Source organism: Nakamurella sp. UYEF19 (assembly GCF_040546275.1).
Lineage (GTDB): Bacteria > Actinomycetota > Actinomycetes > Mycobacteriales > Nakamurellaceae > Nakamurella.
Window position 1 is genome coordinate 1 of record NZ_JBEPNO010000012.1, and the last position, 57,671, is coordinate 57,671.

General features: G+C 67.6%; 49 protein-coding genes and 1 pseudogene (1 of these 50 running past the window's edge). 33 read left to right on the forward strand and 17 right to left on the reverse strand.

Translation table 11 applies throughout. The annotated features are described in order from the left end of the window. A pseudogene (locus tag ABIB25_RS16535) lies at positions 1-170 on the reverse strand (IS701 family transposase); the annotation flags it as partial. 285 nt (positions 171-455) lie between these two features. Here ABIB25_RS16535 and ABIB25_RS16540 point away from each other — a divergent pair. From ABIB25_RS16540 to ABIB25_RS16550, 3 genes are all read left to right on the forward strand, one after another. Further along, positions 456-3,179 carry a S53 family peptidase gene (locus ABIB25_RS16540; protein ID WP_354529575.1) on the forward strand — a complete coding sequence of 908 codons (2,724 nt, stop codon included), beginning with the start codon at positions 456-458 and terminating at the stop codon, positions 3,177-3,179. Between the two features lie 91 nt (positions 3,180-3,270). Beyond that, a complete protein-coding gene (locus tag ABIB25_RS16545; protein WP_354529576.1) occupies positions 3,271-4,242 on the forward strand; it encodes an aldo/keto reductase in 972 nt (323 codons plus the stop codon). Positions 4,243-4,263: 21 nt separating this feature from the next. Next, a complete protein-coding gene (locus ABIB25_RS16550; RefSeq protein ID WP_354529577.1) occupies positions 4,264-5,346 on the forward strand; it encodes a carbohydrate kinase family protein in 1,083 nt (360 codons plus the stop codon). Between the two features lie 15 nt (positions 5,347-5,361). Here ABIB25_RS16550 and ABIB25_RS16555 read toward each other — a convergent pair whose 3' ends face one another. Continuing rightward, positions 5,362-6,675 carry a family 4 glycosyl hydrolase gene (locus ABIB25_RS16555; protein ID WP_354529578.1) on the reverse strand — a complete coding sequence of 438 codons (1,314 nt, stop codon included), beginning with the start codon at positions 6,673-6,675 and terminating at the stop codon, positions 5,362-5,364. Positions 6,676-6,727: 52 nt separating this feature from the next. Further along, positions 6,728-7,951: an ROK family transcriptional regulator gene (locus ABIB25_RS16560; RefSeq protein WP_354529579.1), complete on the reverse strand. Its 1,224-nt coding sequence runs from the start codon at positions 7,949-7,951 to the stop codon at positions 6,728-6,730. 195 nt (positions 7,952-8,146) lie between these two features. Here ABIB25_RS16560 and ABIB25_RS16565 point away from each other — a divergent pair, with 195 nt between their 5' ends. From ABIB25_RS16565 to ABIB25_RS16585, 5 genes are read left to right on the forward strand one after another with little or no spacing between them, the layout of a single operon-like run. Further along, positions 8,147-9,580, forward strand: a complete 1,434-nt coding sequence (locus tag ABIB25_RS16565) for an ABC transporter substrate-binding protein (protein WP_354529580.1) — start codon at positions 8,147-8,149, stop codon at positions 9,578-9,580. Between the two features lies 1 nt (position 9,581). After that, complete coding sequence (locus tag ABIB25_RS16570) at positions 9,582-10,529, forward strand: carbohydrate ABC transporter permease (protein WP_354529581.1); 948 nt, start codon at positions 9,582-9,584, stop codon at positions 10,527-10,529. After that, the gene (locus ABIB25_RS16575) at positions 10,526-11,350 is read left to right on the forward strand and encodes a carbohydrate ABC transporter permease (protein WP_502919828.1); all 825 of its coding nucleotides are present in this window, start codon (positions 10,526-10,528) and stop codon (positions 11,348-11,350) included. Before ABIB25_RS16570 ends, ABIB25_RS16575 begins: the two co-directional genes overlap by 4 nt. Before the next feature lie 14 nt (positions 11,351-11,364). Then, positions 11,365-12,381, forward strand: a complete 1,017-nt coding sequence (locus tag ABIB25_RS16580) for a Gfo/Idh/MocA family protein (protein ID WP_354529582.1) — start codon at positions 11,365-11,367, stop codon at positions 12,379-12,381. After that, positions 12,378-13,430, forward strand: coding sequence for a Gfo/Idh/MocA family protein (locus tag ABIB25_RS16585; RefSeq protein ID WP_354529583.1), 1,053 nt, complete (start codon positions 12,378-12,380; stop codon positions 13,428-13,430). Before ABIB25_RS16580 ends, ABIB25_RS16585 begins: the two co-directional genes overlap by 4 nt. Before the next feature lie 72 nt (positions 13,431-13,502). On the opposite strand, the gene ABIB25_RS16590 is transcribed toward ABIB25_RS16585, so the two are convergent. Both ABIB25_RS16590 and ABIB25_RS16595 read right to left on the reverse strand, forming a co-directional pair. Continuing rightward, the gene (locus tag ABIB25_RS16590) at positions 13,503-14,447 is read right to left on the reverse strand and encodes a D-2-hydroxyacid dehydrogenase family protein (RefSeq protein WP_354529584.1); all 945 of its coding nucleotides are present in this window, start codon (positions 14,445-14,447) and stop codon (positions 13,503-13,505) included. Positions 14,448-14,514: 67 nt separating this feature from the next. Then, positions 14,515-14,871: a GntR family transcriptional regulator gene (locus tag ABIB25_RS16595; RefSeq protein WP_354529722.1), complete on the reverse strand. Its 357-nt coding sequence runs from the start codon at positions 14,869-14,871 to the stop codon at positions 14,515-14,517. 267 nt (positions 14,872-15,138) lie between these two features. Between ABIB25_RS16595 and ABIB25_RS16600 the strand changes: the two genes are divergently transcribed. The 5 genes from ABIB25_RS16600 to ABIB25_RS16620 all read left to right on the forward strand — a co-directional run bounded on the left by ABIB25_RS16600 (position 15,139) and on the right by ABIB25_RS16620 (position 21,222). Beyond that, positions 15,139-16,128, forward strand: coding sequence for a LacI family DNA-binding transcriptional regulator (locus ABIB25_RS16600; protein ID WP_354529585.1), 990 nt, complete (start codon positions 15,139-15,141; stop codon positions 16,126-16,128). Positions 16,129-16,266: 138 nt separating this feature from the next. Beyond that, a complete protein-coding gene (locus tag ABIB25_RS16605) occupies positions 16,267-17,433 on the forward strand; it encodes a cupin domain-containing protein (protein ID WP_354529586.1) in 1,167 nt (388 codons plus the stop codon). Between the two features lie 130 nt (positions 17,434-17,563). Continuing rightward, positions 17,564-18,892, forward strand: coding sequence for a histidinol dehydrogenase (gene hisD, locus ABIB25_RS16610; protein WP_354529587.1), 1,329 nt, complete (start codon positions 17,564-17,566; stop codon positions 18,890-18,892). Positions 18,893-18,934: 42 nt separating this feature from the next. After that, positions 18,935-19,744, forward strand: a complete 810-nt coding sequence (locus ABIB25_RS16615) for an SDR family NAD(P)-dependent oxidoreductase (protein ID WP_354529588.1) — start codon at positions 18,935-18,937, stop codon at positions 19,742-19,744. Next, a complete protein-coding gene (locus ABIB25_RS16620; protein WP_354529589.1) occupies positions 19,741-21,222 on the forward strand; it encodes an aldolase/citrate lyase family protein in 1,482 nt (493 codons plus the stop codon). The genes ABIB25_RS16615 and ABIB25_RS16620 overlap by 4 nt, the downstream gene beginning before the upstream one ends. A gap of 38 nt (positions 21,223-21,260) precedes the next feature. Here ABIB25_RS16620 and ABIB25_RS16625 read toward each other — a convergent pair whose 3' ends face one another. Next, a complete protein-coding gene (locus ABIB25_RS16625; RefSeq protein WP_354529590.1) occupies positions 21,261-22,175 on the reverse strand; it encodes a LysR family transcriptional regulator in 915 nt (304 codons plus the stop codon). Between the two features lie 71 nt (positions 22,176-22,246). On the opposite strand from ABIB25_RS16625, the gene hisD (ABIB25_RS16630) reads away from it, so the two are divergent. The 8 genes from hisD (ABIB25_RS16630) to ABIB25_RS16665 all read left to right on the forward strand — a co-directional run bounded on the left by hisD (ABIB25_RS16630) (position 22,247) and on the right by ABIB25_RS16665 (position 31,350). Further along, entirely contained in the window at positions 22,247-23,587 is a 1,341-nt protein-coding gene (gene hisD, locus ABIB25_RS16630) for a histidinol dehydrogenase (RefSeq protein WP_354529591.1), read from the forward strand. Positions 23,588-23,658: 71 nt separating this feature from the next. After that, complete coding sequence (locus ABIB25_RS16635) at positions 23,659-24,417, forward strand: ATP-binding cassette domain-containing protein (protein WP_354529592.1); 759 nt, start codon at positions 23,659-23,661, stop codon at positions 24,415-24,417. After that, positions 24,414-25,550, forward strand: a complete 1,137-nt coding sequence (locus ABIB25_RS16640) for an ABC transporter permease (RefSeq protein WP_354529593.1) — start codon at positions 24,414-24,416, stop codon at positions 25,548-25,550. The genes ABIB25_RS16635 and ABIB25_RS16640 overlap by 4 nt, the downstream gene beginning before the upstream one ends. A gap of 139 nt (positions 25,551-25,689) precedes the next feature. Further along, a complete protein-coding gene (locus tag ABIB25_RS16645) occupies positions 25,690-26,817 on the forward strand; it encodes an ABC transporter substrate-binding protein (RefSeq protein WP_354529594.1) in 1,128 nt (375 codons plus the stop codon). Between the two features lie 104 nt (positions 26,818-26,921). Then, entirely contained in the window at positions 26,922-28,187 is a 1,266-nt protein-coding gene (locus ABIB25_RS16650) for a nuclear transport factor 2 family protein (RefSeq protein ID WP_354529595.1), read from the forward strand. 104 nt (positions 28,188-28,291) lie between these two features. Further along, positions 28,292-29,392, forward strand: coding sequence for a Gfo/Idh/MocA family protein (locus tag ABIB25_RS16655; RefSeq protein WP_354529596.1), 1,101 nt, complete (start codon positions 28,292-28,294; stop codon positions 29,390-29,392). Continuing rightward, the gene (locus ABIB25_RS16660; protein WP_354529597.1) at positions 29,389-30,135 is read left to right on the forward strand and encodes a ThuA domain-containing protein; all 747 of its coding nucleotides are present in this window, start codon (positions 29,389-29,391) and stop codon (positions 30,133-30,135) included. The genes ABIB25_RS16655 and ABIB25_RS16660 overlap by 4 nt, the downstream gene beginning before the upstream one ends. Positions 30,136-30,246: 111 nt before the next feature. After that, complete coding sequence (locus ABIB25_RS16665) at positions 30,247-31,350, forward strand: MBL fold metallo-hydrolase (RefSeq protein WP_354529598.1); 1,104 nt, start codon at positions 30,247-30,249, stop codon at positions 31,348-31,350. 29 nt (positions 31,351-31,379) lie between these two features. Here ABIB25_RS16665 and ABIB25_RS16670 read toward each other — a convergent pair whose 3' ends face one another. Both ABIB25_RS16670 and ABIB25_RS16675 read right to left on the reverse strand, forming a co-directional pair. Beyond that, on the reverse strand, positions 31,380-32,027 hold the full coding sequence (locus tag ABIB25_RS16670; protein ID WP_354529599.1) for a 3-oxoacid CoA-transferase subunit B: 648 nt from the start codon (positions 32,025-32,027) through the stop codon (positions 31,380-31,382). After that, complete coding sequence (locus ABIB25_RS16675; protein ID WP_354529601.1) at positions 32,027-32,830, reverse strand: CoA transferase subunit A; 804 nt, start codon at positions 32,828-32,830, stop codon at positions 32,027-32,029. The genes ABIB25_RS16670 and ABIB25_RS16675 overlap by 1 nt, the downstream gene beginning before the upstream one ends. Before the next feature lie 179 nt (positions 32,831-33,009). On the opposite strand from ABIB25_RS16675, the gene ABIB25_RS16680 reads away from it, so the two are divergent. Further along, a complete protein-coding gene (locus ABIB25_RS16680; protein ID WP_354529602.1) occupies positions 33,010-34,236 on the forward strand; it encodes a cysteine desulfurase-like protein in 1,227 nt (408 codons plus the stop codon). Between the two features lie 64 nt (positions 34,237-34,300). Here ABIB25_RS16680 and ABIB25_RS16685 read toward each other — a convergent pair whose 3' ends face one another. Beyond that, complete coding sequence (locus tag ABIB25_RS16685; protein WP_354529603.1) at positions 34,301-35,311, reverse strand: sugar phosphate isomerase/epimerase family protein; 1,011 nt, start codon at positions 35,309-35,311, stop codon at positions 34,301-34,303. Positions 35,312-35,411: 100 nt separating this feature from the next. Continuing rightward, the gene (locus ABIB25_RS16690) at positions 35,412-35,912 is read right to left on the reverse strand and encodes a rhodanese-like domain-containing protein (protein WP_354529604.1); all 501 of its coding nucleotides are present in this window, start codon (positions 35,910-35,912) and stop codon (positions 35,412-35,414) included. Positions 35,913-35,985: 73 nt separating this feature from the next. Here ABIB25_RS16690 and ABIB25_RS16695 point away from each other — a divergent pair, with 73 nt between their 5' ends. Both ABIB25_RS16695 and ABIB25_RS16700 read left to right on the forward strand, forming a co-directional pair. Next, positions 35,986-36,459, forward strand: coding sequence for an NUDIX hydrolase (locus tag ABIB25_RS16695; protein WP_354529606.1), 474 nt, complete (start codon positions 35,986-35,988; stop codon positions 36,457-36,459). Further along, positions 36,456-37,751, forward strand: coding sequence for an MFS transporter (locus ABIB25_RS16700; RefSeq protein ID WP_354529607.1), 1,296 nt, complete (start codon positions 36,456-36,458; stop codon positions 37,749-37,751). The genes ABIB25_RS16695 and ABIB25_RS16700 overlap by 4 nt, the downstream gene beginning before the upstream one ends. Before the next feature lie 118 nt (positions 37,752-37,869). Here the strand turns inward: ABIB25_RS16700 and ABIB25_RS16705 are convergent, their stop codons facing one another. The 6 genes from ABIB25_RS16705 to ABIB25_RS16730 form a co-directional block, all read right to left on the reverse strand. Next, the gene (locus tag ABIB25_RS16705; RefSeq protein ID WP_354529723.1) at positions 37,870-40,533 is read right to left on the reverse strand and encodes a bifunctional FO biosynthesis protein CofGH; all 2,664 of its coding nucleotides are present in this window, start codon (positions 40,531-40,533) and stop codon (positions 37,870-37,872) included. A 322-nt stretch (positions 40,534-40,855) separates the two neighbouring features. Continuing rightward, the gene (locus ABIB25_RS16710; RefSeq protein ID WP_354529608.1) at positions 40,856-41,326 is read right to left on the reverse strand and encodes a vitamin K epoxide reductase family protein; all 471 of its coding nucleotides are present in this window, start codon (positions 41,324-41,326) and stop codon (positions 40,856-40,858) included. After that, positions 41,323-42,249 carry a DUF929 family protein gene (locus ABIB25_RS16715; protein ID WP_354529609.1) on the reverse strand — a complete coding sequence of 309 codons (927 nt, stop codon included), beginning with the start codon at positions 42,247-42,249 and terminating at the stop codon, positions 41,323-41,325. The genes ABIB25_RS16710 and ABIB25_RS16715 overlap by 4 nt, the downstream gene beginning before the upstream one ends. Positions 42,250-42,575: 326 nt before the next feature. Next, entirely contained in the window at positions 42,576-43,220 is a 645-nt protein-coding gene (locus ABIB25_RS16720; protein WP_354529611.1) for a hypothetical protein, read from the reverse strand. A gap of 61 nt (positions 43,221-43,281) precedes the next feature. After that, on the reverse strand, positions 43,282-44,739 hold the full coding sequence (locus ABIB25_RS16725) for a S41 family peptidase (RefSeq protein ID WP_354529612.1): 1,458 nt from the start codon (positions 44,737-44,739) through the stop codon (positions 43,282-43,284). A gap of 59 nt (positions 44,740-44,798) precedes the next feature. Next, positions 44,799-45,062, reverse strand: coding sequence for a hypothetical protein (locus ABIB25_RS16730; RefSeq protein WP_354529613.1), 264 nt, complete (start codon positions 45,060-45,062; stop codon positions 44,799-44,801). Positions 45,063-45,394: 332 nt separating this feature from the next. Here ABIB25_RS16730 and ABIB25_RS16735 point away from each other — a divergent pair, with 332 nt between their 5' ends. The 9 genes from ABIB25_RS16735 to ABIB25_RS16775 all read left to right on the forward strand — a co-directional run bounded on the left by ABIB25_RS16735 (position 45,395) and on the right by ABIB25_RS16775 (position 56,303). Beyond that, positions 45,395-47,224: an HNH endonuclease signature motif containing protein gene (locus ABIB25_RS16735; protein WP_354529614.1), complete on the forward strand. Its 1,830-nt coding sequence runs from the start codon at positions 45,395-45,397 to the stop codon at positions 47,222-47,224. A gap of 152 nt (positions 47,225-47,376) precedes the next feature. Then, a complete protein-coding gene (locus ABIB25_RS16740; RefSeq protein WP_354529615.1) occupies positions 47,377-48,306 on the forward strand; it encodes an SDR family oxidoreductase in 930 nt (309 codons plus the stop codon). A 108-nt stretch (positions 48,307-48,414) separates the two neighbouring features. Next, a complete protein-coding gene (thrS, locus tag ABIB25_RS16745; protein ID WP_354529616.1) occupies positions 48,415-50,511 on the forward strand; it encodes a threonine--tRNA ligase in 2,097 nt (698 codons plus the stop codon). Beyond that, positions 50,504-51,058 carry an HIT family protein gene (locus tag ABIB25_RS16750; protein ID WP_354529617.1) on the forward strand — a complete coding sequence of 185 codons (555 nt, stop codon included), beginning with the start codon at positions 50,504-50,506 and terminating at the stop codon, positions 51,056-51,058. The genes thrS and ABIB25_RS16750 overlap by 8 nt, the downstream gene beginning before the upstream one ends. A 135-nt stretch (positions 51,059-51,193) precedes the next feature. Continuing rightward, complete coding sequence (gene pgsA, locus ABIB25_RS16755) at positions 51,194-51,862, forward strand: phosphatidylinositol phosphate synthase (protein WP_354529618.1); 669 nt, start codon at positions 51,194-51,196, stop codon at positions 51,860-51,862. Continuing rightward, entirely contained in the window at positions 51,859-52,803 is a 945-nt protein-coding gene (locus tag ABIB25_RS16760; RefSeq protein ID WP_354529620.1) for a phosphatidylinositol mannoside acyltransferase, read from the forward strand. Before pgsA ends, ABIB25_RS16760 begins: the two co-directional genes overlap by 4 nt. Further along, positions 52,800-53,927: a glycosyltransferase family 4 protein gene (locus tag ABIB25_RS16765; protein WP_354529622.1), complete on the forward strand. Its 1,128-nt coding sequence runs from the start codon at positions 52,800-52,802 to the stop codon at positions 53,925-53,927. The genes ABIB25_RS16760 and ABIB25_RS16765 overlap by 4 nt, the downstream gene beginning before the upstream one ends. A gap of 135 nt (positions 53,928-54,062) precedes the next feature. Further along, positions 54,063-55,037, forward strand: a complete 975-nt coding sequence (locus ABIB25_RS16770) for an NUDIX hydrolase (protein ID WP_354529623.1) — start codon at positions 54,063-54,065, stop codon at positions 55,035-55,037. A gap of 153 nt (positions 55,038-55,190) precedes the next feature. Beyond that, positions 55,191-56,303 carry a DUF3048 domain-containing protein gene (locus ABIB25_RS16775; RefSeq protein ID WP_354529624.1) on the forward strand — a complete coding sequence of 371 codons (1,113 nt, stop codon included), beginning with the start codon at positions 55,191-55,193 and terminating at the stop codon, positions 56,301-56,303. A 56-nt stretch (positions 56,304-56,359) separates the two neighbouring features. Here ABIB25_RS16775 and yczR read toward each other — a convergent pair whose 3' ends face one another. Then, positions 56,360-57,671, reverse strand: the 3' portion of a protein-coding gene (yczR, locus tag ABIB25_RS16780; RefSeq protein ID WP_354529625.1) for a MocR-like transcription factor YczR. It continues 191 nt past the right edge of the window; only the last 1,312 of its 1,503 coding nucleotides appear in the window; the start codon falls outside the window, past its right edge; its stop codon occupies positions 56,360-56,362.

Genomic DNA, 57,671 nt, shown 5'->3' on the forward strand with positions numbered 1-57,671 from the left:
GAAAGTGTCCAGGAGTTCTTCCGTTCCTCCGCTGACAGCAACCCCTGCACATACGCCAACGCGTGCTCGCGGGGCTCTGACCTGGCAAAACGCCGCCCGATTAAGGCGTGCAACTGCGCCAGTCCGTCCGCCCACTCCTGCACCTGCGCCACACACAGATCATCACCCATCCCCGCAGGATCGGTCCAACCCAACATTCACCTGCGAAGACACGCCGACAAGATCAAAATAACCGCGACTGTAGTACTAGGGGTGTCGTTCGACGGCGTCTGCACTGAACGGGTGACTACTGGACCGTTGGGGGGTATCGCACCTCGGCGAGCCATCCGGGTCACGAAGATGTGCAAGCATCTGCTGGATGACAGGCCTCGAGCCGCTGCAGGCGGGTCGGGGCCGCACCACGAACCCGACTTCCGCCGTCCCCGGCGTTGGCGGCTGCGCCGGAGGGTTTGACGATGCGACTGACTTCGAGACTGACCACGACACTGGCGGTGCTCGCCGCTGCTTTCGCTCTCGCGGTCGGTCCGGCTGCCGCGTCGGGAATCTCCGTTGCCGTAGCACCGCTGCCGCCGGCCGCGGCCTCCGAGCCTGTCCCGGAGGCGGCAAGTCCCCACGCAGAAACACCGAAGGCAGCAATTGCACCGGCAGCGGTGGCCCCGGCCTATGAGGCCGGGTGCCCGGAGAAGCCCGCACCCGGCTTCTATACCTGCTATTCGCTGCACCGCATCAACAATCGGCCGCACGTGGCTGCCGCAACCCATGCCGGCTACACCCCGGCCAACCTGACGGCCGCCTACGGACTGCCGTCGGGGACGGCCGGCGCCGGCCAGACGGTCTACGTCATCGATGCCTTCGGGTATCCCAATGCCGAGTCGGATCTGCAGACCTACCGGAACTACTACCACCTCCCGGCCTGCACGTCTGCCAACGGCTGCTTCAAGAAGATCAACCAGCGGGGAGGGTCGTCCGGATTCCCGCCGTACGACGACGGGTGGGCCGCCGAGACCGCGCTCGACCTGGACATGGTCTCGGCGGTGTGTCCGAAGTGCAAGATCACCCTCATCGAAGCTGATGACAACGGAGACAACCTCTTTCTCGCCGTCGCCAAGGCGAACAGCATGGGGGCGAAGTACGTCTCGATGAGCTGGGGCGGCCAGGAGACCGGCGACGAGGCCTACTACGACTCGACGTTCTTCAACCGGACCGGAGTCGTCTACTCGGCGTCCTCGGGTGACAACGGATACCTCGGCGGCAACAGCTACCCGGCGACCTCGAAGAACGCCCTCTCCATCGGCGGTACGTCCCTGGTGCCGGACAACTCGGTGCCCCGCCGGTGGACGGAGTCGACCTGGGCCGGGACCGGGTCCAGCTGCTCCGGTGACGAGCCGAAACAGAAGTGGCAGCTGATCATCGCCCCGTCCGTGTGCCGGAACCGGGCCGGCAACGACATCTCCGCCGTCTCCGATCCGAACACCGGAGTGGCTGTCTACCAACGCGGTTCGCCCTACGGAGATTGGTCGGTCTCGGGTGGGACGAGTGCGGCGGCGCCCATCATCGCCGCGGTCTACGCCCTGGCCGGGCCGCCTGCGGCCGGCGACCATCCGGTGTCCTACCTGTACGCCAGAACGGGTGCGCTCAACGATGTCACCGGCGGGAACAACGGCGTCTGCACCTCGTCCCAGCTGTGCACGGGGGCTGCCGGCTGGGACGGACCCACGGGTCTCGGTACGCCCAGGGGTATCTCGGCCTTCATCAAACCGTCGCGGGTGGTCGTGCTGACCAATGCCGGCAATCGGGCCGCGTCGGTGGGCAATTCGGTGAGCGTCCAGTTCTCGGCCACCGTCGCTCCACTGACCACGCTGACCTACACGGCGGCTGGACTGCCTGCCGGGCTGGCGATCTCATCAACCGGAAAGGTGACCGGGTCACCCAGCACGCCCGGCGTGTCCACGGTGCGGGTCACCGCAACTGCGTCGGCAGGCCCGGCGGCCGCGTCGAGCATCTATTTCTCCTGGACCGTCGGGACTGCCGGGACGTTCACCTCGGTCGACGCGACCCGGATCCTGGACACCCGCAATGGTCTCGGCGCCAATCCGGTGATCGTCCCGGCCGGGGCCGCGGTGAACTTGCAGGTGCTGGGGGCCGGCGTCGTGCCCGCCTCTGGCGTCTCCGGCGTGGTGCTCAACGTGACGGTGACCCAGCCCGGCAACGCCGGGTACGTCACGGTCTACCCGGGCGGCACAGCCAAGCCGACGACCTCGAACCTCAACTACCTCAAGGGCCAGACGGTGCCGAACCTGGTGTTCGCGCCGGTCGGCGCCGACGGGAAGGTCCGGCTCTACACGTCCGCGACCGCCCACCTGATCGCCGACGTCTCGGGCTACTACCTCGGTGGCACGCCGACGAACGCCGGGGCGTTCGGGTCGCTGACGCCGAAACGCATCCTGGACACCCGTCACGGGATCGGCGCCCCGATGGCCGAGGTACCCGACACGGGCACCGTGCCGCTCGCCGTACTCGGGCGAGGAGGTGTTCCGGCGGTGAATGTCTCGGCCGTGGTGCTGAACCTGACCGCCACCGGCGCGGCGGCGAACGGGTTCGTCACGGCCTACCCTCACGGCCAGGATGAGCCACGAGCATCGACCCTCAACTTCGCAGCCGGACGGACGGTGCCGAATCTGGTGGTCGTCGCGGTCGGAACCGGTGGAATCGTCGACCTGGCCGTGCATCTCGGCGGCGGGACATCCCTGGTCGCCGACGTGATGGGCTATTTCGTCGGTCCGGTCGCAGACGGCACGGTGGCGGGCACTTTCCACCCACTGACCCCCACGCGCGTCCTGGACAGCCGGAACGGCACCGGTGGTGCGTCGAGTCCGCTGAACGGCGGTGACAGCGTGCAGGTGTTCCTGACCCCACCGAACGGACCGTTGCCGACAACTGGTGTGAGCGCAGTGGTGCTCAACGTGCTCGTCGTCAAACCGACCGGCACCGGCTACATCACCGCCTATTCCGACGCGAGCCAGCAACCGACGGCGTCGAACCTCAACTTCGTCCGCGGGCAGACGGTCGCGAACCTGGTGGTGGTCCCGGTCGGACCCGACGGGGGTATCGACCTCACCTTCGACGGGTCCGGGAGCGTCGACCTGGTCGCCGACGTGGCCGGCTACTTCTACGGCTGACTTCCGATCGGCCGCTCGAAACAGCCCATCCAGCAGGCATGCCGGGGGGACAGTGTGCGAGCGATCTCCGGGCAAGGCGATACTGCAAGGCATGGACTACACACATCTGGGCCGAACCGGCCTCAGCGTCAGCCGCCTGTGCCTGGGCACCATGAATTTCGGGCCCCAGACCAGCGAGCCCGACTCGCACCTGATCATGGACTCCGCACACGAGCGGGGCATCAACTTCTTCGACACGGCCAACGTCTACGGCGGTGACAAGGGCAAGGGGGCGACCGAGGAGATCGTCGGACGGTGGTTGGCCACCGGTGGTGGTCGACGGGAGAAGACGGTGCTGGCCACCAAGCTCTACGGCGACATGGATCCGTGGCCGAACAACGGCAAGCTGTCGGCGCTCAACATCCGCCGGGCGCTGGACGCCAGCCTGACCCGACTGCAGACCGACTACATCGACCTCTACCAGTTCCACCACATCGACCGGAGCACTCCGTGGGACGAGATCTGGCAGGCCGTCGAGGTCGCGGTGGCCCAGGGCAAGATCCTCTACGCCGGCAGCAGCAACTTCGCCGGCTGGCACCTCGCGCAGGCGCAGGCGGCCGCGTCGAGCCGCCACTTCATCGGGCTGGTGAGCGAGCAGTCGATCTACAACCTGATGACCAGGGACATCGAGCTCGAGGTGATCCCGGCCGCGCTGCACTACGGGATCGGCATCCTCCCGTGGTCGCCGCTGCATGGCGGCCTGCTGGGTGGAGTGCTCCGCAAGGAGCGGGACGGCAAGCGCCGCAACGAAGGTCGGTCTGCGCAGGCGATCGCCGAGCACAAGGAGCAGATCGAGAAGTTCGAGGACTTCGCGGAGGAGCGCGGCCTGGATCCGGGCGATGTGGCGTTGGCCTGGCTGCTGCACCAGCCCGCCGTCACGTCGCCGATCGTCGGGCCGCGGACGATGGCCCAGCTCGATTCCGCCGAGAAGGCACTTGGTGTCAGCCTGGACGAGGCAGCGCTCGCCAAGCTCGACGACATCTTCCCGGGCCACAAGACCGCTCCGGAGGACTACGCCTGGTGATTTTCGTGCAAGGCTGGGTGGATGGATGACTTGACGGGCGGCGGGGCTCCGGACTCAACGGGTGCACCGTTGCTGGACGTCTTCATGCAGGGCACCACCTTCTTCGACATGGTGCTGACGGGACTGCCGTCACAACCGGTGCCGGGCACGGAGATCCATGCCGAGGGCATGGGCTCCTGCCCGGGTGGGATCGCGAATCTGGCCATCGCCGCCAGCCGTCTCGGCCTGCGGACCGGGCTGGCCTCCACCTTCGGCGACGACGTCTACGGTGACTTTCTCTGGCGCACGTTGGAGCAGGAGGGGGTCGATCTGACGCGTTCTCAGCGCGTCGCCGACTGGCACTCACCCGTGACGGTTTCCCTTGCGGTGCATCGCGACCGCGCGATGGTCACGCATGCCCACAGCTCGCCGGTCCCGCTGGCCGGGTTGGTGTCGGACACGCCGATCACCAGGATCGGGTTCGTCAGCCTGGACGAAGAGCCCGAACCGTGGGTCTCCCGCGCAAAGGCCAAGGGCGCCAAACTGTTCGGTGACGTCGGGTGGGATCCCAGCGGCCGCTGGGCACCGGAGGAACTGACCGGCCTGGGTGATCTGCACGCCTTTCTGCCCAACAGCACCGAGGCGATGGCCTACACCAGGACCGAGGACCCGCGGGCGGCGCTGATGAGCCTCGCCGAACTGGTTCCGGTGGTCGTGGTGACCTGCGGGGGACAGGGCTCGATCGGCATCGACTCGCTGACCAGCGAGGAGGAATGGGTACCCTCGCTGCCGGTCAACGCGGTGGACGCCACCGGCGCGGGCGACGTCTTCGATGCGGCGTTCATCCTCGGAACGCTGCGGGAGTGGCCGCTGCGCAACCGGATGGCGTTCGGCAATCTGTGCGCGGCGCTGTCCGTCCAGCAGGTCGGAGGCTCGCTGGCCGCACCCGGGTGGGGCGACCTGGCGGACTGGCTGGCCGGAGTCCGGCACGCCGCGGCGGCGGGTTCGAGATCGGCGGCGGTGCTGGCCAACAGCTACGGCTTCGTAGCCGATGAGCTGCCGAGCCACCCGGCGGTGTCCCTCCGCCGTGCCGTCGCCACCATCGCGCGGATGTCCGACGCCTGAACAGGTTTGGCGTGCTCAGGCGCCGAGCAGGGCGGCCACGGCTGGTTCGTCCGCCTCGATCGAGGTGACCAGATCCGCAGCCACCTGCCGTGACCCGATCAACGGATGGATGGCGAACGCGTGAATCGCCGCCTCGCGGTGGCCGGTGACAGCGGCCTCGATGATCCCGAGTTCGGACGCGCGGACCGAGGCGATGAGACCAAGCTGGTGCAAACCCAGCGTCGGCAGCGGCAGCGGGTGAGCCCCGGTCGCGTCCACCTGGCAGCGGGTCTCGATGACCGTCGATTCCGGCAGTTGGGGGATGGTCGATCCGTTGCGCGCGTTGACGATCAGCTCGGCCGGTCGGCCGGAGAGCACCGCCTGGGCGATGTCGAGGGCGACTTCCTCGTACCCACCGCCGGTGAGGTCGCCCTCGTCGCGATCCTCCTGCCGGGCCTCGGCCAGGTAGGTCTCCTCGCGGTGTTGCCGCGCCCGCTGCCACAGTTCGGCGGCCTGGGCCCCATCGCCGCCGGCGACCCGGTAGAACTCGTCCTGCTCGGCCAGGACGACCTCGCCGCGGGTGGCCGATCCGGCCAGTGCAGCGGTGACTTCCCTTGCTGCGTAGTAGAAGTACAGATACTCGTTCGGCACCGCATGCAGCGAACGGAGCAGCTGCGGATCGAACAACCGGCCCTCCTCGGTACGTGCCAGCAGTGCGTCGTCGCAGAGAAGGTCGGGCAGGAGGTCGCGTCCGTCCTGCCGTAGGCCGGTCAGCCACCCGAGGTGGTTGATCCCGGCGTAGTCGTACTCGACGCGCTCCGGGTCGATCTCCAAGGCCCGGCAGGCCCGCCGGACCAGCCCGATCGGCGAGTCGCAGATGCCGATGACCCTGGGGCCCAGCACATCCGACAGCGCCTGGGTGATCAGACCGGCCGGATTGGTGAAGTTGATCAGCCACGAGTCGGGGGCCAGCTCCGCCTGCAGGCGCGCCGCCTGCAGGGCAACGGGAAGCGTCCGGAGCCCGAAGCTCAGCCCGCCGGCGCCGACCGTTTCCTGTCCGAGCACCCCGAGGTCCAGCGCGCGGCGTTCGTCCCGGACCCGTCCGGCGGCGCCCCCGACCCTGATTGCGGAGAAGACGACATCCGCGCCGGTCAGGGCTTCCGTGAGGGAGTCGGTGCACAGGATCCGGACGCCGGGAGTCGGTTCCAGCACGGCGGCGACGACGGCAAGTCGGGCCAGGTCAACGTCGTAGAGGACCACTTCGTCGATGCCCAGCCACGGTCGACGGATGAGGGCACGGTATACCAGCGGAACGCGGAAACCGCCGCCGCCCAGGATCACCAGTCGCATGACGGGCACGCTATCGGATCGATCGGTATCCCGGACGGCACGGGAGGTCTTGTCACAGCGTGACGCCCAACTGGTGGGTCAGTACGGCCGCGGCGGCACCGAGCAGGCCGGAGTCCTGGTCGAGTTCGGAGAACTCGACGCGCACGCCGTCGGCCAGCGCCGGCATGCAACGGGTGAGCACCCGGGCCTGCAGATCGGCCCGGAAGGTCTCGCCGGCGTGCACGACGTCCCCGTGGATGATGAACAGCTGCAACGACAGCAGCTGGACGAGGTTCGCGATGCCGATGGCCAGGTTGTCGCCGTAGTCCGCCAACAGGTCGGCGGCCGCGGTGTCGCCGGTGGCCTGACGTCCGGCCAGGCGCCGGGGGGTGGTGTGCCGGCCGCCCGGGATGGTGCGCCGGACGGCCTCGGTCCGGAGCCAGCGACTTCCGGCCAACGTCTCCCAGCAACCCCGGAGCCCGCACGAACAGGGCAGACCGTTCGCGTCGACGCTGGTGTGACCCAGCTGGACGGTGTGCCCGTTGCGGCCGGACAGCAGGTGCCCGGCAAGCATCACCCCGGCGCCGACACCGACACCGAACTGCAGGGCGGCGAAGTCACGGGTGCCGCGGCCCAGGCCGAACCACCGTTCGCCGACGGCGAAGGCGCGGACGTCCTGTTCGAGAATGCATGGCACTCCGAAGGTGTCGTGCAGCAGGTGGGGGAGATGGGTGCCGACCAACCCCGGTGCGGGAGTGCAGGCCACCACCCGCCTGGTCTCGGAGTCGCACAGGGCGGGGACCGTCAGTCCGATGCCGTTGAGCCGTCCGCGGAACGGCAGCAGGACCGGGCCGGCCGCGGCGATGATCTGCCGATCCAGCGCGGCCGTCGGCCCGTCGGTCCGGACGGCGGCGTGCTCCCGCGCCAGGATCTCGCCCCTGGCGTTGACCACGGCGATCTCGACGGCCCCGCGGCTGACGGACAACGCCCCGCACAGCAGCGCCCCCCGCGCGAACCAGAGCGGACGCGGCGGCTTCCCGATCCCATCGATCGGCGGCCTGGGCTGGTCTTCCTGCAGCACACCGGTTTCCAGCAGGGGGGTCACGATCGAGCTGATGGTGGCCCTCGGCACGTTGATGCGCCGGGCCAGATCGGCTCGTGACGTCGGCCCGTCGTCCACCAGCGCCTGCAGGAGCCGGGCCCGGTTCGCGCTGCCGACATCGCTGGACGAGAGCAGACCGCGTGACGGCACTCGGACCGGACCCGCACGGGCCGCGCTCACCACGCTCGTCGGCATGAGCAGAACCATATGTCAAGGTCGGCAACATTCCTATGGAGCAGGAGGAACAGGACTAATCGGCTGGTAAGTCAGAGTCCCCACCTTTATCCCTTGACAGCCGTTCAGGGGGCTGGTTGGGTCAGCCGGGGGACTCGCCTGCTGAAGACCTGACTTCGTCGCGACATTCACCACCGTCTGCAAGGAGCACCGTTCATGAGTTCATTCTTCCGGCGCGAGATCAGAATGCGCCGCCGCTTGGTGATCGTCGGGGCCGGCTTCGCTCTCCTGCTGGCCGGCTGCAGCTCGCTGACGCCCGGCAGCAGCGCCTCCACCTCCAGCACGCCGTCGACCTCGAGCGCTGCGGTTTCGGCCACAACCTCCACCGGCGGGGCCGTCGCCTCGTCGGGTGCCGTTGGCTCCGGCTCCGGCGTAGCAGCGGTGACCACCGCGGTCCCGGCCGACAAGGTCGAGCTCAAGCTGGCCTTCACCGACAGCCCGGACATGACGAAGGCGTTGATCGCGGCGTTCGAGAAGAAGTTCCCGCAGGTCACCATCACCAGCCAGTACACACAGTTCAACGACTACGTGAAGTCCCTCAAGCTGGCGATGAGCTCGGACAGCGCACCCGATCTCGCCCAGTACAACGCGGCGTTCGGCACTTTCGTCGCCGGCGGACTGATCCGTGACCTGACGCCCTACGAGCAGGCGTACGGCTGGGACAAGTCGTTCCCCAAGTCAGCTCTCGACGAACTGCGGGTCGATCCAACGGGCAAGATCTTGGGTACCGGGGCATTGATCGCGGTGCCGGGTGGACTGTCGTTGGTCGGCGTCTACTACAACAAGCAGTTGATGACGAAGGCCGGCATCACGTCGCCGCCCACGACCCTGACGGAGATGGAAGCAGATCTGGCCAAAGCCAAAACTGCTGGCATCACGCCGGTCTCGGTCGGATCGCTGGATACCGGAGGCCTGCACGTCTGGGCGTCGGTGATGAACGTCAGCACCGATGTTCCCGCTCTGAAGAACTGGATCAACGGCAAGGCCGGCAGCAGCATCGTCACCCCGGCGGCGATCGCCGCGACGCAGAAGTTCGCCGACTGGGCGAAGAAGGGCTACTTCCCGGCGTCGGCCAACGGCACCAGCGAGAACGACTCGGCGACGGCGTTCGCGAAGGGCGCCAGCCTGTTCCTGATCAACGGCAACTGGGCGGCCGCGCAGCTGGACAAGGCGATGGGCGCCAACGTCGGGTTCATGGTGATGCCGCCGGCCACCGCGGGCGGCAAGGCGGTCGGCAACGGCTTCAGCGTGTCCTATTCGATCTCGGCCAAGTCCAAGCACCCGGAGGCCGCCGCGGCCTTCCTGAACTTCCTGCAGAGCCCGGAGGCTTCCGTCATCGAGGACGCCGGTGGGTTCCTGCCGCCGAACGCCTCGGCAGCTCCGGCCGCGACCGGGGTGAAGGGTGATCTGAAGAAGGCCAACCAGGCGGTGGTGTCCGCCGACGGTCTCATCCCGTTCCCGGACTTCGCGGCTCCGGCGATGCTCGATTCGCTCGAGTCCGGCCTCCAGTCGGTGATCGCCGGACGTGAGCAGCCGCAGGACTTCCTGCAGTCCCTGCAGACGGTGTGGACCGCCTATCACGGCAGCTGAGATGAGCGCCGACATCGTCACCGCCCCGGCCGAGGTCACCAGCAACCGGGTGCCCCGACGGGCCGGTCGGTCGTCGCGGGTCAATCGGACCCGCTTCTCGACCTGGGCGTACATCGCTCCGGCGTTCCTGCTCTACGGGCTGTTCGTCATCATCCCGGCGTTGCACACGGTCTACATCTCGCTCTTCAACTGGGACGGCGTCACCCTCGCCACGTGGGCCGGTTTCGGGAACTACGAATCGGTGTTCACCAGCGAAGCGCTGCGGGGGGCCATCGAGCACGCGCTGGTGCTGATCCTGTTCTTCGCTGGCCTGCCGATCCTGCTGGGACTCGTGCTGACCGCGGTTCTCTCACGATTCCGACGGCCCGGGATGTCGCTGTTCCGCGTCATCTTCTTCCTGCCTCAGATCGTGCCCCTGGTCGCGGTCGGCATCACCTGGCGCTGGATGTACAACGAGGACGGCGCGGTCAACCAGATCCTGCGGGCGATCGGTCTTGGCGGGATCACCCGCGCCTGGCTGGGCGATTTCAACCTCGCGCTGTTCGCGGTCGGGCTGATCGGGACCTGGGCGCTGACCGGCCTGTGCACGATGCTGTTCGTCAGCGGGGCCCAGAAGGTCGAACCCAACCTCTACGAGGCGGCCAGACTCGATGGCGCCGGGGCCATCAGGGAGTTCCGGGCGGTCACGTTGCCGGCCCTGCGTGGTGAGATCGCGGTGGCCCTGACCGTCACCACCATCGCCGCGCTGGCCAGTTTCGACGTGATCTACGTGTCCACCAACGGCTCTCCGGGGAACACCACCACCGTCCCCGGTCTGCTGGTGTACCGGTTGGCGTTCACCGACGGCCAGGTCGGGCAGGCCTCTGCGCTCGCGGTGACGTTGACGGTGCTGATCCTGATCGTGGTGCTGATCATCAACCGACTGGTGGATGCGAAGGACGAGCAGTGAAAGCGACCCGGACCGAATCGATTGCCGGCTATGTGCTGCTGATCGGCATGGCGCTGGTCACGCTCCTGCCTTTCGTGAGCATCATCCTGGCGGCCTTCCAGCCCTCCGGTGCGTTGGTTTCCGGTATCAGCTGGCCGACCGCATTCAGCTTCGACAGCTTTCGGGAAGCGTGGACCACAGCGGGATTCGGCACGTTGCTGATCAACAGCCTGATCATTGCCGTCGTCGTGGTGCCGCTCTCGGTCGTCCTTTCCACGCTGGCCGGCTACGCATTCGGGGTGCTGCGGGTGCCGGCCGGACGGGCGATCTTCTCCTTCTTCCTCCTCGGGCTCACGCTGCCCGTCGAACTGATCGTCATCCCGCTGTACTTCGACCTGCGCGGTGTCGGCCTGACGGATTCCTACTGGGGCGTCATTCTCGCCGAATCGGCGCTGTTCATGCCCTTCGGGATCTTCTGGATGCGAACCCACTTCCGCACCAACCCGCGGGAGCTGATCGAGGCGGCCGAACTGGACGGTGCCTCGCCGAGGCGAATCCTGGTCAGCGTGCTGCTGCCGCTGGCCGGGCCGTCGCTCTCGACGATGGCCGTGCTGTTCTTCATGTGGTCGTGGAACCAATTCCTGCTGGTACTCATCCTCATCCAGGATCCCGAGAAACGCACCGCACCTGGTGGTCTCGGATTCTTCGTCGGACAGTACTCCAGCAACATCCCGGTGTTGTGCGCCGGCACGCTCGTCGTGCTCGCCCCCATCTTCGTCGTCTACCTGCTGTTCCAGCGCAAATTCATCGGCGGCATGTTGCAGGGCGCGCTCAAGGGATGAGTGGAGAGAGAAGGATGACGCCCACCAGGGGGGTCGGTGCGAAAGAAGGATTGGTGCCGCCAACCGTCGGGGTTGTCGGTGCGGGTGGTATCGCCCGACCGCACCTGCAGTCCTGGCAGGCCATGGGGTATCGGATCCTCATCCACTCGGTGGACGGTCGGGCCGCCGAGGTGGCGCAGGACTACGGGGCGGAAGCCTGCGATTCGCTCGACGAGCTGCTGGCAGCCTGCGACATCGTCGACGTCTGCGCGCCGACCTTCGCCCACCACGAGATCGTGCTGGCGGCAGCCGCGGCCGGCCGGGATGTGGTGTGCGAGAAGCCGTTGGCACTGGATCACGCTGCCGCGGCCTCGATGATCCGGGCCTGCGCACAGGCCGGGGTGCAGCTCTATCCCGGGCAGGTGGTCCGGTACTTCCCGGCCTACGCGGCCGCCAGGGCGGCGGTCCTGGCCGGACGGATCGGACAGCCGGCGGTGCTGCGGCTGCTCCGCCGCGGTGCCGCCCCGGTGCAGCCGTGGTTCGCCGATCCCTCACTGTCCGGCGGGATCATGATCGACCAGATGATCCACGACTTCGATTTTGCCAGATGGGTGGCGGGAGAGGTGGAATCGGTCTACGCAAAGCTGTTGGGGGGCAACGGATCCCCATTGTTCGGGTTGGCCGTGCTGACCCATACCGGTGGCGCCCTGACCCATCTCGTCGGCGGCTGGGGCCGCGCCGACGAGACATTCCGGACCTCCTTCTCGTTGGCCGGATCGGACGGTCTGATCCAGTACTCCACCACCGACCGCCCGACGCTCACCTTCGCGGGCCCGGGCGCGCGTGACACCGGGGGAGCGTTGCTGCCGGACGTGTCGTTCGGCATTTCCCCGTATGGGAGCGAGCTCGCCGAGTTCGCCGCGGCGTTTGCCGGCGGACCGACGCCGCGGGTGTCTGCGCAGGACAGTTTGGCGGCGCTCGACATCGCACTGGCGGCAAGCCTTTCAGCCCGAACCGGGCGGCCCGTGTCGCCCTCGGAGGTGACGTCATGAGTGGTGCTACGACACGGCGGATTGGCGACGGCCGGGCGCTCAAGGTCGGTCTGCTGTCGTTCGCGCACGTCCACGCCGCCGGTTATGCCGGGTTGCTCCAGGCTCGACCGGACATCGACCTGCTGGTGGCCGACCCGGAGGCGGGCGGTGCCCCGTCGGGCGAGCTCCGTGGCAGCGCCATGGCCGATGGACTGGGTGTCGATCTGGTGGACTCCTACGACGAACTGTTCGACTGGGGACCGGATGCGGTGGTCGTCTGCGCCGAGACCTCGCGGCACCGTCCGCTGGTCGAGTGGGCGGCGGCGGCCGGGGTGCACGTGCTGTGCGAGAAGCCCCTGGCCACTTCGCTGGTCGACGCGCGGGCGATGATCGAGGCCTGCACCGCAGGTGGGGTGCAGCTGATGACGGCCTATCCGGTCCGGTTCCATCCGGGGTTCCGCGCGCTTCGCGACCAGGTGCGTTCCGGTGCGTTGGGCAAGGTCTTCGCCGCGACCGGCACCAACAACGGCCAGGCTCCGATCGCCAGTCGCCGCTGGTTCGTCGATGCCGAACTGGCCGGCGGAGGATCGCTGATGGACCACACCGTGCATCTCGCCGATCTGCTGGACGATCTGCTGGGCAGCCCGGCGCAGTCCGTCTACGCGCAGGTCAACAACATCGTCCACGGCGACGAGGTCGACGTCGAGACAGGCGGACTCGTGGTGGTCACCTATCAGGACGGGACCGTCGCGACCATCGACTGCAGCTGGAGTGCGCCCCGGAGCTACCCGGCCTGGGGTGGCCTGACGTTGGCGGTGGAGGCCGAGCACGCGTCCTGCAGCTTCGACGCCTTCGCGGACCGCTTCGACGTCTTCGACGACCGGGCCGGCCGGCTGAGCTGGACCGACTTCGGGCCGGACCTCGACTCGCTGATGCTGGAGGAGTTCCTGAGCTGCGTCCGCACCGGCCGGGCCGTGCAGCCCGACGGCGAGGTCGGCTACCGCACGCTCGAGATCGTCCGCGCCGCCTACCATTCCGCGGCCACCAACGCCCCTGTCACCCTGGGCTGAGCCAGCGTGCGCCGTGCTGCCCCCTCGCGCGCGGATCTGCGCCCCTCGCGCGCGGATCGGCCGCTCGCAGTGTCAGGGCGACAGCACCCGAACCGGGGCGCCGGCGGCGAACGCGGCGATGTCCTCGACGGCGTCGCCGTAGAAGGTCCGGTACTGCTCGTCGACCACGTACCCGATGTGCGGTGTGACGGTGGCATTGGGCAGGGTGCGGAAGGGATGGTCCGAGGGCAGAGGTTCCACGTCGAAGACATCCAGGGCGGCGCCGGCGATCACCCTGTGCTGCAACGCCTCCAGCAGCGCCGCCTCGTCGACGATCGGTCCCCGCGAGCTGTTGACCAGCAGCGCGGTCGGCTTCATGCTCGCCAGCTCGGCAGCGCCGATCAGACCCCGGGTACGGCCGCTCAGCACGAGATGGATCGAGAGCACGTCGGAGCGGGCTAGCAGGTCCTTCTTCGACACCGCGACCACGCCTACCTCGGCGGCGCGTTCTGCGGTCAGGTTCTGGCTCCAGGCAATGACCTCCATGTCGAACGCCAACCCGATCTTGGCCACTGCGGAGCCGAGCCGTCCCAGCCCGGCGAGCCCGAGAGTGCGTCCGGCCAGGCTGATCCCGACCTGCTGCTGCCACCGTCCGTCGGCGACGGCGGCGAACTCGGCCGGTAGGTGCCGGGCTGCGGCCAGAATCATCGCCCAGGTGTGTTCCAAGGTGGCGGAGGAGAAGTAGCCGGTGGCGCAGACCGTGATTCCGTTGGCGGCCGCCGCCTCCAGATCGATCGCCGCATTGCGCTGCCCGGTGGTCACCAGCAGGCGGAGATCGGTCAACCTGCCGAGGAGGTCCGCCGGGAACGGGGTGCGCTCGCGCATCGCGACCACCACGTCGAACCCGGCCAAGGTCGACACCAGTTCGTCCTGGTCGGCGAGGTGGCGATCCAGAAAAACCACCTCGGCATCCAGTGTGCTCCAGTCGGCGAACGACCCGGCCGCGTGCTGGTAGTCGTCCAGCACAACAACTCTCATGCGGTGGCCGGCCTTTCGAACAGGATGACGGAATGCAAGGACAGTTCGGACGTGAGGTAGGAAGGCCTCACCGGGCGTCGAGCGCCGCTCGGACGATGTCGAGGGCCTGCTCGCGCGACAGTCCGACACTGCCGGCCAGCGCGGCGAAGTCGCGAGCGGCAGCGGCGGCCTGAGTGCGCCCGGCATCACCCGAGGCGCTGACCGTGGTGCCGGCGCGGCCGCTGGTCCGGACCAGGCCGGCGTGTTCCAGTTCGCCGAACGCCCTGGCAACGGTGTTGGCGGCCAGGCCGAGAGTGGTGGCCAACCCGCGGACGGTCGGCAGGCGGGCCCCGACTGGCAGCCGTCCCGACTGGATCTGCTCGGCCAGTTGCGAGCGCACCTGCTCGAAGGGCGGAACCGAGGACGCGGCGTCGATGGTGATCATGGGCATGGAGTCATTGTCGATCATCGGGGCGCCGTCGGCTCGCCGAAACCCCCAGCAGACATGACCCGAGGCCCGCGGGTATCGCCGCCCAACGCCCGGGTGGGTCGGGTAGGGGCTTTCCCTCCACGCCGCCGGCTCGGATACGTATGCGCATGGCAGCCTGCAGCTGACACAATGACGACGACGGACCGGCTCCGAGGACGGCGGTCCTGACCCTGCACACCCGGACCCTGCACACCTAGACGCGCGCCCAGGACGGAAATCAAGATGGCGGTCACCAGCCATGACGTCGCCCGCCTGGCGGGCGTGTCCCAGCCGACGGTGTCGCGGGCGCTGCGCCAGGACAGCCAGGTGTCGGCCGCGACCCGGGAGCGGGTCCGGATCGCCGCCGAGCAATTGGGGTACGTCCCGAGCGAGCTGGGACGGAGTCTGTCGACGATGTCGACGAGGCAGATCGCCATGGTGGCGGACCTCGACAACCCGCTCTATCCGCAACTGGTCGGGCCGTTGCACGATGCCTTTGCAGCAAAGGGATTCCGGATGGTCCTGCTGGCCGAACGCGGCGAGGAGATCGTCAGCGACGGACGCCTGCTCGACGGGTCGGTCGACGGGGCGGTGCTGACCACGTCGCAGCTCCGGTCGAGTCTTCCGCTGCAGTTGCAGACCAGGGGGGTTCCTTTCGTGCAGCTCAACCGGGTCTCGGAACTGGTGGAGGCGGACAGCGTGACGGCCGACAACGTGGCGGGCGGCCGGGCGGTCGCCGAACTACTGACCCGGCTGGGGCACCGGGACATCGCAGCGATCCTGGGTCCTCGGGAAACGAGCTCCGCGTCCGAGCGCGAACGGGGCTTCCGCGCCGGCCTGCGATCGGCCGGGCTGACGCTGCCCTCGGCCAGGGTGGTCCGCGGTTGGTTCTCCTACGAGGTGGGCCGGGCCGCGATGCACGAGTTGCTCGGCCGCGGGAATCGCCCGACCGCTATCTTCTGTATCAATGACATCGTCGCCGTCGGAGCGATCAATGCGCTGACCGAACTGGCCCTCGACGTCCCGAACGAGATGTCGGTGGTCGGCTTCGACGACCTCGAGATCGCATCATGGCCCACCTTCGGCCTGACGAGTGTCCGGGTAGATTTCGGCGGGATGGCCTCCCGGGCGGCGGAGCTGTTGCTGGCCCGGCTCGCCGATCCGCAGGGTCCGGTCGTGCACGACCAGTTCCCGGTGGAGCTGGTGGAACGGCGAACCCACCGGGCCCGGTAGAGGGCAAGGTCCGCCCGGGACCCGGGTCCACGATCCGGACGCGTGGTGATGCGCGCCGAGGGTCGAGCGACATGCTTTTCTCCCGGTCACTTCGCCGAGGGGCTGGTGCCAAGCGATGCATACGTATACAGTCTAATGATGACCTCTTCGGACACCCTCACCGTCGGAGCTGACACCTTCGTCAGCGCAGACGATCTCGCTCGCCGTACCATCCGCCGGACGGACTACGTCAGCTGCAACACGGCCTTCATCGACTGCCGGATGCCGGGCAGCGAGACCAAGGAGAACTACTCCATCATCGGCTCGGGGGTCACCCAGAATCCCGACCAGGTGATCAACCTGGAGGAGCCGCACGGCTTCAACATCGGCGCGGCGGCGATGCCGACCGGGGTCAACAACAATCTGCACCTCCACTTCACCGCTGAGGTGTTCCTCAACTTCCGTGGTGACTGGCGCCTGCGCTGGGGCGTCGATGGCGAGCACGAACTCGATTTCCACGAGGGCGCGATCGTCACCGTTCCGACCTGGATCTTCCGCGGCTTCACCAACATCGGGGCCGACAACGGTTGGCTGTTCACCGCTCTCGGGTTCGACAACACGGGCGGGATCATCTGGGGACCGTCCATCGTCCGCGGCGCGCGGGAGCACGGGCTGTACCTGCGGGCCGACAACCAGCTCATCGATACCCAGGCCGGTGGCGTGGTCGACGCGGACACGGATCTGATCGCGCCGATGTCCGACGACGAGGTTTCCAAGCTGCGTCGGTGGACCCCCGAGCAGATGCGTTCGCGGATCGTCGCTCCTGATGACCTCCTCTGGTCGCAGCACCCGTTCCTGTGCAGTGAGCTGCCAGGCGGACGGGCGCAGTTCGCCCAGGTGGTCGGATACGGCATGACCGAGGACCGGGATCAGGTCCCGCCCGTCCACTACCCCCACAACTTCAACCTGGGCTGGCTACGGGCCGACACCGGCGAGGGTCTCCTCACCCATCGCCACCAGAGTTCGCAGGCTCTCATCGTCTACCGGGGCCGGTGGCGCGTGACGCTGAATCACCTCGGCACCCGGACCAGCGTCGAGATCGGCCCCGACGACACGCTTTCCGTACCGGCCGGAGCCTGGCGCCGGTTCGAGGTGATCTCCGACGAACCCGGCCAGATCGCCGTCGTGAACGGCGGTGACGGACGTGTCCACCTGGAATGGGCCGACGAGGTCAGGGACATGGCGCGGGAGAAGGACTGGGCCCAGGACGCGGCCGGCTACGTGGCGCCGTGGGCCGTCGTGCGCACCTCCGTCCTGGACGACTGAATTCCGGGCCGACCATTTCGCAACCGCACCATTCCGCAACCGCGTCACCCTGCAACCGCTCCAGAACGAACCCACACCACCGAGTCAATCCCACCACCGAGCCGAACACGATGAGGACAACAGAGGCGTTGTGATCACCCACCTGAAGAAACCCGTTGCTGCGCAAACCGTCACGGCCGGACGCGAGGCCGTCGCCGACACCGTCCGGGGCGTCGTCGCCGACATCCGCGAGCGCGGCGACGTCGCCGTCCGCGAGTACTCGGAGAAGTTCGACCAGTGGTCGCCGGAGTCGTTCCGACTGGACCGGCCGCAGATCGACGACCTGATCGGATCGCTGCCGCAGCAGGTCATCGACGACATCCTGACCGTGCAGGCGAACGTCCGCCGATTCGCCACGGCACAGCGGGCGTCGATCACCGACTTCGAGATCGAAACGATGCCCGGCGTCCACCTCGGCCAGAAGAACCTGCCCATCGGCGCCGCCGGTGCCTACGTGCCCGGTGGTCGCTACCCGCTGACCGCCTCGGCGCACATGACGATCGTCACCGCCAAGGTCGCGGGTGTGGAACGGGTGGCTGCCTGCACACCGCCGATCCGCGGGGTGATCCCGGCGGCCACCATCGCCGCGATGTCGTTGGCCGGTGCCGACGAGATCTACGTGCTGGGTGGGGTTCAGGCCGTCGTCTCCCTGGCGTTGGGCACCGAGAGCATCGGCCGGGTCGACCTGATCGCCGGTCCGGGCAACGCCTACGTCGCGGAGGCCAAGCGTCAGCTGTTCGGCGAGGTCGGCATCGATCTCTTCGCCGGCCCCACCGAGATCCTGGTGATCGCCGACGACTTCGCCGATCCGTTCGTGGTTGCGGTTGATCTGCTGAGCCAGGCCGAGCACGGACCAGACTCACCGGCCGTGCTGATCACCACCAGCGAGACGGTGGCACGGGAAGCGCTCCAGCACATCGAGAAACTGCTCGTGGACATGCCCACCCGCGACTACGCCGGCCCGGCCTGGCGCGACCACGGCCAGATCCTCCTCGTCGACACGATCGACGAGGCCTACGTGGTGGCTGACGCCTTCGCGTCCGAGCACGTGCAGGTGCTCACGCAGGACCCGCGGCAGGCGTTGTTGGCGATGAAGATCTACGGAGCCCTGTTCCTCGGCGAAGGGACCTGCGTCTCCTATGGCGACAAGGTGATCGGCACGAATCACGTCCTCCCGACCAGGGGAGCCTCGCGCTACAACGGCGGCCTGTGGGTCGGAAAATACCTCAAGACGGTGACCTACCAGGAGGTCACCGACACCGCGTCCAGCGCAGCACTGGGTGAATTGTGCGGCCGGGCCGCACGGGTCGAGTCCTTCGAGGGCCACGCGCGTTCCGGTGACGTCCGCGCCGCGAAGTTCGGCGGAGCGTCGCTGCCCTGGAGCGACCACGAGTTCCGGCCCGTCCCCGCCGATGGATGAACCGATCCCTGCACCGATGCCGGTAGCTCATGTCTGACATCGATGCCTGAAACCGTGCCGGGACCGCCCCGGCCGACGGGGCGAACGGCCCTGGTCACCGGCGCCGGAAATGGTCTGGGCCGGGCGATCTCGCTGCAGCTGGCCGCGGCCGGAGTCCGGGTGGTGCTGACCGGCCGGACCGTCGGCCCGCTCCAGGAGACCGCTGACCTGATCGCCGAGCGCTCCGGCGAGCCGCAGGGAGTCGGGTCCTCCCGGGTCGCTTCGGTCGACGTGTCGGATCCCGACTCGGTGAACGCGCTGGCCGCCGCCGTGTCGGACGAGCAGATCTCGATCCTCGTCAACAATGCCGGTGTGCCGGGTCCGGTGGCCTCCCTGATCGACATCGACATCACCGAGTGGAATGCCGTCTTCGATGTGAACGTCACCGGGATGTTCCTGATGTGCAAGGCCTTTCTTCCGCCCATGATCGAGCGGGGATCGGGTGACGTCATCAACCTCGCCTCGGTGAGCGGCAAACGACCGCTCGCGCGGCGCACTCCCTACTGCGCATCGAAGATGGCCGTGCTGGGACTCACCACCACTTTGGCCGCCGAGGTCGGTCCGCTCGGGATCACGGTGAACAGCCTGTCGCCGGGACCGGTCGAGGGGCCGCGGATGCACCGCAACTTCGCGATGGAGGCGGAACGCACCGGCCGGAGCATCGAACAGGCCAGGGACGAATTCGCCGGGCGGGCGCTGCTCGGCCGGCTCTTGGAAGAGGAAGAGGTCGGTTTCGCCGTCGTAGCCATGCTGGCCATGCCCGGTCTGCACGCGGCCGACATCGACCTCTCGGCGGGTATGGTCGCCCGGTGATCCGGCCACCGCCGTCTTCCGGACTGGCGAAGCGCCTCGCCGCTCGTGAGCCGCTGCTCGGTGCCCTGCTCCGGATGCCGAACGAGACCCTGATCGAGATGACGGCACTGGTCGGCATGGATTTTGTGGTCATCGACACCGAACACGGGCCCGGTGACCAGATCCCGCTCACCCACCACCTGATGGCCGCGGCGGCCGCGGGTATTCCGGCCCTGGTCAGGGTCGGGCAGGTGTCGGAGATCCTCCGGGTCCTCGACCTCGGTGCCGCCGGCATCATCGCACCCCACATCTCCACCGTCGAGCAGGCCGAGGAGGTCGTCCGGGCGGCTCGCTATCCACCGCGGGGCGATCGCGGGTTCGCCACCTACACCCGCAGCGGGCGTCACGGGTTGGCCCGCGCGGTCGAGCATCTGGACACGTCCGCCGCCGACACGACGATCATCCTGATGATCGAGGACACCCTTGGAGTCCTTGCAGCGGAGGAGATCGCCGCCGTCGACGGGGTCTCCGGACTCCTCGTCGGCCCGGCAGACCTGTCCACGGCCATGGGCATGCCCGGTGAGCAGGGGAGCGCGACCGTGCAGCGGGCCATCGCCGACGTGCACGCCGCCGCCCGCCGCGCCGAGGTGGCCGTCGTGACGATCACGGCCGATCCTGCCCAGGCGAGGTCGCACTTCGCGGCGGGCAGCACGATGGTGATCTACAACCTCCTCGCCGCCCTCGGATCATTGTTCACCACCTTGGCCACCGGTCGGTCGGAGGTGGTCCCCACGACCGAACGTGCCACCGACGACCCAGTGGTCTTCCTGCCCGGCATGTTCGGTGGGCCGACCGTCTGGGACGACGTGCTGAGCGCTCTCCCGCCGACCCTGACGGTCCGGACCGGACGGATCGACCTCGACGACTCCGTCGGCGCCATGGCGGAGTCGGTGCTGGTCTCGGCGCCGGAGCGGTTCAGCCTGGTCGGTCACTCGCTCGGCGGCATCGTCGCCCTCGAGATTGCCCGTCGTGCACCACATCGGCTGCGACGGCTCGTCCTGCTGAACGCCGGCGGTCGGGGTGCCGCCGATGCCCAGCTGAGCGTCTGGCAGCAGCAGGATGACAGGATCATGGCGGGCGGATTCGCGGACCTGGTCGCCGAACAGGCCGTCGTCAACCTGGGGCCAGCGGTCGACCGTCCGGGGTTGCTGGACCGATGGACTGCCGGAGCCCGCAAGGTAGGACCGGACGGACTGCGTCGACAACTGGCCGCCCAATCAACCCGTCCGGACAGCCTCCCCGGTCTGCCCGCCATCGGTGTCCCGACGCTCGTGGTCAGTGGGGCGCTCGACGAGATCTGCCGCCCCGACCTGCAGGAGGAACTGGCAGTCGGCATTCCCGGTGCGATCCATGTGGTGCTGCCCGAGGCCGGCCACATGACGGCGCTGGACGCACCGGTCGAGCTCGCCCGGCTGATCATGGACTTCCTCACCGGCTAATCGGTTGAGCGACGAAAGTTGTTCAACTGCAGCCTATTTCAAGGTGGGGTGGGCCGCTGCTGCCGGCTCATCAGGGTTCGCTCGGCCAGTCTGGCGAATTCCCGGGTGGCGGGAGAGAGGACTGCGTTGACCCGCTGGATCAAAGCGATCGTGTCGTAGAGCGGCTCGGCGAAAGGCGCGATGAGCAGGCCAGGGGGGCAGGCAGAGCTCTCCACCACCGCCTGGCAGACGATCGAATCGCCGACGCCGCGCATCACCAGGTCGAGTGCGGATTCGACGTGTTCCACCTCGATCCAGGGTTCGATCTTGAGACCGGCGAGGTGAGCCCGTTCCAGCAGCTGCCGCCGCGTGGGGTCCTTCCAGCCGTAGTGCGCGTCGTAGAGCACGAGCCTCGCCGAGCAGAATCGCTCGATGGTGACGGGACCGCTGACGTGGTCGGGATTCCTGCTGGCGTAGAACACCTCGTCGCGCAGCAGCGGCGTCACGGTGAGCCCCTCGTCGTCGATCGGCAGTACCACCAGGCCTGCCTCCAGTTCCCCGGCGGCCACGGCACCGGCCGTCTCGACGGAGTTGACGCCGACCATCCGCACGCGTACTGATGGATGACGTACGAGGAATTGCTCGACCAGGTCCGACAGCAGGTAGAAGTCGGCGTTGCGCAGCAGCCCGAAGGTGGCCACCCCACCGCCCAGCGTCTGCATGTTGCGGATCGCCTGTGCGCCGCCGTCAGCCGCGGCGACTGCCTGCTCCGCGTAGGACAGCAGCTCGACCCCGGCCGGGGTCACCACCAACCGTCGCCCACCGCGTCCGAACAGGGGGAGTCCCAGCTCGTCCTCGAGCCGTCTGATCAGCTCGGACACCGAGGCCTGCGCTACCGAGAGCTCGGCGGCCGCGGCGGTGAAGGAACCGGTCCGCGCCGCTGACAGGAAGGCCCTCAGCTGATTCAGCGTCATAGGGATAGCCTATGCGAAGTACAGGAGTACTCGGGCTTGTCCTCTGCTGAGCGTGCCTCTACTTTATACGTATGCAACTCAGCCCTCCCGTCCTTGCGGACCTCGCCGGCAAGTACAAATTCCTCAAGACGCCGCTTGAGTCAGGGCCGCCCGAGCAGCGTGATCCCAAGGTCGTCGCGACGGTGTCGGAAATGCTCAGCACCATCGAGAAGGGCGGCATGGACGCCGTTCTGGCCTACGCGGGCAAGCTGGATCACCCCACCGGGGGTGTCATCGAGATCTCCGCGGCGGGCATCACGGCGGCCGGTGAGCGGCTGACCCCGGAGCTGCGGCGGGCACTGGAGATCGGCGCGAGCCGGACACGCAAGTTCGCCGAGGTGAGCAGGTCCCACCTGGTCGACTTCGAGACCGAGCTGGTACCCGGCCTGATCACCGGACAGAAGTACATCCCGGTGCAGCGCGTCGGTGCGTACCTTCCCGCCGGCCGCTTCCCCATCCTGGCCAGCGCCTTCATGACGGTCAACGTGGCCAAGGTCGCCGGCGTCGATACCGTCCTGGCCTGCACGCCGCCGCAGGCCGACGGGCACGCCGATCCGGCTGTGCTGTACTCGGCTGCCATCTCCGGCGCCGACCGCATCTACCTGCTGGGTGGGGTGCAGGCCCTGGCGGCCATGGCCTTCGGCCTGCTCGGTGAGCTGCCCGTCGACATGTTGGTCGGGGCGGGCAATGCTTTCGTGGCCGAGGCCAAGCGTCAGCTCTTCGGCACAGTGAGCATCGACCTGCTGGCCGGACCGTCCGAGGTCGCCGTCATCGCCGACGAGTCCGCCGATCCGGCCCTGGTCGCCGCAGATCTCCTCGGGCAGGCCGAGCACGGACCGACCTCACCCGCAGCGCTGGTCACTACCTCCGAGAGCCTCGGACTCGCCGTGGTCCAGCAGATCGACAAGCAGCTCGAGACGTTGGCGACCAAGGACATCGCGGGCCCGGCCTGGCGGAACTACGGTTCGGTCACCTGGGCGCAGGACATCGACACCGCCATCGCCCTGATGGACGACTTCGCACCGGAACATCTGGAACTGCAGACCGGGAACGACGACGTCTACCTGGATCGGCTGCGCAACTACGGGTCGGTGTTCATCGGCCGGTGGAGCACGGTCGCCTACTCGGACAAGGGAATGGCCGGCACCAACCACACCCTGCCGACCGCCGGCGGGGCCAAGCACAGCGCCGGCCTCTCGGTGTCGAGATTCCTCAAACCCCTGACCTATCAACGGGTCACCAGGGCGACTACCCCGCAGTTGGCCGATCCGGTTGACGTCATCTCCTCCTACGAAGGGATGGCCGCACACCGGGCGACCGCCACCATGCGACTGGCTGTCTACGCGGAGCAACCGGAATCGGTCGCCGGATAGCGGGTACAGCCCCCTGCCGTCACCGCAGCCGTTCGATCGAACATCCATCCATCGCACCGAAGGGTATCCGTATGACGCCATTGTTGGAAGCTCGGGGGATCGTCAAGAACTACGGGCATGTCGAAGTTTTGCGTGGGGTTGACTTCTCGGTGTCTGCGGGTGAGGTGGTGGCGTTGATCGGGGATAATGGTGCGGGGAAGTCGACGTTGGTGAAGACGTTGTCGGGGGTGGTGCAGCCTGATGGTGGTCAGATATTGTTTCGGGGGGTGCCGATGGTGTTCACGTCGCCGATCCATTGTCGCGATATGGGGATAGAGACAGTTTTTCAGGATTTGGCGTTGGCGCCGGAGTTGGGGCCGGCGGAGAACGCCTACATCGGGCGGGAGTTGTTCAAGCAAGGTTGGCGCGGGAAGCTGGGGATCATCGACAAGGCAGAGATGCGGCGTCGGGCGCAGGAGGCGTTCATCTCTCTGGGGACTGATGTGAAGGACATGGACGCTCCGGTGGCTGCGCTGTCGGGTGGGCAGCGGCAGTCGGTGGCGATCTGCCGGTCGGTGATGTGGGCGAAGGGTTTGGTGTTCATGGATGAGCCGACCGCCGCGTTAGGTGTCCGGCAGACCCGGAAGGTGTTGGAGGTGATCCGGCGGGTCGCCGATCAGGGGGTCGCGGTGGTGCTGATCTCCCACAACATGTCCGAGGTGTTGCAGGTCGCGGACCGGGTGGAGGTGCTGCGTCTGGGTAGACGGGTCGCGGAGTACCGCAGCAAAGAAGTGGATGTGGAGATGCTGGTCGGTGCGATGACGGGTGCGTTGGACGGGGTGGGGGCATGACCGCATTCGACAAGGCCGCTGTGGCGCCGGCTGATGAGCTGACCGGTAGCAACACCGAGGCGAACACGATGACGTCCACCCCGAACGATGTGTCGAAGGTGGGGGTGTCGGCGCCGACCGTGGTGTCGGCCGCGGATGCGGCGCGGATCGCGGCGGAGCGGAAGGTGCGGGCGCGGCGGAGGTTGCTGTCGTCCTCACCGTTGTTGATGTTCGGGGTACTGATCGTGTTGTTCGCGTTTTTCACGGCGATGCACCCGGACACCTTCCCCAGTTTTGCGAATGTGAAGAACATGCTGATGGACACGGCCATCTTGATGGTGATGGCCGTCGGGGTCACGTATGTGATGATCGCGGCCGGGTTCGACCTGTCGATCGGGTCGGTGTTGGTCTTCGGGCAGGTGGTAGCGGCGAAGGTGATGTCCGGCATCGGCGGCCAGGGAGCCTGGACGATCGTCGTCGGAGTGGTGGTGTCGGTGTTGGCCGGGGTGGTGTGGGGTCTGTTCAACGGTTGGGTGATCACCAAGTTGCGGGTGCCGCCGTTGATCACCACCCTGGGGTCGCTCGGTGCGGCGTTGGGGGTGGCGTATCTGTTGACGAACGGCGCGGATGTGCGGGATGTGCCCGATGCGGCGTATTCGATTGCGACCGGCAAGTTGTTGGGGTTGTCGTGGATCGTCTGGACGGCGGTGGTCGTGGTGGTCATCGGTGGGTTGGTGTTGCATCTGACGCGGTTCGGTCGTCATACGTTTGTGATCGGTTCGAATGCGGAGGCAGCGCGGCGGTCCGGTATCAATGTGGATCGTCATCTGATCAAGTTGTATTGCATTGCGGGTGGGTTGTCGGGGTTTGCGGGCATGATGTCGTTGATCCGGTACACGACGACGACGGTGGGTGGTCATGGTACTGATTCGTTGGTGGTGATCACCGGAGTGGCGTTGGGTGGCATCTCGTTGTTCGGTGGTATCGGTTTGATGATCGGCAGTGTGATCGGAATGTTCATCCCGACGGTGCTCAACAATGGTTTGGTGTCGACGAATGTGTCGGCGTTCTGGCAGCAGGTCGCGATTGGTTTGATTTTGATCGGTGCGGTGTATCTGGATCAGTTGAAACGATCCAGACGCGACCAACCCTAGATTTCACGGCCGTCTTCTCCCAGCGTTCACCGCTCCCCCTGGGTCCTTCTCTGTCGTCTTCCCCTGATCGTGCTCCATCGCCCTTCCTGTTAATTCTGGACCTCGTCCAGGGCCACCTGCGAGAAAGGATCCATCCCCCATGTCCAGCAAGTCCCTGCATTTCAAGAGGTCGGCACTGGTGACCGGAACGGCTATCGCCGCAGCGCTCACCCTGGCCGCTTGCGGCTCCTCCACCGCCGCGTCTTCGACGACGTCGAGTTCCACCGCGACGTCGAGTTCCACCGCGGCGTCGAGTTCCACCGCGGCGTCGAGTTCCACCGCGGCGTCGGGTGCACCGGCGTCGTCGGCGGCGGGCGGGTTGCCGGCGTTGGCCGACAACGCCGGCGCGGGGAAGAAGATCGTCTACGTGCCGGGCCTGACGGGGGTGCCGTTCTACTCGTCGGTGTCCTGCGGGGCCGCGACAGAAGCCAAACGTCTGGGGGTCACGTTCACTACGCAGGGCGACCCGAACTTCGCGGTGGACAAGCAGACGGCGATCATCAACTCGCTGGTCGCGTCCAAGCCCGACGCGATCATGATCTCCATCACCGACCCGAAGGCGATGATCGTGCCGCTGCAGCAGGCCAAGGACGCCGGCATCAAGATCATCGGCATCGACGGCGACCTCACCGACACCTCGGTGATGGCCACCAACATCCAGTCCGACAACATCAAGGGTGGCGCGCTGGCCGCCGACCGCCTCGGTTCGGTGATGGGCGGCGCCGGGTCGGTGATCATGATCGACAACGCCACCGGATCGTTGATCTCCGGCGCCCGCAACAAGGGATTCTCCGACGAATTGGCCGCCAAGTACCCGAACATCAAGAACCTCGGCGTGCAGTACTCCGCGAACTCCGCGGACAAGGCCGCCTCCATCGTCTCGGCGGCGATCACCAACAACCCTGACCTCAAGGGCGTCTACACGATGGAAACGAACAACACGCAGGGTGCGATCACCGGGATCCGGGAAACCGGGAAGACCGGGACGGTGAAACTGGTCGGCTACGACACGTCGGATCCGATCATCAAGGCCACCAAGGAGAAGGCCGTCGACGGCCTCGTCGTGCAGTACCCCTACGGTGAGGGCATCCTGGGCATCGACTCCGCGATCACCCTGCTCAACGGCGGTACCGTCCCGCGGGATCAGGCCACCCCGTTCCTGATGGTCACCCCGGAGAACGTCGACACCCCGGAAGCGCAGAAGTACATCTACAAGGTCGACTGCTGATTCCGGCAATCGAACCGAGGATCGTAGTGAGACCGAGGGTCTGAAGAAGTGAGACACCGCACCAGGAGCTCGTCACCGCACCCAGACTGCCGATGAAGGACACCATGTCAGACCAGGACAGCACCACCGCCACGACGACCGCCTCGGGATTCAGCACGCCGTCGAAGACGGCGACCAACGGGTCGGCGGTCACCCCGGTCCAGAGCCCGCCTGCCGTCCGCGGCACCGCTCCGATGTCGGCACTGGCGACGCCGGGGTCCCCGCACGCCCGGTTCATGCCGCCGGACTTCAGCATCTCGATGCGAAGTGGTTACGGCACCGTCTATCCCGGCCACCAGCCTGGTGAGCGCCGCCAGCCGATGCGCGGTTTCGAGGAGACCTACGTCGACATCGTCGACTACATCCTGCGCGACACCTCCCGCATCTGGGACGACCAGGACGTCGGTTACATCTACGACACGTATGCCCCCGGCTGCCGGGTGTACGACGACAACGGCATGAAGTACGGCGTCGAACGGGTCGTTCAGGAGACGATGCAGGCGATCAACACGTTCCCCGAGACGAGACACTATGCCGACGATGTGATCTGGGCCGGCGACGAGGACCAGGGCTTCGCCACGTCGCATCGCGCGATCAACGTCGGCTACCACACCGGCCCATGGCGATGGGGCCCACCTACCGGGAAGAAGATCAACCTCTGGGTGATCGCCAACTGCGTGACCCGGGACAACGCCATCTTCGAGGAATGGGTGCTCTACAACGCCGGTGCCCGGCTCTCGCAGGTGGGCATCAACCTCGTGGAGGCGGCCCGCACGCTGGGCAACGAGAAGCCCGCCGTGCCGCTCACCGAGTTCCAGGCCACCGAGGTCGAACGGATCGTCGGCGGACAGGTGCCGACGCCATACCCGAAAGACGACTCCGGCCGCAGTACATTCAATGTCGACTACGAGGTGCGCGCGCTGTTCCACGACGTCTTCAACCGTAAGAACCTCGCCGCCATCGACAAGGCCTACGCCCAGAACGTCCGCTGGAACGGCCCGACCAACCGCACCGGCTACGGCCGCAGCGAGGTGAAAGCTTTTGCCCGCTCGTTGATGTCGACCTTCCCGGACCTCGGGCTGCAGGTCGACGAGATCTACTGGATGGGCAACGACGTCGACGGATACTCGGTCTCGGTCCGCTGGAGCGCATCGGGCACCCATCGCGGGTATGGCCTCTACGGCAAGCCGACCGATCGACGAGTCTTCATGTGGGGGCTCAACCAGCTCTACTACCAGGCCGGCCGGATTGTCGAGGACTGGACGCTCTTCAACGAGATGGAAGTGATGTCGCAGATCCTCAGGGACGAGCCGACGGATCTCCTGGCCTGACCGCGGCGCACGCGTCGACCCCTCCTGCCGTTTGACGCGACCGACGGTCGATTGCCTAGGGTGGGGCCGAGAGTTCTTCGTCGTCCTGAAAGGAACAACGCGGTATGTCGTCATCGTCGTCAACGTCGGATCGTCTGCGGGTGGGGGTGGTCGGTCTCGGGTGGGCCGGGCAGCAGCACCTGGACGCCTACCAAGCCATCGACGGGGTCGAGGTGATCGGCCTGGCCGGCAAGGAGACACAACTGCTGGCCGATCTGGGCGAACGGCATGCGGTGCCTGGCCTCTTCGAGGGCTGGGAGGAGCTCCTCGCTCTTCCCGATCTCGACGCGGTCAGCGTGGCGGTGCCGACGTTCCTGCACGCACCCATCACCATCGCAGCGCTCGAGCGCGGCCTGCACGTGCTGAGCGAGAAGCCGATCGCCCGTGACGCCGCCGAGGGCCGGAAGATGGTCGAGGCGGCCAGGAAAGCCGGCCGGGTGCTCGATGTCGCGTTCAACCACCGACGCCGCGAAGACATCGGCAAGCTCAAGGAGATCATCGTCTCCGGCGAGCTCGGGCGGCCGTACTACGCGAAGGCGTCCTGGCTGCGACGATCGGGTATCCCTGGTCTCGGCAGCTGGTTCACCAGCCGTGAACTTGCCGGCGGCGGCCCGCTGGCCGACATCGGCGTTCACGTACTGGACTACGCCCTCTACCTCCTCGGCGAACCGAAAGTCGTTGCGGTGTCGGCAGTCACCTATTCCGAACTTGGCCCGAGGGGCCGGGGTGGTTCCGGACGGGCCACCGCAGATACCTCGAAATCGAAGTTCGAGGTCGAGGACTTCGCATCGGCCTTCCTGCGGCTCGAGGGCGGTGCCACATTGCTGATCGAGGCCGGCTGGGCCAGCTACCGTGCCCCGGAGGATCTGATCGATTTCACCGTCTACGGCACCGATGGCGGTGCCGAGCTGCGGGTGGACGCGACCACCGCCGGATCTGGGGGCACCGTCAAGGTGTTCACCGAAGCCAACGGCGAGAACACCGACCGCGTGGTGGACGGGGGACCGGGCCGCGCGCATCGTCAGGTCGTCGAGGAGTTCGTCGAAGTGGTCAGGGGAGATCCTGCCGGTTGGTCGGCCCACGACGGATCCCTGGCGCTGAGCCGGGCCGAGATCATCGACGCAGCCTATCTTTCAGCAAAGACGAACAAGGAGGTCCAGCTGTGAGCCAGCCCTTGCGCATCACCGTGTGGAACGAGGGTGTTCACGAGTCGAACGGGGCGCCGGCAAGCATGGCCACCGACTATCCGGACGGCATGCACGGCGCCATCGCGGCCGGATTGGCCGGGCTGATCCCGGACGCGCAGATCCGGACAGCGGTGCTCGCGGACCCCGAACACGGGCTCACCGAGGAGATCCTGGCCTCGACGGATGTGCTGCTGTGGTGGGGGCACATCGCGCACGGGCAGGTGTCCGACGAGGTCGTCGAGCGGGTGAAGCAGCACGTGCTGGGCGGCATGGGTCTACTCGTCCTACATTCGGGCCACTTCTCCAAGATCTTCATCAGCCTGATGGGCACCACCTGTTCGCTGCTGTGGCGCAACGAGGGGGAGCGCGAACTCGTCTGGACGGTCAACCCGACACATCCGATCGCGCAGGGCATCCCGCAGCCGCTGGTGATCCCGCACCAGGAGATGTACGGCGAATTCTTCGACATCCCGGACCCCGACGACCTGGTCTTCATCTCCTCGTTCACCGGTGGCGAGGTCTTCCGGTCTGGGGTGACGTTCCACCGCGGACGCGGACGGATCTTCTACTTCTCGCCCGGCGACCAGGAGTACCCGGTCTACCAGCAGCCCGCGATCCACCAGGTGCTGGCGAACGGCGTGCGCTGGGCCGCCCAGCCCGACGTCCCCCGCGTCGCACCGTCCGTCGGTCACCCCGATCGTGAATGGTTCGCCCGATCCTGACGGATCTGGACCGGAGGCGCCGGACATCGAGCTCGACGGGCCATGAGATGGTTGCTCAGGCTCACTACCTGGGAGCCGCCGATCTGATCGAGCGGAACGAGGAAACCCTCCATGTGCCCTGAGCCAGTGCGGGCTCCGTCGTCGTCGGTGATCCCGGACGGTATGGAGGTCACCGGGCAGCTCCAGTACGACGCCTGGTGGTCCAAGGGCTGGCCGCCCGTCGAGCAGGTGCGTCCTGACGTGTGGTCCGTCCCGGTCCCGGTGCCGGACAACCCGATCCGCTACACCCTGTGCTACCTGCTGTTCGGCGACGACGGTTTGGTCGTCGTCGATCCGGGCTGGGACACCGAACCCGGTTGGGCCGCGCTGGAAGCGGGCCTGGCCGCGGCCGGTGCGTCGGTCGAGGCCGTCACCGGGATCGCGATCACCCACGTCCATCCCGATCACCACGGGATGAGCGCCCGCCTGGCGCAGGCGAGCGGCGCGTGGATCGCCATGCACCGGGCCGAGCGGAACTCGTTGCCGCGTCACGCCTATCCGATGGGTACGGTGGCGGACAGCGATCGGCGGTGGGTCACGCAGCAGGGCGTCTCGCCGGAGGTGGGTGCCGAGTTGATGATGTCCGACAGCGGGCTCGAGACGTTTCGGACGATGGCCGAGCCAGGTGTCCTCCTCGAGGACGGTGATCGATTGCCGCTGGCCGGCCGGGCGATCCGCGTGATCTGGACGGCGGGACACACTCCGGGCCACCTCTGCTTCCACGACGAGGACAACGACGTGCTGCTGACCGGTGACCACGTCCTGCCGCGGATCAGCCCCAACGTCGGACTGCAGCCGCACACCGCCGCGCCGCCGTTGCAGCCCTACCTGGACTCGCTCCGCCGCATCGCGAACCTGGACAGCGCCGAGGTCCTTCCCGCCCATGAATGGCGGTTCCGCGGCCTTGACACGCGGATCACGCAACTGCTCGGGCATCATCAAGAACGGTGCGACGAGATCCTCGCCGTCGTCGGTGATCTGGGGCCGTCCAGCGCCTGGCAGGTGACGGAGAAGCTGACCTGGTCACGCGGATGGGCTGCCGTGCGTGGCTTCCAACGCCGCGCCGCCCTGGCCGAGACCATCGCGCACCTGTCCTACCTGGTCGAACAGGGACGACTTGCGAGGTCCACCAACGGATCCGACGACAGCGTCATCGAGTACTCCCTCGTGGCCTGACCGGTCGTCGCCCAGTGCTTCATCGACGGTCAGCCACTGATCGACTCGGGCACCGCCACCGGTGCGCCGGTGGCGGCGACGACGGTTTCCACGTCGACGCCGGGCGCGAGTTCCACCAGTTCGAAGTAATCGCCCCTGGTGTCCAGGACGCAGAGGTCGGTGATCACCCGATCGACGACGGCGCTGCCGGTCAGCGGAAGATCGCACACCGTCAGGAGTTTCGGCGCTCCGCCCTTGGCGACGTGGTCCATCAGCACGATCACCTTCTTGGCGCCGTGCACCAGGTCCATGGCACCGCCCATGCCCTTGACCATCTTCCCCGGGATCATCCAGTTGGCCAGGTCGCCTGACGTCGACACCTGCATACCGCCCAGGACGGCGACGTCGATGTGTCCGCCCCTGATCATCGCGAAGCTGGTCGCAGAATCGAAGTAGGAGGCACCGGGGAGCACCGTGACGGTCTCCTTGCCGGCGTTGATCAGATCCGGGTCCACGTCCTCGTCATAGGGGTACGGACCGACTCCGAGAATGCCGTTCTCGGAGTGGAGGTTGAGCTCGACCCCCGGCGGGAGATGGTTCGGGATCAGCGTGGGCAGACCGATGCCGAGGTTGACGTACAGGCCGTCGCCCAGTTCCTCCGCCGCACGTGCGGCCATTTCTTCGTGGTTCCAGGACATCAGGACTCCTGCTCGTTCGCGGCGCCGGTACCGGGCGGGCCGGCCGGTCTGGTTCGAATGGTGCGCTTCTCGATCCGCTTGGTATGGGCCTCTTCCGGATCAAGGGCGACCACCCGCTGCACGAAGATGCCGGGGAGGTGCACGTCGTCGGGATCGATGGACCCGACCGGGACGATCTTCTCCGCCTCGAGGATGGTGATGCCGCCCGCCATCGCGACAGGCACGTTGAAGTTGCGGGCCGCAGCATGGAATCGGGCGTTCCCGGCGGCATCGGCGACCGCGGCCCGCACCAGCGCGATATCGGTGGTGATGCCCTCCTCCAGCACCATCGACCGGCCACCGAAGTCTCTGACCTCCTTGGGTTCCGACTCCTCCGCGATGGTGCCGTCGGGGTGATAGCGCCACGGCAGGCCGCCATCGGATACCTGCGTCCCGACCCCGGTGGGGGTGTAGAAACCGCCGATGCCGGACCCGCCGGCACGCAGCCGCTCCGCGAGCGTGCCCTGCGGGGTCAGCTCGACGTGCAGTTCACCGGAGAGGTACTGGCGGGCGAATTCCCTGTTCTCGCCGACGTACGAGGCGACCACGCGATCGATGCGGTGCGCCTCCAGCAGCAGGCCGAGGCCGGCCCCGTCGACACCGCAGTTGTTCGACACCACCGTCAGATTCTTGGCGCCCTGCTCGAGCAGCGCGCTGATCAGGATCCAGGGAATGCCGGACAGCCCGAATCCACCGACCGCCAGACTGGCCCCGTCGCGTACGTCGGCCATCGCTTCGGCCGCGTTGGCCACGATTTTGTTCATCGCTGGGGATCCTGCTCTCTGCTACCGGCGCTGGTAGCACTCTGTCGCTCGATGATGCTGGGTGATCTCGGCTTGCTGGATTATTCATCACGAACCTGACGTCGCCGAGGTCGGACGGCCGCCGTCCAGCCGTCGGGCGCGGTGACGCTCACCACGGCACGAGCGGATATCGTCGGGCGATGCCCTATGACGTCAAGGTTCTCCGCTCGCATTTTCCCGCCCTCACCCAGGGAGCTGCGCATTTCGACGGCCCCGGCGGTTCCCAGGTACCGGACGCCGTCGGCGAGGCGATGAGCGCCACCATCACCGCAGCGATCGCGAACCGTGGACGGGTGACCGCAGCGGAGCGCTTTGCCGACGAGGTGGTGCTCGGTGCGCGGGCAGCGATGGCCGACCTGCTCGGCGCTGATCCCGGCGGCATCGTCTTCGGCCGCAGCATGACGTCGCTGACCTTCGACTTCGCCCGCACGCTGGCCAAGACCTGGGCGCCCGGCGACGAGGTGGTGGTGACCAGGCTCGACCATGATGCGAACATCCGGCCATGGGTGCTGGCCGCGAAGGCCGTCGGCGCCGTCATCCGGTGGGCCGAGTTCGACCCCGGGACGGGCGAGCTGCCGGTCGAGAACGTCGAGCGGCTGCTGACCGCGCGGACCAGACTCGTTGCGGTGACGGCGGCCTCGAACCTGATCGGGACGGAGCCCGACATCGCGGCCATTGCCGCCGTCGTCCACGGCGCCGGCGCCCTGTTCTTCGTCGACGGAGTGCACTTCACCGCCCACGCCCCGGTGGACGTCGCCGACATGGGCGCCGACTTCTACGTCTGCTCGCCGTACAAGTTCCTCGGCCCGCACTGCGGGGTGCTTGCCTCGTCACCGGAGTTGCTGGAGCGGCTCCAGCCGGACAAGTTGCTGCCGTCCTCCGAGCAGGTGCCGGAGCGCTACGAACTCGGTACCCTGCCGTACGAGATGCTGGCCGGAACCACTGCGGCCGTTGACTTCCTCGCCGGACTCGGAACGTTGGTCGATCCCGACTACCTGAAGCCGGCCGATCGACGAGCAGCGCTGCTGTCGTCCATGGGCAAGGCGCAGGCCTACGAGGACGCGCTGCGGGCAGATCTGGAGAAGGAACTGGCCGCACTGCCCGGCGTCACTCTGCGGAGCCGCGCGACGCACCGCACACCGACGTTGCTGATGACGTTCGACGGACGGGACGCCGCGAATGCCCAGCGATTCCTGGCCGACCGCGGCGTCAACGCGCCGTCGGGATCGTTCTACGCCCTCGAGGCGTCTCGCTGGATGGGGCTCGGTGACGCCGGTGGCCTCCGCGTCGGCCTGGCGCCGTACTCCGACCGGGACGACTGCGACCGACTGGTCTCGGGTCTGCGGGAGTTCCTCGCCGCCGGCTGACCGATCCGCCGGCTGGACGATCCGCCGGTTGGACGAGCCGTGGCCCATCCAACCGGGGCGACCGTCAGCCCTGGTTGGAGAACGCCGCGTCGAAGGACGTGCTGGGCGCGGAGAACAGCTGCGAGCGGATGAACTTGATCGCTTCGGGTGCGCCGTGCAGGCGGTCCATCCCGGCGTCCTCCCACTCGATGGAGATCGGACCCTCGTAGCCGATGGTCGTCAGCATCCGGAAGCAGTCCTCCCAGTCGACGTCGCCGCGGCCGGTGGACACGAAGTCCCATCGACGACGGGGGTCGGCCCAGCCCAGGTGCGATCCGAGGATGCCGCGGCGCCCGTCCGGGATGCGGACCTTGGTGTCCTTGCAGTCGACGTGGTAGATCCGGTCCTTGAAGTCCCAGATGAACTGCACCGGATCGATGCCCTGCCAGACCATGTGGGATGGATCCCAGTTGATGCCGAAGGCCGGACGATGCCCGATCGCCTCGAGGGCGCGCTGGGTCGAGTAGTAGTCGTAGGCGATCTCGGACGGGTGGACCTCGTGGGCGAACCGAACCCCGACCTCGTCGAAGACATCCAGGATCGGATTCCAACGGTCGGCGAAGTCCTGGTAGCCGGCGTCGATCATCGACTGGGATGCCGGCGGGAACATGGCGATGTACTTCCAGATCGAGGACCCGGTAAAACCAATGACGGTCTTGACGCCCAGCCGCGCAGCGGTTCTCGCGCCATTCTTGACGGCTTCCGCCGCGCGCTGCCGGACCCCCTCCGGATCGCCGTCGCCCCACACCCCGCTGGACAGGATGCCCTGGTGGCGTGCATCGATCGGGTCGTCACAGACCGCCTGACCCTGCAGATGCACCGAGATGGCGTAGACCTTCAGGCCGTACCGGTCCAGGATCTCGTGGCGGGACGCGATGTAGTCGTCGTCGACCGCGCCGCGCTCGACGTCCAGGTGGTCGCCCGAGCAGGCGATCTCCAAGCCGTCGTAGCCCCACCCGGATGCGAGCCTTGCCACCTCCTCGAACGGCAGGTCGGCCCACTGGCCGGTGAACAGGGTGATCGGATGCGTGGTCATGGAGGGCGACCCTACTCCGGGTGAACCGCTGCACCGCAGGGTGTCCGGTCCGTTGTCCCCATCGGCCCCCACGGTCTCCCACGACGGCGTCCGGGTGTGCTCAGGGGGTCGAGAGCAACGTCCGACCTGCGGTTTCCCATGCCTGCATACCGCCGTGCAGTTCGACGACGTGGTGATACCCGAGCGAGGCGAGGGTGACCGCCGCGATCGCGCTCATCGACCCGGTCCGGCAGTAGATGGCCAGTTCGGTGTTGTGATCAGCGGGTAGCTTTGCGGCTTGCTCGGCGATCTCGTCGTACGGGATCGTGTCGTCGGTGCCGGCGATCCTGCCTTCGAACGGGATGTGCACGTCGATGGTGACCGTGCCGGGTGCCGCGATGGCCGCAGCGAAGCGTGCCGGATCGACCAGGGTGCTCACCGGGGCACCGGTCGTGGCAGCAGCGGACATCGGCGTTCCCATCGCGTCGGTCGCGGTGGTCGCCCTGGTGACGCCCGTGCTGAGAGCCGTGCTGCCGACCGACGCAGGAGTCGGAGCCCCGGCCGAGCATCCGCTGGCAACCAGGAGCAACAGCACCGCGAGAATTCCGATGTGACGACGCATGGTTTCAACGTACGTGCTGGTGGGCCCCGCCGGCGTTGATGTCAGAATGGGCATGTGGAGCCACGGTGAGGACGTGAGGACGAGCGCAGGTCTGCTGCTGTACCGCCCGTCATCGGCCGGGGACGTCGAAGTTCTCCTGGTGCACATGGGTGGCCCGTTCTGGGCGAAGAAGGACGCCGCGGCCTGGTCCGTTCCGAAGGGCGAGCACTCGCAGGGCGAGGAACCGCTGACCGCCGCCATCCGGGAGTTCACGGAGGAACTCGGAGCGCCGCCGCCGCCGGGTAAGGATCTGGACCTCGGCTCGCTGCGGCAGTCGTCGGCGAAGACCGTGACCGTCTTCGCGCGCCAGGGGGACTTCGACGCCGACTCCATCACCAGCAACATGATCGAGATCCCCTGGCCACCCCGCTCCGGCCGCACCCTGCTGATCCCCGAGGTCGACCGCGCGCAGTGGTGCACGATCGACGACGCAAGGGTCAAGCTCGTCAAGGGGCAGGTGCCGTTCCTGGATCTGCTGGTGCAGCGGACGGGTCGGGCGGGTTCATGACCAGGGGCAAGGTTCTCGGTGTCCATCCGGCGGTCCTCGTCGCCGCCGTGGCGTTCATCGCCTTGCTGGGGGCGGCCGGGTTCCGGGCGGCACCCAGCGTCTTGATGATCCCGCTGCAGGAGGAGTTCGGGTGGTCGAGATCCCTGCTGTCGGTGGCGGTCGGCGTCAACCTGGTGCTGTTCGGCCTGACGGCCCCGTTTGCCGCGGCCCTGATGGATCGGTTCGGTATTCGCCGAGTTGTCTCCTGCGCGCTGATCCTGGTGGCCGCGGGTAGCGGTCTCACGGTGTTCGTGCGCCACCAGTGGGAGTTGATCCTGTGCTGGGGTGTGCTGGTGGGCCTCGGGACCGGCTCGATGGCACTGGTTTTCGCGGCCACCATCGCAGAGCGCTGGTTCGTCCGGCGCCGCGGGCTGGTGATGGGGATCCTGACGGCCGGTAGCGCCACCGGCCAATTGATCTTCCTGCCGATCCTGGCCGCGGTCACCGTCAACGGAAGCTGGCGCCTGGCTTCGCTGATCATCGCCGCGGCCGCCCTGGCGGTGGTGCCGCTGGTGCTGATCTTCCTGCACAACCATCCGGCAGACCGGGGCGTCACCGCGTTCGGTGCCCCTCCGCCGGTCGACGGGGCCGTCGAGAAGCCCGCGCCGGTCACGGGTTCAGCCCGGCGCGCACTGAAAGTGTTCGGGATGGCCTCGCACCATCGAACCTTCTGGGCGCTGATCGCCGGGTTCGCGATCTGCGGCGCCACCACCAACGGTCTGATCGGAACCCACTTCATCCCGGCCGCCCACGACCATGGACTGGGCGAGACCACCGCAGCCGGACTCCTTGCGGTCGTTGGCATCTTCGACATCGTCGGGACCATCGGATCCGGCTACCTGACCGATCGCGTTGATCCGCGCCTCCTGCTGGCGGTCTACTACGCGTTGCGCGGCGTTGGCCTGATGATGCTGCCCGGTCTGCTCTCGGACCAGATCCACCCGAGCATCGTCGCTTTCGTCATCGTGTACGGGCTCGACTGGGTGGCCACCGTTCCGCCGACGGTTGCGCTGTGCCGCCAGGCTTTCGGGGACCAGGGCAACATCGTCTTCGGGTGGGTCTTCGCCTCGCACCAGGTCGGTGCAGCGCTGGCCTCGGTGGCGGCCGGCGTCATCCGCGATGAGAGCGGCGCTTACACGATCGCCTGGTTCGGTGCGGCCGGCATGTGCCTGGTAGCAGCGCTGGTGTCCTTCCAGATTCGCAAGCTGCCGACCGAGATGGCCGCCCCGACCCCGGATCCGGCGTCGGTCTGAGCCGTCGCCATCGCCGCCGGAACCACGGTCGGGAGCGGCCGGCATCCCCGCCGGAACCACGGTCGGGAGCGGCCGGCATCCCCGCCGGAACCACGGTCAGGACCGGCCGGAACCACGGTCAGGAGCGGCCCGCGAACAGCGGCAGCGATCGGGCGCCGGCGGGCGCGGTGACGGCGGCGGGCATCGTCGCGGATGGCGAGGGCGACGCGGACGCCTTGGCGAGTCCGTCGAAAGCCTTGGCCGCCTGGTGCCTCTCGGCGTCGACAGGGCCATAGGTGGTGGTGCGCTGGACCACCGGCCGGCCGATCTCGGTGGTGATGCTCTCGATGTCGGCGACCGTCTTGTAGGAGCCGAACTCCGAACCGGCCATCCGCGAGATGGTCTCCTCCATCAGGGTTCCGCCGAGATCGTTGGCCCCGCCGCGCAACATCGCCCTTGTCCCCTCGACACCGAGTTTCACCCAGGACGTCTGCACGTTGTCGATCGAGCCGTGCAGCATCAGTCGCGCCATCGCGTGGACCGCGCGGTTCTCGTCGTAGGTGGTACCCGCCCTGGCCAGCCCGGCCAGGTAGATCGGGGAGTTGGTGTGGATGAACGGCAGGGGCACGAACTCGGTGAAACCGCCGCTCTCGCCCTGCAACCGGCGCAGCAGAGCCAGATGGGCCACCCAGTGTTCCGGAGTGTCGACGTGCCCGTACATCATCGTCGACGAGGACGGGATGCCAAGTCGGTGCGCGGTGGTGACGACCTCGATCCACGCTGCCGTGGGCAGTTTGCCCTTGGTCAGCACCCAACGCACGTCGTCGTCGAGGATCTCGGCCGCCGTTCCCGGAATGCTGTCCAGACCCGCCTCTTTCGCGGCCGTGAGCCACTCGGCGATCGACAGGTTGGCGCGGGTGGCGCCGTTGACGACCTCCATGGGGGAGAAGGCGTGCACGTGCATCTGCGGAACCGCGGCCTTGATCGCCCTGACCAGGTCGAAGTAGGCGGTGCCGGGCAGCTCGGGATCGATGCCACCCTGCATGCAGACCTCGGTCGCGCCGAGATCCCAGGCGACCCTTGCCCTTTGCGCTACCTCATCGGTGGAGAGCGAGTAGGCGTCGGCATCCGTCCGGCGCTGTGCGAAAGCACAGAATCGGCAACCCGTGTAGCAGACGTTGGTGAAGTTGATGTTCCGGTTGACGACGTAGGTCACGGCGTCCCCGTTGACATCCGTCCTGACGGCGTCGGCGAGTGCGCAGACCGCGTCGAGCTCGGTGCCGGTGGCCGTCATCAGCGAGAGGGCGGCGGCGCCGTCGAGCGATCCGGGATCGCTCTCGGCGATCCGCAGTGCAGCCATCACGTCTGATTCGAACTTGCGAGGTGCCCTGATCCGGGAGTGCAGTGATTCCCAGTCGCCGTAGACGTCCAGGAAGTCGGAGCGGCGATCGGCGGTGCGACCCTCGGTGTCGATGGAGGTGGCCAGATCCGTCCGGCCGGAAGACGTCAGGCCGCCGGGACCGTTCGGACCACCGGCGGGTTCCTCGGGGTCCTGCCAGGGGCGGCCGACCGGGATGACGTCGGGGCGGGCGAGTCCCGTGACTGGATCCGCGAGCGCGTCGACGTGCGCGCGCAGCCGGGGGTCCAGCCAGGGTTCGCCGGCCTTGACGAACTCCGGGTAGATGGTCAGCCGCTCGGCGAGGGTGAAGCCGGCCTCGGCGGTCTTCTCGGTGAGATCCTCGATCTGGGGCCAGGGGCGCTCGGGGTTGACGTGATCTGGAGTGAGTGGCGAAACCCCGCCCCAGTCGTCGATCCCGGCGGAAAGGACACGGGAGAACTGGTCCTCGATGAGGTTTGGCGGTGCCTGCAGACGAACCGATGGCCCCAGTACAAGTCTGGCGACAGCCACCGTGGCGATCAGCTCGTCCATCTCCGCGTCCGGTCGCTTCGCCATGGCGGTGTCGGCCTTCGCCCGGAAGTTCTGGACGATGACCTCCTGGATGCCGCGATAGGCCCTCGACGTACGGCGGATGGCGAACAGCGACTCGACCCGGTCGGCGATGGTCTCGCCGATCCCGATGAGAATGCCGGTGGTGAAGGGGATCGACGAGCGACCGGCGTCCTCCAGGACGCGCAACCGGATCGCCGGATCCTTGTCGGGGGAACCGAAGTGCGCTCCCGACTTCTGCTCGAAGATCTCGCGGGAGGTGGTCTCGAGCATCATGCCCATCGACGGCGAGACCGGCTTGAGCCGCGCCATCTCCTGCCAGTCCATCACCCCGGGGTTGAGGTGGGGGAGCAGACCGGTGGACTCGAGCACGCGGATGGACAGCGCCCGGACATAGTCCAACGTCGAGGAATACCCGGCCTCGTCGAGCCAGGTCCTCGCTGCGTCCCACCGGTCCTCGGGTCGGTCTCCGAGGGTGAACAAGGCCTCCTTGCAGCCGAGAAGTCTTCCGGCCTCGGCGATCTCCAGTACCTCGTCGACGGACAGGAATGGCGCCGGGACGCGGCCGGGAGTGGTGGCGAAGGTGCAGTAGTGGCAGCGGTCCCGGCAGAGCCGGGTCAGCGGGATGAAGACCTTCTTCGAATAGGTGATCACGCCCGGACGCCCGGCGGAGATCAGCCCCTGGTCCCGGACGCGGGCGGCGCTGCGGCAGAGATCGTCCAGGTCGGATCCCCTGGCCTGCAACAGCACTCCGGCTTCGACCTCGTCGAGGGCCACTCCGTCACGGGCCCGTCGGAGGGCTCGCCGCATGGCGCTGGCAGAGGGTGCCGGCTCGTCATGGCGGACTTCGGTGATGCGGACGGCAGCGGTGGGGTCGGGGAGATCGGTCACGGGTGATCCTTTGGGCAGGAGTTCGGCTGGATGCAGGTTCTGGCCGAACTCCTCGGCTGACGGCAGGTCGACTTCGACCGCCACCCACTCGACTCGCGGGGCCGACCCGTGTCCTACCGGTCCGACCCGTCGAAGGGACACCACGCTGGACTTGCCCTGCCGGGAGGATCTCCCGGACCGCGCCGATGTTCCGCACACCCCGTCACCGGAGTACCTCGACGACGATAGCCCTCCTGATGCCGGCCGCATCTGCCGGCCCGTCGGTCAGGACTCCGGTCTGGCGGATTCAGGCCGGGTTTCGGTCGGATTCAACCGGGGTTCGGTCGGATTCCCGCCACCACAGGACGGTCCCCAGTAGCAGCAGGGTGACCACGTGAACCCCTGTGCACCACAGGCAGATGGCGTCGACCTTGAAGATCTCGACGTAGACCAGCCAGAGCACCATGACGGTGCCGACCACCACACCGACGAGACGCAGGACGCCCACCTCCCGGGTGAAGCGCGTGGGGGCGCAGAGCAGGGTCATGGCCAGGAAGAAGGCGAGACCGGCGACCGCCACCGGGACACCGGCGATCTCCGACCACTGACTGGTCGTGACCTTGAGGCAGTTGATCGCGCCGTTGTCGGAGCAGGCGAGGGTGGCAGAGTCGGTGAAGTGCTCGTACGTCAGGTAGGCCGAGATCAGCAGACCGACGAGGCAGAGGGCGAAGGAGGCCAGGGCCGGGGCCGACCGGGTGACCGGCCTGGTGTCCGTCATGCCGGGAGTTTCTGCGACGTCACAGCCGTCGAACTGCAGGCGGCGGCGGGCTGGTTGCCGGTCATCTTGCAGAGCACGGCCGTCATCATGTTGGCTGCCCCGAGCGCGCCCTTGGCCACGTCCGAGCCGGGATTCTGGAGGTCGGCGATGATCTGGGTCTGGGTGAGACCTTTGAGGGCCGTGGGCAGGTAGGACGCCCCGATGGTCACGTACTTGTTGCCGAAGTCGACGAACGGAATGCTGCCGGTCTGGCTGTCGTAGGTCGTGACCAACGCCTGATCCGCGGCGGTGGGAGTCTCCAGGGGCGTGTAGCCCTTGCTGATGTCACTCGCGTCGACCGGGATGTTCGTCGTCTCCTCGACGCCGGTGAACGACAGCAGCGAGCTGGTGTAGGTGGCGCCGTGGAACGACACGGTCGCTGTACTCGGATAGCTATCGATGGAGGAGGACGTCGTGGCGCCCAGCCCGGTGAAAGTCCCGAAGCGGGAGAGCGCGGCCACCACGGCCCATCGTTGGGCGGCGCAGAACGGGCAGTACTCGGCCCCGATGTAGACCACGCGCGGCTTGCCATCGGCGGTGAGTGCCGCGCCGGTGACGGCCGTCGGCGCCGAGACGCCGCTGCCGGCGCCCACCGTGTCGAAAGTGGCAGCGGGAATGCTGCCGAGAGACTTCGCCGCTGCCGCATCCAACGCGGTGGACGGTGAACCTGTTGCCGCGACCGGCTTCTGATTGGCCTTGACCACGACGAACCCGACGACGATCAGGATCACGATCAGGACCGGCGCGCCGATCGAGATCAACATGCGCCTCCGCCGGTCCTTCTTCTGCTGCTCCTCGCGGCGAAGTCGAGCCTGTTCACGTGCGGCTGCTGTCGCCGAAGACCTCGATTTCCCCGCCGGTTTCCGCGGACTGCTGCTGCTCACCTGACCGCACCTTCGTTCCCGCCGCTGTTGGGGTTCCTCGAACGCAGATCCTATGGCCAGCGGCCGTAGGGTCCCGGTAGGGAGACGTGCTGCCTCGATAGACACCAGCGTGCACGAAAGGGCTGCGAGCCGCGTCGGGGAGCGGTGGGAAACGTCAGTGACGAGAACCGCCGCCGCTGCGCTGTTGAACGAACGGCGGCCCCGGCACCTGGGGTCCGAGCAGTCAATCCACGTTCCCCATGAAGCCAGTACCCCACTTGGCCCAGCCCACACCCGGGCCTCTCGACCGGGCGGCTTCCGGGCCGTGTGATCGGCCTCTCGAGGCGTCAGTGGGCCAGCGTCTTGAGGAAGACGACCAGGACACCGAGCAGCATGATCGCGACGACCAGCAAGGTTGTGGCCCACCACCGCAGCGAGGCGCTCCGGACCGCGAGGAAGGCGAAGACGCCCATCTCCGCAACCAGCACCCAGACGCCCAGCCAGACCGCGGTGTGCACCGTCAGGAGTCCGAGTCCGGACAGAACCAGGAAGAGCAGCGGCAGGGCCGATGCGGCCATGATCTGACCCGAGACCCAGAACATGTGCCGAACCGATTTGATCCCGGGCATGGACTGGTGCGCACCGATGTGTGCGACGAACTCGGCGAGCACGCTTGCAGCCCACAGGCCACCGGTCGCCACCAGGACGTCCACCAACTTCTCCCACGGGTGATCGAGCTCCTGGTTGCCGGTGATGACCAGCAGGGTCGACAAGCACGAGATGGACCCGTAGATGCGTTCGCGCAGCGCAGACGCGGCAACGTCCGCCGTCAGACCTGTCGGGCGGCGGCTGCCTGTCGCGTTCTGTGCACCGGGAGCGCCGGCCGATGCTTCGGGCTTGGCGCTCGGTGTTCCGGGCGTGCCAGTGGTGGTGTCGACCGTGCCGGTCGTCCGGTCCGCCGGCCTGCCGACCGATTCGGCGCTCGTGCTCACGTCAGGGAGTGAACCAGTTCCGTCGCTCACCGGGCAACCGTCCTATCGGGTGCCTCCGACCTCAGCGCTGTACCCAGGTGACCAGGGCGTCCTGATCCAGTGGGCCATCGCCATTGAAAGCCGGGTACGGAATGTCGACTGGAAGCCCGTTCCCTTCGACGCAGCGGCCCTCCCGGTCGTAGGTCAGGGCACAGCTGATGGTGAGTCGGGTGTCGTGGGTGAGCGCCATCGACCGCGGTCGGCCGGACCCGCCGCACGAGGGTTCCCCTGCGACCAGAACGTGCGGGAGGCCCTGCAGACCCAGCAGGAAGTCCTCGCTCGCGGAGCAGGTCAACCCGTCGGTCAGTACGACAACCTCACCGCGCCAATGGTTTCCTCTCGAATCGTCGGAGGGCGGCCTGCCGTGCAGCGTCTGTCGCTCGCCCAGCTGCCCAGTCCCCGTCGAGTACCGGATGGTGCCGAGCGCGGTCTCGGCGCGAAGGAATCTGTCTCTGGTCGAAGTGGCCAGGGCCAGGTTTCCGCCGGCGTTTCCGCGGAGATCGACCACGAGGAGTTCACAGTCCGTCAACGATTCCAGCGCAGCATCAATTCGTCGGCTCGTGTTGATCGGATCGGTCCACGAGGAAATGCGCAGGTATCCGGACGCACGGCTGAGTCGTCGCCAGCTGACGGTCGCCGGCCCGGTGCTGGTGAGCGGCCCGGTAGTGGTCGCCGGTGCGGGGCGTTCTGTCCACGTCACGTGCCCTCCGCCGGGCGACTGTGCGATGAAGACGCGTGGGTTTGGAAAAGGCGTCGCCAGCAGCCGTCTGCCGGCCACGAGCGCTGCGGCGTGCGCCGGAGCACCTGATCTTGCTGACCACTCTGCTGGGCGCTCGTCGACGAGCGTCCATCCTGCGCGTGCGCCGGCCTCGTGGGCGGCGCTTCCGGCTGGGATCCGGACCAACGTCGCTGCCGAACCATCGATGCTCACTGCATACGGCGGGTGGAACATCGCCGTGGTGCTGTGCACCCAGGTGTGGACGTCGCGAAGCTGCGCGGTCCAGGCCTGCAGTGTCGCGAGCGGATCGACGGCGTGGCGCACCGGCGGGGCGTATTCCGCACAGATCGACTTCCACGCGAACCCTCGCTGCTCGAGTGCGGGAAAGCTGCCGGTGATCTCGGCCGTTACCCGCTCGATCACGCCTGATCTGTCCCGGGCAGGTCTGTCGGCGGCTTCTCGGCCCCCGCTCCTGACGACGGTGTGGAGCAGGCTCATCGTGGCCAGCAGACCATCCGGTCCGGCGGCCGTCGAGCGGAGTTGTTGCGTCTGCGGATCCCACTCGAGTGTCGGCTCGGCGGTCGGTGCCATCGACATCCGCCAGCGCGGGCCGTGGCCCGGATCCTTGGCTGTGACGGTCACGGACACACCGATGGCCGCCTCGAACTCGGCCTTCTCGGCCGTGAGCAGCGGCATCATGTCTTCGAGTTCGGTCGGCACCACCATGGTCATCGGGACATCCGACCGCAGCCCTGGAAGCATGCGCCGACCGTAGCCCCGGTCTCGGTGACCTCGTGCTCACAGCGCACTTCGACTGTTGCCTACTGACCGAAGCTGAGCCTGAGCCGGCCGTTGATCAGCTCGTTGATGCGCTTGCGGAGGTGGCCCAGCTTGGAAGCATCCGGCAGCGGTTCGTCCAGGAGCAGCGTCCTTCGAAGATCCGTCCCGCCGCGGCTGTCGGCGGGCAGGTCGAAGTGGATCAACGCGTCCGGCCGGGAGGGCCACATCGACGTCCAGACGATCGACAGCTGATCTGTGGTTGCTCGACCTTGGGCTGACTGATGTGTCAGGTCGGAGGCAGGCATGACGGAGGGGAAATGCTCGTCCGCGAGGAGTACCAGCCATTGCTGCGCTGATCAACTTCGACCGCTGCCGCGCTGATCAACTTCGCCCGCTGCCGCGCTGATCAACTTCCCGCGCATCCTCGCTGATCAACCTCGCAGGCGCTGATCAACTTCGCAGGCGCTCATCAACTTGCCGATTTTGGGAATGGTGAGACAGAAATAGACGACTTCGTACGCGCCGTCACAGATGATCAGCGCAATCGGCCAGCATTTGCGTCGCTGAAACATCGACGGCCACCGCCGTATTCCCGCGAAAAGGGGAACTGTCGGTGCCCCGATATAACGTCTTGTTCATGAAGGACACCGCATTCCCCGACACCCAGCAGACCCAGGACCTGCTGCACCTCGCGCTGCGGGTCGTCGGGCAACTGCGGGAAACGCAGTGGTGGCGAATCCAACACGCCGACATGCTCACCCTCGGCAAGCAACTGCAGCAACTGGCCAACCGGGTGTACACCGCCAACGTCCACCTCGCCGGCGAACTGGACGGCGAGAACATCGCCACCAAATACGGGTGCACCTGCACCGCGGCGCTGCTGCGGCAAAAGTTCAACATCTCCCCCGCCGAAGCCTACGGCCGGGTCAACGCCGCCCGGCAGGTCCTCCCCCGCGAGACCGACACCGGCGCCGTCCTACCACCGGCAATGCCCGCCCTGGCGGCCGCGATGGCCGCCGGCACCCTCACTGGCGAACACATCAAACTGATCACCGCCACCATGACCAAACTCCCCACCCTGCTGCCGGTGGAGGACCTGGAATTCTGGGAGGACTTCCTCGTCGACCACGCCACCCGGCTGGACCCCAACCCCTTCGAGAAGGTCTGCCGCAGCGTCCTGGACAAAGCCGACCCCGACGGGGACCTGGACGAGGAAACCGCCGCCGCCAAGATGGAATTCAGCTTCGGACGCCGCAACCTGCGCACCGGGTTGACCCCGATCAAAGGGCAACTGGACGACTACAGCGTCGAAGTGGTCAAAAAGGCCATCGACGGACTGTCCGCACCCCACCCCAGCACCACCACCCCCACCACCGGCAGCGGCAGCACCGGCACCAGCAGCGGCAGCGAGACCGACAGCACCTACAGCACCGCCAGCACCGCCAGCACCGGCGGCACCGACAGCACCGACAGCACCGACAGCACCGACAGCACCGACAGCACCGACAGCACCGCCAGCACGGACCGTGAGAACTGCGCTGCGACAGATCCTTCCGCCCGCGTCGACGACGAGGACGATGCCGACATCGAGGACGACCACGATCATGCCGACGTCGAGGACGACCACCATCATGCCGACGGATTCACGCGCGACAGCGGCAACGCCGACAGCGACGCGGACCCGATCGTCCCGAACACCGACACCGACACCGAACCCGACACCGACGGAGGTTCGGGTACCGACGGAGGTTCGGGTGCCGAGGCTTCCGGTGCCAGCAACGCCCACCCCGCCGGAACCGGAACCGGGACCGGTGCCGGGACCGGTGCCGGTGCCGGTGCCGGTGGCAAACCCGGCGCCCGGACCCACTGCGGGACGAAGGTGCGGGACCCGAGGTCGCCGGCGAACCGCCGCGCCCACGCCCTCATCGTGGCGCTCCGCGGGTTCCTGGACGCGGGCCTGGGACCGACCCAGGGCGGCGAACGGCCCCACATCACGATGGTGATGAACTGGGACGTCGTGAAAGGCGCGCTGACCTCCGCCGGGTACGACTCCGGCGGGGCGATCACCGCCGCCCAAGCCCGAAAATTCCTGTGCGACGCGCAGATCATCCCGGCCATCCTGGACAGCAAAAGTGAAGTGCTGGACATCGGGCGGGAACGCCGCACCTTCCCACTCGCCATACGCCGCGCCATCACCCTGCGGGACGGCGGATGCATCTGGCCCGGATGTGACAGACCACCCGGCTGGTGCGACTGCCACCACGTTGATTGGTGGCACCGAGACGGCGGCAACACCAGCTACAAAGGCGGTGTTCTGTTCTGCCCGTGCCATCACACCGAAATCCACAAAGGCGAATGGGTCGTGCAGATGGGCGACGACGGAATACCGGAGCTGATTCCACCGAAATGGATGGACTCGGAGCAAAAACCCCAGCGCAACAACATGCACCGACCCATGGGGGTGTAGCGGCCGATGTTCTGGTCCGAGCTGCCGTCGCTTTGATTGTTGGAACCGATGGTGCTCCAACGGATTGGCCCCGGGAGTGTCCGGTGGGAAGATTTCAGCGGACAGGCCGGCCCGACCGGCGCCAAGAGTCACCTGATGAACGGATATTCCGGATGACCGGACCAGAGCACCCCGAGCACCCAGAGCACCCAGAGCACCCCGAGCCCACAGAACAACCAGAGCCCCCTCAGGCCGAGGCGGACGCGCCACTGCTGGGCATCACCGGTTCGACCGGCATAGTGGGGCGGATGGTCGCCGATCTGCTGGCTGCTACCGGCACGCATCAACGGTTGCTGGTCCGCGACCGAGTTCGGGCGCCGAACATCGCGAACTCCGAGATCGCGGTGACCGACTACTCCGATTCGGCAACCGCTCTCGCGGCACTGAAGGGGGTCCGCACGTTGTTCATGGTGTCGGCCGCGGAGGCGCAGGACAGGGTCCGGCAGCACTGCACCTTCATCGACGCTGCGGTATCAGCCGGGGTGCAGAACCTCGTCTACCTGTCGTTCTACGCAGCTGCCGCAGAGTCCACGTTCACCCTCGGCCGGGACCACTGGGCCACCGAGGAGCACCTCCGGTCGACCGGGATCAACCACGTCATCCTTCGCGACAACCTCTACCTCGACTTCCTACCGGGTCTTGTCGGTGAGGACGGCGCCATCCGTGGACCCGCTGGAGACGGCCGGGTCGCTGCGGTCGCTCAGCGGGACATCGCGACCGCCGCGGCGAGCATCCTGCTGGACCCAACGGATCATCTCGGCCGCACCTACGCGTTGACCGGCCCGGAGGCCCTGTCGCTCGCTGAAGTGGCGGACATCGTCGGGACTGCGGAGGGCCGAACCGTGCGCTACATCGAGGAGACCGTGGGGGAGGCCTACGCGTCGCGTCAGTCCTACGGAGCGCCGCCCTGGCAGGTCGACGCCTGGGTCAGCACGTACACATCGATCGCCGTCGGCGAGATGGCCGGCATCAGCGACGACGTGCGGTTGCTCACCGGCCGTGCTCCGACCTCGCTGCGGGAGTTGCTCGGGGCGGGCAACTGACCGGAAATCTCCGTTGGTGAGCACGGCTAGCATCGAACAACAGGCCCCGGGACCCACCGGGACCGAACCGGGGACGCATGGGCGTCCCACTGAACAAGGAGTTCCCTCGTGTCCGTCGCCGTTCATTCCCCCGCAGCTGCGCGCGTGAGGATCCCGGCCGGCACGACTGCCTCACACGCGGTGGGGGAGGCGGGGCTTCCACGGAACGGGTCGAACGCCGTCATCGTCGTGCGGGACGAGTCCGGGCAACTGCGCGATCTGGCCTGGACCCCGTCTGCTGATGCCGAGGTCGAACCGATCGCCGCGAACACCGAGGATGGGCGCTCCGTCATCCGGCATTCGGCCGCCCACGTGCTCGCGCAGGCCGTCCAGCAGCAGTTCCCGGAGGCGAAGCTCGGAATCGGTCCGCCGATCCGAGACGGCTTCTACTACGACTTCAATGTCGAGAAGCCATTCACCCCCGAAGATCTGGTTGCGCTCGAGAAGCGGATGAAGCAGATCGTCAAGGCCGGGCAACGGTTCTCACGCCGCGTCTACCCCTCGGCAGGAGAGGCGCGCGCCGAACTCGCGAACGAGCCTTTCAAGCTGGAACTCGTCGACCTCAAGTCGGACAACAGCGTCGACACCACCGAGATCATGGAACTCGGTGCCGGTGAGCTGACCGCCTACGACAACCTCCACGCGCACACCGGTGAACGGATCTGGGGCGACCTGTGCCGCGGGCCGCACCTGCCGACCACCAAGCACATCCCGGCCTTCAAGCTGACCAAGTCGTCGGCCGCCTATTGGCGTGGGGACCAGAAGAACGCCGGCATGCAACGCATCTATGGCACAGCCTGGGAGGATCAGGAGGCCATGGACGCCTACCTCTTGGCGCAAGCCGAGGCCGAACGTCGCGACCACCGCAAGCTGGGCAACGAGCTGGATCTCTTCAGCTTCCCCGACCAGCTCGGTTCCGGCCTTGCGGTGTTCCATCCCAAGGGCGGCATCATCCGGAACGAGATGGAGCAGTACTCGCGGCTGCGGCACATCCAGGCGGGTTACGAGTTCGTCAACACCCCGCACATCACCAAGGGTCAGCTGTACGAGACCTCGGGCCACCTCGACTGGTACCGGGAGGGCATGTTCCCGGCCATGCACCTGGACGCCGAATACAACGACGACGGGACAGTGCGCAAGCCTGGCCAGGACTACTACCTGAAGCCGATGAACTGCCCGATGCACAATTTGATCTTCGACGCGCGGGGCCGTTCCTACCGCGAACTCCCGTTGCGGCTCTTCGAGTTCGGCACCGTCTACCGGAACGAGCCGTCCGGTGTGATCCACGGGCTGACCAGGGCCCGCGGGTTCACCCAGGACGATGCGCACATCTACTGCACCCGCGAGCAGATGCGCGACGAACTGGCCAGCCTGCTGCAGTTCGTGCTGAACCTGCTCAAGGACTACGGCCTTGACGACTTCTACCTGGAGCTGTCCACCCGCAACCCGGAGAAGTCCGTCGGCGACGACGCCACCTGGGAGGAGGCCACCGCCACTTTGGCCGAGGTGGCCACCGCCTCCGGGCTTGAACTCGTCCCGGACCCCGAGGGCGCGGCGTTCTACGGTCCGAAGATCTCGGTGCAGGCCCGGGACGCGATCGGCCGGACCTGGCAGATGTCGACCATCCAGCTCGACTTCAACCTGCCGGAACGCTTCGAGCTCGAGTACTCCGCAGCCGACGGCACCCGGCAGCGGCCGGTGATGATCCATCGTGCACTCTTCGGTTCCATCGAGCGGTTCTTCGGTGTGCTCACCGAGAACTATGCGGGTGCGTTCCCGGCCTGGTTGTCGCCGGTGCAGGTGGTGGGAATCCCGGTCGCGGAGGCATTCGGGGAGCACCTCGAGGCGGTTGCGCTGTCGGCCAAGGCCCTGGGCGTCAGGTTCCAGGTCGACCATTCGGACGACCGGATGCAGAAGAAGATCCGCAACCACACCACCGGCAAGGTGCCGTTCATGCTCCTGGCCGGGGCGAACGACGCCGAGAACGCCGCGGTGTCCTTCCGGTTCCGCGACGGGTCCCAGATCAATGGTGTGCCGGTCGCCCACGCTGTCTCCGCCATCCAGAGTTGGATCGCACGCCGGATCAATCTCTCCCCCGACAGCGAGAACTTCGCCGGGATCCTTGCGGAAGTCGGTGGGGGAGACCCGCAGGTTCTCGGTGGCTGAGTCGGCGGGCGCGGGCGTCGAGCTGGAACGCCAGGACGGGGTCGGCATTCCGGACCGGTGGGCTCGGCTGTGGACGCCGCACCGCATGGCGTACGTCACAGCCGGCGATCGGGAGACTGTCGACGGTGGTAACGGATGCCCGTTCTGCCGCATTCCGACCCTCGAGGACGCGGAAGGTCTGGTGGTGGCGCGGGGTGCGGCGGTCTATGCCGTCCTCAATCTGTTCCCCTACAACCCCGGTCACCTGATGCTGGTGCCCTACCGTCACGTGGCCGACTACACCGAACTCGAAACCACGGAGCGCACCGAGCTGGGGGATTTCACCAGCCACGCGATGACGGTGCTGCGCAAGGTTTCCGGCCCGCACGGGTTCAACATCGGCATCAACGCCGGTGACTCCGCCGGTGCCGGAATAGCTGCCCACCTGCACCAGCATGTGGTTCCGCGGTGGGGCGGAGACGCGAACTTCATGCCCGTCATCGGGGCGACCAAGGTCCTACCCCAGCTGCTCGGGGAAACGCGCGCTCTGCTCGCCGACGCCTGGTGACCCGCCGGCCGGCGGGCCATCGAACCGACGACACCGATTTCCCGGCTGCGCCGAAGGTGCTGACGCGCCGACTATTCTTCAAGAACTTCCGCTCCCGGCACCACCGCTGATCCGATCTTGCAAGGGGTTACCGACATGCTCAACGCCATTGCGCGAGGCTCGGTATCCAAGGTCACCGATCCGATCGGTCGAGGTCTGCTGCGGATGGGGTTGAGCCCCGACCTGGTCACGGTGATCGGCACCGTCGGCGCGGTCGCCGCCTCCATCGCGCTCTTCCCGGCCGGGCACCTGTTCTGGGGAACGGTCGCCGTCACGATCTTCGTGTTCTTCGACCTGTTCGACGGCGCCATGGCCAGGGCGCGCGGGTACGGGACGAGCTTCGGTCTGGTGCTGGATGCCTCTTGCGACCGCATCGCCGACGGCGCACTCTTCGGCTCGCTGGCCTTCTACTCGTTCGTGACCAAGCACGACGCACGGCTCGGCGTCGCCTGCCTGATCATCCTGGTGGCGGGCCAGGTGATCTCCTACGTCAAGGCCAGGGCCGACTCGGTCGACCTGCACGTTGGCGGTGCGATCGCCGAACGTGCCGAGCGCAACGTGCTGGGTCTGGTCGGTGCAGGTCTGGCCGGGCTGGGCCTGACGCTCGCGCTGCCGATCTGCCTCTGGCTCCTGGCCGCCGCCTGCCTCGTCACCGTCGTGCAGCGCCTCTACCAGGTGCGGACCGCAGCCAAGGACGTCGGACGGGCCGGCGCTGCTGACCAGGGAGCCGCCGGGCTCGGGCCGGCCAGCGGCCGCCAGCGGTGAGCAAGACTTCCGATGCCCTGATCTCGTTGGGATACCGGGCCGGATGGGCTGCGGCCGGGAAAGTACCGGAAGGGCTCGCCTACCGCATCGCGGATCTGGCCGCCGACCGCGCGATGGCCCGTCGGGGTCCTGCCGTCGTGCGCTACGCGAGAAACCTGTCGAGGGTGCTCGGCGACCGGGCCACACCCCGTCGGCTGCACGAGGTGACCGCCGCGGGGTTGCGGTCCGCTGCGCGGTTCTGGCTCGAGACGTTCCGCCTCCCCTCGATGGACCACGATGAGGTCGCCGCCCGGTCGCTCTCCGAGACCACCGGCATGGAACACATCGGGGCCGCGGTCGCCGCCGGCCGCGGGATGGTGCTGGCTCTGCCGCACTGCGGCAACTGGGACGTCGCCGGACTGATGCTGGCCCACGAGTACGGATCGCTGACGAGTGTCGCCGAACGACTGAAACCGGAGAGCCTGTACCGCAAGTTCCTGGAGTTCCGGCAGTCGTTGGGCATGGAAATCCTCCCTTTGACGGGTGGCGCGACCCCGACCTCGACGCTGCTCAAGGAGCGGTTGCGGGCAGGCGGCGTCGTGTGTCTGCTCGGCGATCGGGACCTGACCGCGAGCGGTGTGCCGGTGACGTTCTTCGGGGAGCCGACCAGGATGCCCGCCGGGCCGGCCATGCTGGCAGCCTTGACCGGAGCCGACCTCTGCGTCGTCGATCTGAGTTTCACCCGCAATGGCTCCGAGTGGGGTTGGAAGCACACGATCACGCCGCCGATCGAGCTGCCCGGGACGAGGTTGGCCGAGCGGGTCAAGCTCGGTACCCAGGCGATCGCGACCGAGTTCGAGCGTGGCATCTCCCGCCATCCGCAGGACTGGCACATGTTGTCGCCCCTGTGGTTGGCCGATCTGCCGGCTGGACACGCGGCCCTGCCGGGGGTGGATCGGTGAGGGTCGGGCTGGTCTGTCCCTACTCGTTCGACATCCCCGGTGGCGTCCAGGGTCATGTGGCCGATCTCGCCCACACCCTGATCGACCTCGGCCACGAGGTGTCGGTACTCGCACCGGGCGACGACGACGGCGACTTCCCGGACTTCGTGGTGCCGGCCGGGCGCAGTGTCGGTATTCCCTACAACGGATCGGTCGCCAGGCTCTCGTTCGGACCGGTGTCGTACACCAGGGTCAGGAGGTGGATGCGGGCCGGTAATTTCGACGTGCTGCACCTGCACGAACCGGTGGCGCCGAGCCTGTCGATGCTCGCCCTGATGGTTGCGGACGGACCGATCGTGGCCACCTTCCACACCGCCAATCCCCGCTCCCGGATGCTGACGACCTTCCAGGGCATGCTCCAGCCGTTCCTCGAGAAGATCACCGGACGGATCGCCGTCAGCGAGTTGGCTCGTCAGGTCCAGGTCGAGCACCTGGGTGGCGACGCCGTCGTCATCCCGAACGGTGTCGACGTCGCGTCCTACGCCGCCGCTCCACCACTCCCGGGTTATCCACGCAGGGGCGGCACCATCGGCTTCATCGGACGGTTCGACGAACCGCGCAAAGGCATGGCCACCCTGCTGGAAGCCCTGAGACTCCTGGTCGTCGATCGGCCGGACCTCCAGCTGCTGGTGGCCGGTAGCGGGGACGAGAAGGAACTGCTGGAAGAGGCGGGGGAGCTGGCCGACCATCTGCGCATCCTCGGGTTGATCTCGACGCCGGACAAGGCTTCCCTGCTCCATTCGGTCGATCTCTACTGCGCACCGAATACAGGTGGCGAGAGCTTCGGGATGATCCTCACCGAGGCGATGAGTGCCGGGTGCCCGGTGGTGGCCAGCGACCTCGACGCCTTCTCGCGGGTGCTCGAAGCCGGAACCGCCGGAGTACTGACGCCCGTCGAGGATGCCCCGGCGCTCGCGGCCGCCATCGGCGGGTTGTTGGACGATCCTGCCCGCCGCGTGTCGATGGTGGCCGCGGCCCGCCTTGCGGTGGCCGCCTACGACTGGCCGTTGGTCGCGGCCAAGGTCGTCAGGGTCTACGAAACGGTGATCGCTGCCGATCCGCGTTCGGTGGTCGCGGCGGACTGACATGCTCTGCGATATTGCATTGTCCCGACGCTCCCGGCTCCGGTCCCGCGCACGCCAACACTGCACACGCCAACACCGCACCCGCCAACACCGCACCCGCCCAGACCCGCCACATCAGGAAGGACCGCCACAGCAGTGACCACCATTGTCGTCGTCGTCCTCCTGGTCGTCCTGCTGCTGGCCGCGCTGCGACTGTGGCTGACGGCCAATCGTCTCGACCGGTTGCACGTCCGGACGGAGGCGGCGTGGGCCGCGCTGGAAGGTGCGTTGTCGCGCCGCATCGTCGCCACCAGGGCGGCCGCCGCGGCCGGTGCATTCTCCGGACCGGACGCCGACCGGCTCCGACAGCTCACCCGTCAGGCCGACCGCGCCGGGCGGGCAACCAGGGCAGATGCGGAGAACGACCTGTCCAGGGCGCTGTCCACCCAACCCCCGGTCAAGGCGGAGCTGGCCGCCGAACTGCTCGATGCGGGGGAGCGGGTGGCGCTGGCCAGGAGCTTCTACAACGACGCCGTCCGGGACACCAGGGCGCTGCGGGCCGTGTGGTTCACCCGGTTGTTCAGACTGGCCGGGCGGGCGGCACTGCCCGATTACTTCGAGATCACCGACCAGGTCTCGGCGAGCGCGTCGGAACGGACCGCCGCGCGGGTGGTGCTCGTCGACGAACGGCAACGAGTGCTGCTCTTCTCCTTCACCGACCCGCAGGGCATTCCCACCTGGTTTCCCACCGGTGGCGGCGTCGAGCCGGGTGAGGACCTCCGTACTGCGGCCGTCCGTGAGCTGTTGGAAGAGACCGGGCTGGTGCTGGCCGCCGACGACCTCGTCGGGCCGATCTGGCGCCGGTCCGCGCAGTTCGTCTTCACCGGGGTGCTCTACGACCAGACAGAGTTCTACTTCACAGCCTGTGCCCCACCGGGTTTCGAGGTCGACATTGCCGGTTTCACCGATGTCGAGCGGCACAGCATCACCGGCTACCGCTGGTTCTCCGCGGCGGATCTGACGTCCTCCACCGACACCTTCTATCCGCTCGAGTTGGCTGCACGGCTGGGTGAGGTCCACCGTGCGTTGGGTCACGAGGGTGTCGCCGGCCGGATGGTCGAGATCAGCTGACCGACATACCTTGTCGACCTGGCAGGGAGGCGTGGGATGCAGAGCGGAGGCGGCCGGCCCATCGGGTGGTGATTCTGCTCGAAGTGGCTCGAAGTTGTGGGCGGCGCGGCGGGTCTGACGCCGGACTCACGGCGTGTCCGCCTACGGTGTGTCATGCGTTCGCACCGAATCCTTGCTGTAGTTGCCGTCTCGATGCTCCTGCTGACGGCCTGTTCGTCGGGTAGTCAGGCGACGTCGACCGCGTCGACCACGCCGGTGGTCAGCAGCCCGGCATCCAGTTCGCCCGCGTCGTCGGCGGCCGTGAGTTCGGCGCCGGCCACCGCGGGAACCACCCCAAGGAAGCCGACTACCGTCCCGAAGACCACGGCGAAGCTCAAACCCGTCGTCAAGCCCGGTCCCGGTGTCGATCCGCTGACGGGCGGCACTCCGAGTCCGAATCCTGTCATCGCCACCAAGATCGACAACACCTACTTCGCCATTCCCCAGTTCGGGGTGGCCGACGCCGACGTCGTTTTCGTCGAACAGGTCGAAGGCGGCCTGACCAGAATCATCGCCGTTTTCCACAGCACGCTGCCGACCGAGGTCGGTCCGGTGCGCAGTGTCCGTTCGACGGACGCCCAGCTGCTGCCCGCTTTCGGCAGGCCGGGTCTGGTGTTCTCCGGTGGTGCCGGAGGCCCGCTCGCCGCTCTGGCCAAGACGGCCATCGTCGACACCTCCGGGCTCGGTTCGGCGTACTTCCGTTCCGACGTGGCGAGTGGCACCTACAACCTGCACGCTGACCTGACGAAGGTCGCAGCCCAAGCGCAGGGCCTCGGCCCGGTCAGGTCGATCGGATTCACCTTCGTCCCGAAGTCGGCGGAAGTCTCTGCGGGCAAAGCAGTCTCGTCGATCCAGGTGGTGATGGAGCAGGGTGAGACCGACTTCAGCTATACCGGCGGTCGGTTCGTGCGGATGCGGAACGGTGAGCAGGTTTCCGACTACCAGGGCCGGCTCGAGACTGCCGACAACGTCCTGGTGATGAACGTCAAGGACACGCCGGACGGCACGGTCGATACGAACGGCGCGCCTTCGTATCTGACCCAGACGGTCGGTTCCGGGACGGTCACCCTCTACCGGGACGGCCGCGCGGTCACCGGGAAGTGGGCTCGGGCATCGGAGACCGCAGCGTTTGCCTTCCGTGACTCCAAGAACAATCCGCTCCCGTTCAAGCCGGGCAAGACGTGGATCATGTTGGCTCCGCAGACCGCTCAGGTCAGCGCCGGCTGATCCGTCTCGAATCGCCCGTCAGGTCAGCGCGGGTCGGATCAGGTTCGAGTTGCCCGTCAGGTGAGCCAGCCGGGCACGTCCGATAGGCGGGCCGCGGCCGCCCGGTCGGCGACCGCCGACAACCGGCGGATGCCGCTGACCAACTTGTCGGCCGGTTGGGTGAACGGGAGCCTTAGGTAGGACTCCATCGTTCCGTCGGGCCCAAACCGTGGGCCGGGTGCGATGCGGACGCCGACCGCGTGAGCCGATCGGGCCAGTTCGGTGGCGAACGGCCCCGGCAGCGCGACCCACAGACTGGCGCCGCCCCGCGGATGACTGACCTTCCACTCGGGTCGAGCCGCGGCCAACTCGGCCGTCAGCACGGCGGCCCCGTCGGCGAGCCGTCTGCTCTGCTGGTCGAGTGCGGCGGTGGGGTCGGCCAGGAAGTGGGCGGCCATCAGCTGTTCCAGGACCGGCCCGGACATGTCGCCGAGTGCTCTGGTGGCGGCCAGCCGATTGATGACGGCCGGCGCGCCCCGGAGCCAGCCGATCCGGAGACCGCCCCACACCGACTTCGACAGGGACCCGAGGGTCAAGACGCGGTGGCCGTCGTCGAACGAGCCCATCCGGGGAGGGAGGGCTCCATGCCCGGGGAACGGCACGTCGCGGAAGGACTCGTCGATCAGCAGGATGGTGTTGCTCGCCTGCGCGGCCTCGACGATCCGGGCTCGGGTGGGACCGTCCATCAGCGCGCCGGTCGGATTCTGGAAATCGGGGATCAGGTAAGCCAGGCGGGGCGCAGTCTGCCGCATGGTCGCCGCGATCAGGTCGGCATCCCACGGCGCGCTGGTGTCCTCGAGTTGCCCTGGTCCCGGCAGGCCGATCGGGCCCGGGATCCGTCGCGCCGCCCGGATCGCGTCGAGCGCGACGGGATAGGTCGGGCATTCGATCATCACCCGATCCCCGGGGACCGAGAGCTCCTGCAGCGCAAGGGTGAAGGCGTGCTGTCCGCCGTTCGTGACGAGGATCTGCTCCGCTGTCGTGGCCAGACCGGCCGCGCTGTAGTGGTCGGCAATGGCCTGCCGCAGGACCGGAAGTCCGAAGGGGGCGTAGCCGCCGCCCGCGGCATAGGCGGGGAGGTCGGCCACCGCCGCCGCGGCGATCCGTTCCAGCGTCCCCTCCGGCGCGGGGAGCGAGGCGACGCTGAGGTCGATCTCGTCGCCGGTCGATCCCGGATAGCCGAACAGCCCCGCCGGACCGATGTCGCCGGTCGTCCGGGGCGGGCCGCCGGTCTCGGGAAGCCGGAGCCGACTGCCGGAACCACGTCGGGAATCGAGCCAGCCCTCGTCCCGGAGCAACGTGTAGGCGGCGGCCACGGTGGTGCGCGAG

Bases quoted from the DNA above. Each gene is read 5' to 3' on its own strand.
- ABIB25_RS16700 (WP_354529607.1), top strand. From the start codon at position 36,456: ATGACCAGGGGCAAGGTTCTCGGTGTCCATCCGGCGGTCCTCGTCGCC.
- ABIB25_RS16605 (WP_354529586.1), top strand. From the start codon at position 16,267: ATGACCTCTTCGGACACCCTCACCGTCGGAGCTGACACCTTCGTCAGC.
- ABIB25_RS16550 (WP_354529577.1), top strand. From the start codon at position 4,264: ATGGATGACTTGACGGGCGGCGGGGCTCCGGACTCAACGGGTGCACCG.
- ABIB25_RS16625 (WP_354529590.1), bottom strand. From the start codon at position 22,175: ATGACGCTGAATCAGCTGAGGGCCTTCCTGTCAGCGGCGCGGACCGGT.
- ABIB25_RS16540 (WP_354529575.1), top strand. From the start codon at position 456: ATGCGACTGACTTCGAGACTGACCACGACACTGGCGGTGCTCGCCGCT.
- ABIB25_RS16740 (WP_354529615.1), top strand. From the start codon at position 47,377: ATGACCGGACCAGAGCACCCCGAGCACCCAGAGCACCCAGAGCACCCC.
- ABIB25_RS16595 (WP_354529722.1), bottom strand. From the start codon at position 14,871: ATGATCACCATCGACGCCGCGTCCTCGGTTCCGCCCTTCGAGCAGGTG.
- ABIB25_RS16665 (WP_354529598.1), top strand. From the start codon at position 30,247: ATGTGCCCTGAGCCAGTGCGGGCTCCGTCGTCGTCGGTGATCCCGGAC.
- ABIB25_RS16775 (WP_354529624.1), top strand. From the start codon at position 55,191: ATGCGTTCGCACCGAATCCTTGCTGTAGTTGCCGTCTCGATGCTCCTG.
- ABIB25_RS16555 (WP_354529578.1), bottom strand. From the start codon at position 6,675: ATGCGACTGGTGATCCTGGGCGGCGGCGGTTTCCGCGTTCCGCTGGTA.
- ABIB25_RS16600 (WP_354529585.1), top strand. From the start codon at position 15,139: ATGGCGGTCACCAGCCATGACGTCGCCCGCCTGGCGGGCGTGTCCCAG.
- ABIB25_RS16545 (WP_354529576.1), top strand. From the start codon at position 3,271: ATGGACTACACACATCTGGGCCGAACCGGCCTCAGCGTCAGCCGCCTG.
- ABIB25_RS16690 (WP_354529604.1), bottom strand. From the start codon at position 35,912: ATGCGTCGTCACATCGGAATTCTCGCGGTGCTGTTGCTCCTGGTTGCC.
- ABIB25_RS16585 (WP_354529583.1), top strand. From the start codon at position 12,378: ATGAGTGGTGCTACGACACGGCGGATTGGCGACGGCCGGGCGCTCAAG.
- ABIB25_RS16640 (WP_354529593.1), top strand. From the start codon at position 24,414: ATGACCGCATTCGACAAGGCCGCTGTGGCGCCGGCTGATGAGCTGACC.
- ABIB25_RS16590 (WP_354529584.1), bottom strand. From the start codon at position 14,447: ATGAGAGTTGTTGTGCTGGACGACTACCAGCACGCGGCCGGGTCGTTC.
- pgsA (WP_354529618.1), top strand. From the start codon at position 51,194: ATGCTCAACGCCATTGCGCGAGGCTCGGTATCCAAGGTCACCGATCCG.
- ABIB25_RS16560 (WP_354529579.1), bottom strand. From the start codon at position 7,951: ATGCCGACGAGCGTGGTGAGCGCGGCCCGTGCGGGTCCGGTCCGAGTG.
- ABIB25_RS16725 (WP_354529612.1), bottom strand. From the start codon at position 44,739: ATGCTTCCAGGGCTGCGGTCGGATGTCCCGATGACCATGGTGGTGCCG.
- ABIB25_RS16730 (WP_354529613.1), bottom strand. From the start codon at position 45,062: ATGCCTGCCTCCGACCTGACACATCAGTCAGCCCAAGGTCGAGCAACC.
- ABIB25_RS16565 (WP_354529580.1), top strand. From the start codon at position 8,147: ATGAGTTCATTCTTCCGGCGCGAGATCAGAATGCGCCGCCGCTTGGTG.
- ABIB25_RS16655 (WP_354529596.1), top strand. From the start codon at position 28,292: ATGTCGTCATCGTCGTCAACGTCGGATCGTCTGCGGGTGGGGGTGGTC.
- ABIB25_RS16735 (WP_354529614.1), top strand. From the start codon at position 45,395: ATGAAGGACACCGCATTCCCCGACACCCAGCAGACCCAGGACCTGCTG.
- ABIB25_RS16570 (WP_354529581.1), top strand. From the start codon at position 9,582: ATGAGCGCCGACATCGTCACCGCCCCGGCCGAGGTCACCAGCAACCGG.
- ABIB25_RS16650 (WP_354529595.1), top strand. From the start codon at position 26,922: ATGTCAGACCAGGACAGCACCACCGCCACGACGACCGCCTCGGGATTC.
- ABIB25_RS16685 (WP_354529603.1), bottom strand. From the start codon at position 35,311: ATGACCACGCATCCGATCACCCTGTTCACCGGCCAGTGGGCCGACCTG.
- hisD (WP_354529591.1), top strand. From the start codon at position 22,247: ATGCAACTCAGCCCTCCCGTCCTTGCGGACCTCGCCGGCAAGTACAAA.
- ABIB25_RS16580 (WP_354529582.1), top strand. From the start codon at position 11,365: ATGACGCCCACCAGGGGGGTCGGTGCGAAAGAAGGATTGGTGCCGCCA.
- ABIB25_RS16710 (WP_354529608.1), bottom strand. From the start codon at position 41,326: ATGACGGACACCAGGCCGGTCACCCGGTCGGCCCCGGCCCTGGCCTCC.
- ABIB25_RS16615 (WP_354529588.1), top strand. From the start codon at position 18,935: ATGCCTGAAACCGTGCCGGGACCGCCCCGGCCGACGGGGCGAACGGCC.
- ABIB25_RS16635 (WP_354529592.1), top strand. From the start codon at position 23,659: ATGACGCCATTGTTGGAAGCTCGGGGGATCGTCAAGAACTACGGGCAT.
- ABIB25_RS16675 (WP_354529601.1), bottom strand. From the start codon at position 32,830: ATGAACAAAATCGTGGCCAACGCGGCCGAAGCGATGGCCGACGTACGC.
- ABIB25_RS16680 (WP_354529602.1), top strand. From the start codon at position 33,010: ATGCCCTATGACGTCAAGGTTCTCCGCTCGCATTTTCCCGCCCTCACC.
- ABIB25_RS16670 (WP_354529599.1), bottom strand. From the start codon at position 32,027: ATGTCCTGGAACCACGAAGAAATGGCCGCACGTGCGGCGGAGGAACTG.
- ABIB25_RS16645 (WP_354529594.1), top strand. From the start codon at position 25,690: ATGTCCAGCAAGTCCCTGCATTTCAAGAGGTCGGCACTGGTGACCGGA.